50 protein-coding genes (2 of these 50 only partly in view) are annotated in these 56,841 nt (G+C 72.7%); 25 read left to right on the top strand and 25 right to left on the bottom strand.

Annotation, left to right across the window (positions count from 1 at the left end; all coding sequences use genetic code 11):
- The 5 genes from J8403_RS43475 to J8403_RS05875 form a co-directional block, all read left to right on the top strand.
- Window positions 1-626: the final stretch of an ATP-binding cassette domain-containing protein gene (locus J8403_RS43475; protein ID WP_246585712.1), read on the top strand. The gene continues 982 nt to the left of window position 1, outside the view; 626 of the gene's 1,608 nt are visible here — the last part of the coding sequence; its start codon lies off the left edge, out of view; it ends in the stop codon at window positions 624-626.
- The gene (locus J8403_RS05890; RefSeq protein WP_211122208.1) at window positions 623-1,465 is read left to right on the top strand and encodes an ATP-binding cassette domain-containing protein; all 843 of its coding nucleotides are present in this window, start codon (window positions 623-625) and stop codon (window positions 1,463-1,465) included. The genes J8403_RS43475 and J8403_RS05890 overlap by 4 nt, the downstream gene beginning before the upstream one ends.
- A complete protein-coding gene (locus J8403_RS05885) occupies window positions 1,462-2,490 on the top strand; it encodes an aldo/keto reductase (RefSeq protein ID WP_211122207.1) in 1,029 nt (342 codons plus the stop codon). The genes J8403_RS05890 and J8403_RS05885 overlap by 4 nt, the downstream gene beginning before the upstream one ends.
- 195 nt (window positions 2,491-2,685) lie before the next feature.
- Window positions 2,686-3,891 carry a sialidase family protein gene (locus J8403_RS05880; protein ID WP_211122206.1) on the top strand — a complete coding sequence of 402 codons (1,206 nt, stop codon included), beginning with the start codon at window positions 2,686-2,688 and terminating at the stop codon, window positions 3,889-3,891.
- A complete protein-coding gene (locus tag J8403_RS05875; RefSeq protein ID WP_211122205.1) occupies window positions 3,884-4,567 on the top strand; it encodes an SDR family NAD(P)-dependent oxidoreductase in 684 nt (227 codons plus the stop codon). The genes J8403_RS05880 and J8403_RS05875 overlap by 8 nt, the downstream gene beginning before the upstream one ends.
- Here J8403_RS05875 and J8403_RS05870 read toward each other — a convergent pair.
- Window positions 4,559-5,200 (bottom strand): ScbR family autoregulator-binding transcription factor, encoded by a 642-nt coding sequence (locus tag J8403_RS05870; protein ID WP_211122204.1) that lies wholly within the window; start codon window positions 5,198-5,200, stop codon window positions 4,559-4,561. The genes J8403_RS05875 and J8403_RS05870 overlap by 9 nt on opposite strands.
- A 110-nt stretch (window positions 5,201-5,310) precedes the next feature.
- Here J8403_RS05870 and J8403_RS05865 point away from each other — a divergent pair, with 110 nt between their 5' ends.
- Both J8403_RS05865 and J8403_RS05860 read left to right on the top strand, forming a co-directional pair.
- Window positions 5,311-6,243, top strand: a complete 933-nt coding sequence (locus J8403_RS05865) for a ScbA/BarX family gamma-butyrolactone biosynthesis protein (protein ID WP_211122203.1) — start codon at window positions 5,311-5,313, stop codon at window positions 6,241-6,243.
- Between the two features lie 274 nt (window positions 6,244-6,517).
- Window positions 6,518-7,195: an HAD family hydrolase gene (locus J8403_RS05860; protein ID WP_211122202.1), complete on the top strand. Its 678-nt coding sequence runs from the start codon at window positions 6,518-6,520 to the stop codon at window positions 7,193-7,195.
- A 43-nt stretch (window positions 7,196-7,238) separates the two neighbouring features.
- Here J8403_RS05860 and J8403_RS05855 read toward each other — a convergent pair whose 3' ends face one another.
- From J8403_RS05855 to J8403_RS05840, 4 genes are all read right to left on the bottom strand, one after another.
- Window positions 7,239-7,763, bottom strand: coding sequence for a hypothetical protein (locus tag J8403_RS05855; protein ID WP_211122201.1), 525 nt, complete (start codon window positions 7,761-7,763; stop codon window positions 7,239-7,241).
- A 91-nt stretch (window positions 7,764-7,854) separates the two neighbouring features.
- On the bottom strand, window positions 7,855-8,832 hold the full coding sequence (locus tag J8403_RS05850; protein WP_137968676.1) for an SCO0930 family lipoprotein: 978 nt from the start codon (window positions 8,830-8,832) through the stop codon (window positions 7,855-7,857).
- A 202-nt stretch (window positions 8,833-9,034) separates the two neighbouring features.
- Window positions 9,035-10,549, bottom strand: coding sequence for an NADH-quinone oxidoreductase subunit NuoF family protein (locus J8403_RS05845; RefSeq protein ID WP_211122200.1), 1,515 nt, complete (start codon window positions 10,547-10,549; stop codon window positions 9,035-9,037).
- Window positions 10,546-11,334, bottom strand: a complete 789-nt coding sequence (locus J8403_RS05840; RefSeq protein ID WP_246585711.1) for a ferric reductase-like transmembrane domain-containing protein — start codon at window positions 11,332-11,334, stop codon at window positions 10,546-10,548. The genes J8403_RS05845 and J8403_RS05840 overlap by 4 nt, the downstream gene beginning before the upstream one ends.
- Window positions 11,335-11,788: 454 nt before the next feature.
- Here J8403_RS05840 and J8403_RS05835 point away from each other — a divergent pair, with 454 nt between their 5' ends.
- Window positions 11,789-12,967 carry a PucR family transcriptional regulator gene (locus tag J8403_RS05835; protein ID WP_425519883.1) on the top strand — a complete coding sequence of 393 codons (1,179 nt, stop codon included), beginning with the start codon at window positions 11,789-11,791 and terminating at the stop codon, window positions 12,965-12,967.
- Window positions 12,968-13,075: 108 nt separating this feature from the next.
- Here J8403_RS05835 and J8403_RS05830 read toward each other — a convergent pair whose 3' ends face one another.
- From J8403_RS05830 to J8403_RS05815, 4 genes are all read right to left on the bottom strand, one after another.
- A complete protein-coding gene (locus J8403_RS05830; protein ID WP_211122197.1) occupies window positions 13,076-14,011 on the bottom strand; it encodes an RNA polymerase sigma factor in 936 nt (311 codons plus the stop codon).
- Entirely contained in the window at window positions 14,011-15,516 is a 1,506-nt protein-coding gene (locus J8403_RS05825; RefSeq protein WP_211122196.1) for a DUF1996 domain-containing protein, read from the bottom strand. Before J8403_RS05825 ends, J8403_RS05830 begins: the two co-directional genes overlap by 1 nt.
- A gap of 20 nt (window positions 15,517-15,536) precedes the next feature.
- Window positions 15,537-16,178, bottom strand: coding sequence for a DUF4142 domain-containing protein (locus tag J8403_RS05820; protein WP_137968681.1), 642 nt, complete (start codon window positions 16,176-16,178; stop codon window positions 15,537-15,539).
- A 309-nt stretch (window positions 16,179-16,487) separates the two neighbouring features.
- Window positions 16,488-19,307, bottom strand: coding sequence for an AfsR/SARP family transcriptional regulator (locus J8403_RS05815; protein WP_343245257.1), 2,820 nt, complete (start codon window positions 19,305-19,307; stop codon window positions 16,488-16,490).
- A gap of 186 nt (window positions 19,308-19,493) precedes the next feature.
- Here J8403_RS05815 and J8403_RS05810 point away from each other — a divergent pair, with 186 nt between their 5' ends.
- From J8403_RS05810 to J8403_RS05775, 8 genes are all read left to right on the top strand, one after another.
- A complete protein-coding gene (locus J8403_RS05810; RefSeq protein ID WP_211122195.1) occupies window positions 19,494-20,033 on the top strand; it encodes a sigma-70 family RNA polymerase sigma factor in 540 nt (179 codons plus the stop codon).
- A 100-nt stretch (window positions 20,034-20,133) separates the two neighbouring features.
- A complete protein-coding gene (locus J8403_RS05805; protein WP_211122194.1) occupies window positions 20,134-21,216 on the top strand; it encodes a LacI family DNA-binding transcriptional regulator in 1,083 nt (360 codons plus the stop codon).
- A 100-nt stretch (window positions 21,217-21,316) separates the two neighbouring features.
- Window positions 21,317-22,666 carry an ABC transporter substrate-binding protein gene (locus tag J8403_RS05800; protein WP_211122193.1) on the top strand — a complete coding sequence of 450 codons (1,350 nt, stop codon included), beginning with the start codon at window positions 21,317-21,319 and terminating at the stop codon, window positions 22,664-22,666.
- 70 nt (window positions 22,667-22,736) lie between these two features.
- The gene (locus tag J8403_RS05795; RefSeq protein ID WP_211122192.1) at window positions 22,737-23,684 is read left to right on the top strand and encodes a carbohydrate ABC transporter permease; all 948 of its coding nucleotides are present in this window, start codon (window positions 22,737-22,739) and stop codon (window positions 23,682-23,684) included.
- Window positions 23,684-24,598 carry a carbohydrate ABC transporter permease gene (locus J8403_RS05790; RefSeq protein ID WP_246585709.1) on the top strand — a complete coding sequence of 305 codons (915 nt, stop codon included), beginning with the start codon at window positions 23,684-23,686 and terminating at the stop codon, window positions 24,596-24,598. The genes J8403_RS05795 and J8403_RS05790 overlap by 1 nt, the downstream gene beginning before the upstream one ends.
- A 47-nt stretch (window positions 24,599-24,645) precedes the next feature.
- The gene (locus J8403_RS05785; RefSeq protein WP_246586305.1) at window positions 24,646-25,626 is read left to right on the top strand and encodes a hydroxyacid dehydrogenase; all 981 of its coding nucleotides are present in this window, start codon (window positions 24,646-24,648) and stop codon (window positions 25,624-25,626) included.
- 57 nt (window positions 25,627-25,683) lie between these two features.
- The gene (locus J8403_RS05780; protein WP_211122190.1) at window positions 25,684-27,627 is read left to right on the top strand and encodes a DUF2264 domain-containing protein; all 1,944 of its coding nucleotides are present in this window, start codon (window positions 25,684-25,686) and stop codon (window positions 27,625-27,627) included.
- Window positions 27,624-28,418 (top strand): sugar phosphate isomerase/epimerase family protein, encoded by a 795-nt coding sequence (locus tag J8403_RS05775; protein ID WP_211122189.1) that lies wholly within the window; start codon window positions 27,624-27,626, stop codon window positions 28,416-28,418. The genes J8403_RS05780 and J8403_RS05775 overlap by 4 nt, the downstream gene beginning before the upstream one ends.
- An 819-nt stretch (window positions 28,419-29,237) precedes the next feature.
- On the opposite strand, the gene J8403_RS05770 is transcribed toward J8403_RS05775, so the two are convergent.
- The gene (locus J8403_RS05770) at window positions 29,238-29,768 is read right to left on the bottom strand and encodes a hypothetical protein (protein ID WP_246585708.1); all 531 of its coding nucleotides are present in this window, start codon (window positions 29,766-29,768) and stop codon (window positions 29,238-29,240) included.
- Between the two features lie 260 nt (window positions 29,769-30,028).
- Between J8403_RS05770 and paaK the strand changes: the two genes are divergently transcribed.
- The gene (paaK, locus tag J8403_RS05765; protein ID WP_211122188.1) at window positions 30,029-31,336 is read left to right on the top strand and encodes a phenylacetate--CoA ligase PaaK; all 1,308 of its coding nucleotides are present in this window, start codon (window positions 30,029-30,031) and stop codon (window positions 31,334-31,336) included.
- 120 nt (window positions 31,337-31,456) lie between these two features.
- Here paaK and J8403_RS05760 read toward each other — a convergent pair whose 3' ends face one another.
- The 3 genes from J8403_RS05760 to def form a co-directional block, all read right to left on the bottom strand.
- Window positions 31,457-32,314: a lysophospholipid acyltransferase family protein gene (locus J8403_RS05760; RefSeq protein WP_211122187.1), complete on the bottom strand. Its 858-nt coding sequence runs from the start codon at window positions 32,312-32,314 to the stop codon at window positions 31,457-31,459.
- Window positions 32,311-33,069: a GNAT family N-acetyltransferase gene (locus J8403_RS05755; RefSeq protein ID WP_093466921.1), complete on the bottom strand. Its 759-nt coding sequence runs from the start codon at window positions 33,067-33,069 to the stop codon at window positions 32,311-32,313. Before J8403_RS05755 ends, J8403_RS05760 begins: the two co-directional genes overlap by 4 nt.
- A 205-nt stretch (window positions 33,070-33,274) precedes the next feature.
- Complete coding sequence (gene def / locus J8403_RS05750) at window positions 33,275-33,955, bottom strand: peptide deformylase (protein WP_211122186.1); 681 nt, start codon at window positions 33,953-33,955, stop codon at window positions 33,275-33,277.
- A gap of 316 nt (window positions 33,956-34,271) precedes the next feature.
- On the opposite strand from def, the gene J8403_RS05745 reads away from it, so the two are divergent.
- Together J8403_RS05745 and J8403_RS05740 are read left to right on the top strand one after the other, a co-directional pair.
- Window positions 34,272-34,682 (top strand): ChaB family protein, encoded by a 411-nt coding sequence (locus J8403_RS05745; RefSeq protein WP_211122185.1) that lies wholly within the window; start codon window positions 34,272-34,274, stop codon window positions 34,680-34,682.
- Window positions 34,679-35,017: a DUF8129 domain-containing protein gene (locus J8403_RS05740; RefSeq protein ID WP_211122184.1), complete on the top strand. Its 339-nt coding sequence runs from the start codon at window positions 34,679-34,681 to the stop codon at window positions 35,015-35,017. The genes J8403_RS05745 and J8403_RS05740 overlap by 4 nt, the downstream gene beginning before the upstream one ends.
- 9 nt (window positions 35,018-35,026) lie before the next feature.
- Here the strand turns inward: J8403_RS05740 and J8403_RS05735 are convergent, their stop codons facing one another.
- Window positions 35,027-35,515 (bottom strand): DUF2267 domain-containing protein, encoded by a 489-nt coding sequence (locus tag J8403_RS05735; protein WP_211122183.1) that lies wholly within the window; start codon window positions 35,513-35,515, stop codon window positions 35,027-35,029.
- Between the two features lie 60 nt (window positions 35,516-35,575).
- Window positions 35,576-36,109: a winged helix-turn-helix transcriptional regulator gene (locus J8403_RS05730; RefSeq protein ID WP_211122182.1), complete on the bottom strand. Its 534-nt coding sequence runs from the start codon at window positions 36,107-36,109 to the stop codon at window positions 35,576-35,578.
- 132 nt (window positions 36,110-36,241) lie between these two features.
- Between J8403_RS05730 and J8403_RS05725 the strand changes: the two genes are divergently transcribed.
- Complete coding sequence (locus J8403_RS05725; protein ID WP_211122181.1) at window positions 36,242-37,012, top strand: class I SAM-dependent methyltransferase; 771 nt, start codon at window positions 36,242-36,244, stop codon at window positions 37,010-37,012.
- A gap of 72 nt (window positions 37,013-37,084) precedes the next feature.
- Window positions 37,085-37,636 (top strand): NUDIX hydrolase, encoded by a 552-nt coding sequence (locus J8403_RS05720; RefSeq protein WP_246585707.1) that lies wholly within the window; start codon window positions 37,085-37,087, stop codon window positions 37,634-37,636.
- A gap of 28 nt (window positions 37,637-37,664) precedes the next feature.
- Here J8403_RS05720 and J8403_RS05715 read toward each other — a convergent pair whose 3' ends face one another.
- Complete coding sequence (locus tag J8403_RS05715) at window positions 37,665-42,281, bottom strand: glycoside hydrolase family 2 TIM barrel-domain containing protein (RefSeq protein ID WP_211122180.1); 4,617 nt, start codon at window positions 42,279-42,281, stop codon at window positions 37,665-37,667.
- 201 nt (window positions 42,282-42,482) lie between these two features.
- Between J8403_RS05715 and J8403_RS05710 the strand changes: the two genes are divergently transcribed.
- Window positions 42,483-44,195 carry a sensor histidine kinase gene (locus tag J8403_RS05710; protein ID WP_211122179.1) on the top strand — a complete coding sequence of 571 codons (1,713 nt, stop codon included), beginning with the start codon at window positions 42,483-42,485 and terminating at the stop codon, window positions 44,193-44,195.
- 68 nt (window positions 44,196-44,263) lie between these two features.
- Here the strand turns inward: J8403_RS05710 and J8403_RS05705 are convergent, their stop codons facing one another.
- Together J8403_RS05705 and J8403_RS05700 are read right to left on the bottom strand one after the other, a co-directional pair.
- Window positions 44,264-45,307 carry an Acg family FMN-binding oxidoreductase gene (locus tag J8403_RS05705; RefSeq protein ID WP_211122178.1) on the bottom strand — a complete coding sequence of 348 codons (1,044 nt, stop codon included), beginning with the start codon at window positions 45,305-45,307 and terminating at the stop codon, window positions 44,264-44,266.
- A 95-nt stretch (window positions 45,308-45,402) separates the two neighbouring features.
- Window positions 45,403-46,098 (bottom strand): response regulator, encoded by a 696-nt coding sequence (locus tag J8403_RS05700; protein WP_211122177.1) that lies wholly within the window; start codon window positions 46,096-46,098, stop codon window positions 45,403-45,405.
- 147 nt (window positions 46,099-46,245) lie between these two features.
- Here J8403_RS05700 and J8403_RS05695 point away from each other — a divergent pair, with 147 nt between their 5' ends.
- A complete protein-coding gene (locus J8403_RS05695; RefSeq protein ID WP_246585706.1) occupies window positions 46,246-46,827 on the top strand; it encodes an Rv1733c family protein in 582 nt (193 codons plus the stop codon).
- 492 nt (window positions 46,828-47,319) lie between these two features.
- Here the strand turns inward: J8403_RS05695 and J8403_RS05690 are convergent, their stop codons facing one another.
- The 7 genes from J8403_RS05690 to J8403_RS05660 form a co-directional block, all read right to left on the bottom strand.
- Window positions 47,320-47,952 carry a CBS domain-containing protein gene (locus J8403_RS05690; protein ID WP_425519749.1) on the bottom strand — a complete coding sequence of 211 codons (633 nt, stop codon included), beginning with the start codon at window positions 47,950-47,952 and terminating at the stop codon, window positions 47,320-47,322.
- Between the two features lie 47 nt (window positions 47,953-47,999).
- Entirely contained in the window at window positions 48,000-49,358 is a 1,359-nt protein-coding gene (locus J8403_RS05685; RefSeq protein ID WP_211122175.1) for a nicotinate phosphoribosyltransferase, read from the bottom strand.
- Window positions 49,359-49,405: 47 nt separating this feature from the next.
- Window positions 49,406-50,230: a universal stress protein gene (locus tag J8403_RS05680; protein WP_211122174.1), complete on the bottom strand. Its 825-nt coding sequence runs from the start codon at window positions 50,228-50,230 to the stop codon at window positions 49,406-49,408.
- Between the two features lie 17 nt (window positions 50,231-50,247).
- A complete protein-coding gene (locus J8403_RS05675) occupies window positions 50,248-51,315 on the bottom strand; it encodes an alcohol dehydrogenase catalytic domain-containing protein (protein WP_211122173.1) in 1,068 nt (355 codons plus the stop codon).
- Window positions 51,316-51,417: 102 nt separating this feature from the next.
- Window positions 51,418-52,272 carry a universal stress protein gene (locus J8403_RS05670; protein ID WP_211122172.1) on the bottom strand — a complete coding sequence of 285 codons (855 nt, stop codon included), beginning with the start codon at window positions 52,270-52,272 and terminating at the stop codon, window positions 51,418-51,420.
- Between the two features lie 688 nt (window positions 52,273-52,960).
- Window positions 52,961-53,863, bottom strand: a complete 903-nt coding sequence (locus tag J8403_RS05665; RefSeq protein WP_211122171.1) for a universal stress protein — start codon at window positions 53,861-53,863, stop codon at window positions 52,961-52,963.
- Window positions 53,860-54,462 (bottom strand): CBS domain-containing protein, encoded by a 603-nt coding sequence (locus J8403_RS05660; protein ID WP_211122170.1) that lies wholly within the window; start codon window positions 54,460-54,462, stop codon window positions 53,860-53,862. The genes J8403_RS05665 and J8403_RS05660 overlap by 4 nt, the downstream gene beginning before the upstream one ends.
- A gap of 214 nt (window positions 54,463-54,676) precedes the next feature.
- Between J8403_RS05660 and J8403_RS05655 the strand changes: the two genes are divergently transcribed.
- A complete protein-coding gene (locus J8403_RS05655) occupies window positions 54,677-55,555 on the top strand; it encodes a universal stress protein (protein WP_211122169.1) in 879 nt (292 codons plus the stop codon).
- Between the two features lie 99 nt (window positions 55,556-55,654).
- On the top strand, window positions 55,655-56,841 hold the 5' end (the start) of the coding sequence (locus J8403_RS05650) for a phosphoketolase family protein (protein WP_211122168.1). 1,246 nt of this gene lie beyond the right edge of the window; 1,187 of the gene's 2,433 nt are visible here — the first part of the coding sequence; the start codon lies at window positions 55,655-55,657; its stop codon lies beyond the right edge, outside the window.

The following is a 56,841-nucleotide window of genomic DNA, read 5'->3' as shown; positions in this document are numbered from 1 at the left end:
GTCCGGTGCACACCATCGGCCGCCAGCTGGGCGAGGCGCTCCGGCTGCGCCACCCGGGCATGACCCGCGCCGACGCCCGCGCCAAGGGCGTCGAACTGCTCGGCCGGGTACGGATCCCCCACCCCGAGACCCGCTGGGGCGCCTACCCCCACCAGTTCTCCGGCGGCATGCTGCAGCGCGTCCTCATCGCCATCGCGCTGGCCGCCGAGCCCCGGCTGCTGGTGGCCGACGAGCCGACCTCCGCGCTCGACGTCACCGTCCAGGCAGGCGTCCTCGACCTGCTGATGGAGCTCCAGGAGCGCACCGGCATCGGCATCCTGATGATCACCCACGATCTGGGCGTGGCCCGGTTGGTCTCCGACCGCATCCACGTCATGCGCGGCGGCCGCTTCGTGGAGTCGGGGCCGGTCGAACAGATCGTGGACCACCCCCGCGAGCGGTACACCCGCGATCTGCTCGCCGCCGTGCCCACCCTGGGCCCCTGGCACGAGACCCCAGCCCCAGCAGGCGCCACCGCCCCAGCAGGCGCCACCGCCCCAGCAGGCGCCACCGCCCCAGCAGGCGCCACCGCCCCAGCAGGCGCCACCGCAGCCGCCACCGCCACCGCCACCGAGGAGGCGCTGTGACCACACCCCTGCTGGCCGTCGAGGACCTGGTGGTCGAATACCCGGTCCCCGGCGGTGTCTTCCGCGCGGTGGACGGCGTCAGCTTCTGCGTCCCGCCCGGTGGGGCGCTCGGCGTCGTCGGCGAATCCGGCTGCGGCAAGTCCACCGTCGCCCGCTCCCTCGTCCGCCTGCTGCGCCCCACCCAGGGTCGGATCCTCCTCGACGGAACCGATATCGCGGGCCTGCCCGAGCGGCGGCTGCGCCCGCTGCGCAAGCGAGTGCAGATGGTCTTCCAGGATCCGTACGGCTCGCTGGACCCGCATCTGACGGCCGAGGAGATCGTGGCCGAGCCGCTGAGGCTCAACGGCATGCGCTCACGGGCCGAACGCGCCCGCCGCGCCGCCGTCCTCATCGACCAGGTGGGGCTGGACTCCGGCGCGCTCCAGCGGCGCCCGGCCGAGTTCTCCGGCGGTCAGCGCCAGCGGATCGGCATCGCGCGCGCCCTGGCCGCCGGCCCCGAACTGCTGGTGTGCGACGAGGCCACCTCCGCGCTGGACGTCTCCGTACAGGCCCAGGTGCTCCAGCTGCTGCGGGAACTCCAGGCCGAGCAGGGGCTCGCCTACATCGTCATCTCCCACAACCTCGGAGTGGTCCGCGAGATCAGCTCCGAGGTGGTGGTGATGCGCGCCGGGAGGATCATCGAGTCCGGGCCGACCGGCACGGTGCTCTCCGCGCCCGCCGACCCGTACACCAGGGCGCTGCGACGGGCGGCGCTCGACCCGACGACCATGCGGGGACGCAAACCGCGCGCCCTCGTATCCGCGATCGCGACCGACCAGGAACCAGGAGCAACGCAGTGAACGCGCATCCGCAGCCCCACACCACCACCCAGGCGTCGCCCGGTGGGGTCGCCCTGCCGGGGATCCCGGTGCCGCTCTCGCGGCTGGTGCTGGGCACCATGACCTTCGGCGACACGGTGGACCGCGCGGGCGCCGCCGCGATGCTGGACACCGCGCTGGACGCCGGGGTGACCGGGGTGGACACCGCCAACGCCTACGCGGGCGGCGCCACCGAGACGATCCTGGCCGAGCTGCTCCCCGGCCGGCGCGACCGGATCGTGCTCGCCACCAAGGCCGGCATGCCGCACCCCGACGCCGGCGAGAACTCACCGCTGTCCGCGCGCGGGATGCGCGCGGCCCTCGAAGGCAGCCTGCGCCGCCTGGGCACCGACCATGTCGACCTGTTCTATCTGCACCAGCCCGACCGCTCCACGCCGCTGGAGGAGACGCTGGGCACGGTCGCCGAGTTCGTGGCCGAGGGCAAGATCCGGGCGCTCGGCGTCTCCAACTACGCCGCCTGGCAGATCGCCGAGATCACCCACACCGCCGAACGGGTCGGCGCGCCGCGCCCGGTGGTGGCCCAGCAGCTCTACAACCTGTTGGCGCGGCGTATTGAGGAGGAATACGTGGAATACGCGGCGTACGCCGCCACCAGCGGACTGCGCACCATGGTCTACAACCCGCTCGGCGGCGGGCTGCTGACGGGCCGTCACACCTTCGAGGAGCAGCCGGAGTCGGGCCGTTTCGGCGACTCCCGGGTGGCCGCCATGTACCGGCAGCGCTACTGGGACGCCGGGCTCTTCGAGGCCGTACGGACCCTGTCCGGGATCGCCGAGGAGGCGGGCATCCCGCTCGTCGACCTCTCGCTGCGCTGGCTGCTCGGCCGGGACGGGGTGGACGCGCTGCTGCTCGGCGGCTCCCGCGTGGAACACCTCCGCGCCAATCTGGCCGCCGCGTCCGCGGGCCCTCTTCCGGCGGATGTGACGGCGGCGTGCGACGAGGTGGGCGCGCGGCTGCGTGGCCCGATGCCCGCGTACAACCGGTAGGCCGGTGGTTTTCCCCCACCCCGCCCCTTCCCGAACCAAGGGGCTCCGCCCCTGGACCCCGAACGCCCTTCGGGCGAGTCCTTCCGGACCGGGGTTCCGGAGGGGCATCGGGCCGCGCGGCCCGGTCGGTCGGTGCCTTGCGGCCCCGACCGCGGACATCCCCGTAACCCCGCAACCACGAGGAGCCCGGCGCCCATGACCGCCGACCATGACACCGCGATGCCGCCGACGGACGGCCGGCTCCGGCCGCGCCCGGGCGACCCGGCGCGCCAGGAGGCGTTCCTGCCGGCGCCCGCCGTCCAGAACCACGCCGCCAATCTCACCGTGCTGCCGGGCGGGGACCTCGGCTGTGTGTGGTTCGGCGGCACCCAGGAGGGCGTACCGGACATCTCCGTGTGGTTCTCCCGGCTCGCCCCCGGGTCCGGCACCTGGACCGAGCCGGTCCGGCTCTCCGGCGACGACACCCGCTCGGAGCAGAACCCGCTGCTGTTCCCCACCCCGGCCGGGGAGCTGTGGCTGCTCTACACCGCCCAGCGGGCTGGCGACCAGGACACGGCGGAGGTCCGGCTGCGGGTGTCCGCCGACGCGGGCGCCACCTGGGGCGCGCCGCGCACCCTCTTCCCGGCCACCGAGGCGGGCGGGGTGTTCATCCGTCAGCCGGTGGCCGTCCTGGACTCCGGGCGATGGCTGCTGCCGGTGTTCCACTGCGTGGCCACCCCCGGGGTCAAGTGGGTCGGCGACCACGACACCAGCGCGGTGATGATCAGCGACGACCAGGGGCGGACCTGGCGCGAGCGGCCCGTGCCCGGCTCGACCGGCTGTGTGCACATGAACGTCCACCAACTGCCGGACACCACCGTGCTGGCCCTCTTCCGCAGCCGCTGGGCGGACGCGGTCCACCGCGCGCACAGCACCGACGGCGGGGAGACCTGGAGTGAGCCGGTCCGCACCGAACTGCCCAACAACAACTCCTCCGTGCAGTACGTCCCGCTCGCCGACGGACGGCTCGCACTGGTCTACAACCACAGCAGCCGGGCCGATGCCACGGCCCGCCGCGTCTCCCTCTACGACGAGATCGACGACGAGGGACGGACCGGAGAGCCCCCCGCCCCGGCCGCCTCGCGGGACGACGCGGCACCCGGTGCCTTCTGGGGCGCGCCGCGCGCACCGATGACCCTCGCGCTCTCCTCCGACAACGGCCTGACCTGGCCCGTACGGCGCGATCTGGACACCGGCGACGGCCACTGCCTGACCAACAACTCACGCGACCGGCTCAACCGCGAGCTGTCCTACCCCACCATCCGACAGGGCGATGACGGCACGCTGCACATCGCGTACACCTACCACCGCCGGGCCATCAAGTACGTCCGGGTCACACCGGATTGGGCGGCCGATGTCTGAGCCCCGGCACGCCGTGGTCACCGGTGTCAGCTCCGGCATCGGCGCCGCGATCGCCACCCGGCTGCTGGAGGAGGGGTGGCGGATCACCGGGATCAGCCGTACGGCCCCGGCGCGCCCGGTCGCGGGGCTGCACTGGATCCCGGCCGATCTGTCCCGGCCGGAGGAGCTCCCCGAGGTGCTCGGCCCGGTGTCCGGGGTGGACGCGATCGTGCACGCGGCGGGCGTTCAGCGCTCGGCGTGGCTGGGGGAGCTGGCGCCCGAGGACGGGTCGCTCATGTGGCGGATCCATGTGCAGGCGGCGGGCGTCCTGGTCGACACGCTGGTGGACCGGGTGGCGGACGGCGGCCGGGTGGTGCTGGTGGGCAGCCGCACGATGACGGGCGTGCCGGGCAAGAGCCAGTACGCCGCCACCAAGGCCGCGCTGCCCGCCCTGGCCCGGTCCTGGGCCGCCGAGCTGGCGCCCCGGGCGGTCACGGTCAACGTGGTGGCGCCCGGGCCCACGGACACCCCCATGCTGCGCGATCCGGGCCGCGCCGGCACCCCGCCGGTGCTGCCACCGCTGGGCCGGCTGGTCCGTCCCGAGGAGGTGGCGGGGCTGACGTCGTTCCTGCTGGGCCCGGAGGGCGGCGCGGTCACCGGGCAGACGCTGGTGATGTGCGCGGGCGCCTCACTCTGACGGGGGCGGGGTGTCCGGGCGGGCGAGCGCCAGCAGCCTCGCGGTGTCCCCGGGCCGGGCCTGGAGCGAGGGCAGCAGCAGGGTCCACAGATCGGCCAGATGGTCCTCGACCAGCCGCCGCCCGTCGAGGGCCTCGGAGACGGTGTGCAGCCCGAAGAAGGCGAAGACGACGGTCCGGGCGGCGGGCAGCGGATCGACATGCGGGGCCAGATCGCCCTCGGCCCGGGCCTTCTCCATCATCTGCCCCACGGCGTCCATCCACCCCACGAAGGGCGGTGGCATGGGCGCTTCGATCAGGGTGCGCTCGGTCCACAGCCGGGCCCCGGCGCGGACCACGAGGTCATCGCGGAAGGCGCGGGCCACCGCGAAGCTGAGGCGCACCAGTTGCTCCAGGGGCGGCGCGTCGAGGGCGGTGTAGCGCTCGATCAGCGGGGGCCAGGTGGCGAAGTGTTCCTCCACCACGGCGAGGGCGAGCCTTTCCTTGCTCGTGTAATGGAAATAGATGGCGCCGCTGGTGTGACCGGACCGGGCGGTGATGTCGCTGATGCTCGTGCCGGCGTATCCCCGTTCGTCGAAAAGGAACGCGGCGGCCTCCAGAAGGGATCGGCGTGTTTGCTCGGCCCGTTCTTGCACGTGTTCGCCGTCCTTCAGCAGCCCGTCGGATGTGACGGGGAGAACTTAGCGGACTTTCGGCCGGTCATGGTGATGAGGCGAGACAGGTCAAACATTATTAGTATTTTAAGGTGATCGTTCGTGAGGCTCATGGCCTTTCGGAGCCGTCCGGTCCCACCGGGCGGCCGCTCAGCTGGTCCCGCACCGTGGCGCGGGAGGCGGTGCACCGGGTCTCGGTGGCCGAGGTGCTGCTCACCGACGTGCGTACGCACGGTGACAACCGCTTCGAGGCCGCCGCCCAGTGGCCGCGGTCCCATCCCACCTTCCCGCACGGCGGAGACGGCCGCCACCATCCGCTGATGATCGCGGAAACCCTGCGCGAGCTGGGGATCTACATCCCCACGCGGTACTACGCGGTGCCCGCGGGGGCGCACTTCCTGATCCGGGACATCTCCTACCGGCTGGACCCCGAGACCGAACCCCGGGCCCCGTACGGCGCCTCCGACATCACCTGCCGGGCCGCCGTCACCGACATCCGCACCACCCCCTGCGGACGCTTCGTCTCCGGGATGCGGCTGGACGTCGTGCTGTCGGCGGGCGGCAAGCTCTTCGCCTGGGCCGGGGGCACCGCGCGCTTCCTCGACGGCACGGCCTACGCGGAGACCCGATCCGCCTTCCACGGGCACACCGCACGCCGCAGGCTGCGCGCCGCGGTGCGGCCCTCACCTGCGCAACTGGCCGTTCCCGCGGCCCGGGACGTGCTGGTGGTACAGGACGGGGGAGTGGTCTACCTCGACCCCGCCGACCCCCGGCATCCGTTCTTCTTCGACCACTGGAGCGACCATGTGCCGGGCCTGGTGCTGCTGGAGGGCGCCCGTCAGGCGGCGGCGCTGGCCACCGGCGGAACGCTGACCCGGCCCGTCGCCTGCCGCATGAAGGCGATCCGCTTCACCGAGTCGTTTCCGCCGGCCGTGGTCGAGTGCACCTCCCACGGCCGGACATGCGTCTTCCGGCTGCGCCAGGCCGAAATCTGCACGGCGGTCGGCGTGCTCCAGTACCTCTGAGCGACGAACACGCTGTGCGACGAACTCATGGGCGACGAACGGTCTGAACGACGAACAAACCGCCGACACTGAGTGACCCCTTGCTTACTGCGGGTCATCTAACTAACGTAGTGATCGTTATGTTTCGGGCAGGCGAAGCACACGGCCTGTACGACAGCAGCGGTCGGCGCACGGCGCCACTTCCGAGCCGCCAGGACATTTCCACTGAGCGGTTCCCCGCACGTACAGGCACTTCCTGCGCCGATTCCTCCACCTCCCATGGAACGGCAGACAGATGACAGCCGAAAAGTTTCTCGGATGGACCCCAGCCGCCATCGTCTTCGACTGCGACGGCACCCTGATGGATTCCGAACGACACTGGGTGGAGGCGCGCGAAGTGGTCCTCAGAAACCACGGAACCGCCCCCGACGAGGAGTTCGCGCAAAGCACGAAGGGGCTCCACTACACCGAATGCGGCCGCATGCTGGCCGAATTCGCCGGCCGCCCCGAACTCGCGGACGAGATGACCGAACAACTCCTCGACGCCTTCCGCCGGCTGGTGGCCGAGGACCCGGTCACCATGCCGGGAGCGCCCCAACTGGTGGCGAAGGCGGCGACGTTCGCCCCGCTGGCCGTGGCCAGCAACTGCCCGCGCGACGTGGTCGAGGACGGGCTCGCCAAGGCCGGGCTGCTGCGGTACTTCGGCCATGTGCTGGTCCCCGAGGGTCCGGTGCGGCCCAAGCCGTATCCCGACGTCTATCTGGAGGCCGCCCGGCTGTGCGGCGCGGCCCCCGAGGACGCCCTCGCGGTGGAGGACTCCCACTGCGGGTTTCTGTCCGCCTCGCGCGCCGGACTGAGGGTGCTCGGCGTCGGGCCGCGGAAGCCGGTGGACGAGCCCCCGCCGGTGGATGTGTGGGTCTCCACCCTGGCCGACCCGGAGTTGGTCAAGTGGGCGGACTCCCGGGCGGCCTGAGCGGCTGACCCACGCCCACCGCCTGGTCGGCGGGTGCCGCGCGTCACTTCTTCCCGTCGTGGCCCGTATGGCTCGCCGAGCCGTCCATGCCCTCCATGCCGTCCATCCCGTCCCCGTGCTTCATCCCGTCATGGGACGCGCCGTGGGACATCCCCTTCTCGAGGGAACCGCCGAGCTTCTCGCGCAGGGGCTCCAGTGAGCTCATGGACAGGCCGGTGACCGACCAGCGCTTGCCGACCAGGTACATGCCCCCGTAGTCCTTCGACGTCGTCAGCCAGTCGTGCTGGCCCTTGTCGGTGGCGAAAGTGACCATCGTGAACCGCTTCCCGCCGGACCCGCAGGCGCCCTGGCGCAGTTCGTCCGCCTCGGTGATGACCGTGGCCTTGCAGCCGATGGCGTCCGCGATCTTCGTCAGCGGCGCCGGCTTGCCGGGCTCGGCGAACTCCTTGGTGGCGGGGGAGACCTTCTTCTGCTCGTGCTTGGCGCCGTGTGCCTGATCGCCTCCACCACAGCCGGCCAGGAACAGCAGGGCCGCGCCGACCGCGGTGGCACGCAGTGCGAGTGACACATCAACCTCCCGTGGAAAATCCGGCGGGGCGGCCCGGGCCGGACGGCCTCGGGCCACCCGCCGCGGTGGACCGTACGTGATGGAGTCTGTCCTACTGGCCCGCCTTCTTGCCCTTGTCGGTGACCGCGAACCAGGTGCCCTTCACGCCCTGTCCGTTGATGTCACCGGGCTTCTTGTCCCCGGTGAAGGTGTACAGCAGCCAGCAGTCGAACGCCGCCTGCTTGGTGCCGTCGGGGCGCTTGAAGGAGGTGACCTTCGCGGCGTCGAGCCCGGCGACCTTCGTGGTGTCCACGGCCTTGACGGGCTTCCAGGTGTCCAGGCAGGCACCGAGGCAGCCGGTCTTCATCGGCCAGGCGCTGTCCTTGTTGAACCGGTAGACGGTCATGCCCTTGCCGTCCACGATGATCTTGCCGAGCTCGGCGTTGTTGTTGACCATCAGCTGGAGGCTGTCGTCCGCGGCCGCGGTCTTGCCGGCCGGCTTTCCGTCGGGCGCCAGCGCGTTCCAGGTGCCGCCCACGCCCTGGCCCTTGGTGTCACCCGGCTTGGCGTCGCCCGCGAAGCGGTAGACCGGCCAGCCCGCCAGCGTCAGCTGCTTGGTGCCGTCGGAGCGGGTGACCGAGCCCAGCTTGCTCGACTCGATACCGGTGGTGGCCGCGGCGTCGTCAGCGGGCACCGCGGGCCACTTGGTGGCGCAGTCGTCGTTGCAGTTGGACTTGGCGGGCTTGGGGGTGTCCTCGTCGAACCGGTAGAGGGTCCAGCCCTTGCTGTCGGTGACGAACTTGCCCAGCTTGGCGTCCTCCTTGACCGCCAGCTGCTTGGCCGGACCGGTGCGCTCGGCCTCGCCGCCCGCGGCGGCACCGGTGTCGCCGCCCGCCTCGTAGCCGCCGGTCGCGCCGGCCACCGCGCCCGCGCCCGCCGACGCGGAGGCCCCCGCACCCACGGTCTGACTGCCGCCCGCCGGCTGCACATTGGCGCTGCCCGCGGAGTTGTCCTTGCTGCTGCCGCAAGCCGCCGTCAGCAGAACCATCGCTACCGACACCCCGGCGAACGCGATGTGACGCTTCTCCATGACCATCCCTCTGCAATCTCGATCGGTCCGGCGGTGATTGCGCCGACGTCATGTCCATACGGAGCCCGCGCGGACCGGCGCTCAGCGGCTTCCGAATTTGTCACCTGACGCAAAAAACGCCGGATCCCTGAGCGCACAGCAGTCGACGGCCGTTGCGCACGGCCGTCGTGGTGTCGGATGGTGCGGTGGATCACCCTGCGGTCTACTCCTCGATACGCAGCGCCAGGGCGGGGCAGCGGCGTACCGCGCGGACCGCCTGGGCCCGCAGCTGCCGGGGCACATCCATCTTGGCCGAGGCCGGATAGCCGTCGATCCCGAGCGTCAGCACCTCGGGCGGCAGGATGTCCGCGCACAGCCCGTGGCCCTGGCACAGCGACCAGTCCACCAGGAGCTTTTCCATCGGCCCCCGCTGGGGGCGCTCGTCGCGCGCCCCGGGGTTCAGCGGGGCGGGCGGCAGGGCCGGCCGCAGCCCGTCCTCCGGCAGCGGCAGCACGCCCATCGTGGGCCGTCCGCAGCCGGCGCCGAGCGCATGCGCCTCGAACTCCTCGGGGAACGCGTCCAGCGCGGTGGTCACGAAACCGGCGGTGCCGTCGGGATGGCTGCAGGCCCCGCGCCCCCGCACCGAGTTGACGTAGGCGCGCACATTGTCGATCGAGGCCTGACCGCCGCCGCGCTCCACCTGGCCGATGGCGTCCGCGAGCGCCGGCAGCCCGATGAAGCAGGGCCCGCACTGACCGGCCGTCTCGGCGGCCAGCCAGCGCGCCACCCGCGCGGTCTCGCCGAGCGGGCAGGTGTTCTCCGGGATGGGCAGCACCGCCCCGGCGCCCAGCCGGGCGCCGTGCTTCTTCATGGACTCCCGGGAGATCGTGGCGGCGTTGATGCTCCGGGGGTCCAGCCACTTGCCGTGGTAGCCGCCCACCAGCACCGCCTGGCCCGGGGTCAGACCGCACAGCTCCAGGACGTACGTCAGCGGCACCCCGGTGGGCGTCTCCATCACGTACTTCCCGCCGACCGTCAGCAGCGTGGTGCCCGGTTCGGTGGGCAGCCCCACCGAGCGGTACGGCAGCGCGCCCATCCGCGCCGCCACCGCGAGCTGGGCGAAGGTCTCGGTGTTGGACAGCAGGGTGGGCAGTCCGCTGAGCCCGCTGTCGCTGGTCCGGATCTTCCGGCCGTTGGGGATGGCCGGGGCGCCGCTGATGCCGTTGATGACCGCGCCGCCCTCACCGGCGACGAACCGGTCCGGGGTGCGGTTCACGCTCACCGGGACCCCGCTGGGGCCGCGTTCGGCGATCGCGGCGGCCACGGACTCCTCGACATCCGTACGGTGCACCGCGATGGCGACCTCCTCGGCACCGAGCGCCTCGGCGGCCAGCACGGCGCCGTCGATCACCAGATGCGGGGTGTGCAGCAGCAGCGCGGTGTCCTTGAGGCAGCTGGGCTCGCCCTCGCTGCCGTTGACCACCACGGTGCAACGGCCCTCGCGCCGGCCGGCCGACTCCACGACGGCCTGGACCTTGGTGGCGAAGGGGAATCCGGCGCCGCCGCGCCCGCGCAGATCGATGTTCTCGGCGAGCGCCACGAGTTCATCGGCCCTAAGGGCGGGCATGGTGCCGTGAACGGTCAGATGGCCGACCCGGTCGAGCCGGTACACCTCGTCGAGCCCGGCCAGCAGCCGGGGCGGATCGACACAGGCGAGCCTGGGTTTGGTCGTGATCACCGGTCCCACCCGCGAGAGGCACCGAGCGGCTGACTGTCACGCGAGCCGGGTTCGGCCGAACGGGGGCGCGGCACGGTGGGACCGGCCCGCCGGGTCCGGCCCTCCTGCATGCTGCGGGCGGGAGGGTTCCTGACCTCGATGCCGTCCGCCCGGTCGACGTCCTGGCGCCGCCGCGCGACCAGCCGCAGCCACAGCGCGATGGCCACACCGGCCAGGGCGGCGATGTAGCCGTAGGTGGCCCAGGTCTTGGCGGCGCGTCCCGCCTTCAGACCGTGGATCAGCGCGGCGCACCACGCCGGATAGGCGCCCACATGCAGCGCCCGCCACCAGCGGTACCGCCAGCGGGAGTTGCCGGCCGAGGCGAACGAGCTGCGCACCGCGCCGGTCACCGCGGCGATGACGAAGAGATAGCCGGCGATGGTGCCGAGCCCGATCAGCACCGGCTGATTTGCGTCAGCGAACGGCAGCACGATGGACGCGGCGTTGGTGTGGCTCTCCGCGATCTTGACCCAGATGTGAACGGCCAGGAAGAGCAGGCCGGCGACCGCGGCCGCCCGGTGGACGGCCTGGGCCATCAGCCGCTGCCTGGTGTGCAGGATCAGCTGGTCGGTCGCGGCGAGCCCCCACAGCACCGCCGACGTCAGACAGACCAGCGCGAGCACACCCGCGCCGAAGTCGAGGAACACGAAGGTCTTGGCGAACGCGCCGGCGTCCCAGGCCACGTACAGGGACAGCGCGATGGAGCCGAGAATGGCGTAGAGCCGGATGTGGCGTGGCCATCCCATCCCGGATGGATCACGCTGCTGAGTCCGGCGAGCGGCCCGTCGTCCGCCTCGAGCCCGGCGTCCCCCGTGACGCCCCTGCGAGGAGGGGAGCGGCGTTTGGGACATGGACATTGGAGCCTCCCGATCGCGCGGATTCGCGCGGGTGACGAGATACGTCAAAGTCGTCTTGGGGGCAGCAGCTTCTCGGAAGTACACGTGATCTCCATAAGATTTGTCGTAACGTGACAACTTCTAGTGGACGGACCCTGCCCGCGCCGTCCCCGGCTGATCCACTGTCGTTTCATTGGCAAAGAACCGGCAAAGTGACGGGACCGGGAGGGGGCGGGGTCCTCTATGACGTAGCGGAGGACCCTCGACTCCCTGACCGGTACTGGACGAACCGGTGACGGAGGCAACCTCCACGGACCTGGCCGACCCCCCAACGGCCAGGTCTCCCCCCGGCAAGAACGAGGTAATGATGGGCGAACTCGTGAACCGCATCTGGTCCCGCCCCCGTGGTGAGTGGACCCGAGTGCTGCGCAATGAACTCCCGTCCCTGGCCGACGAGGTGGTTGAGAACCTTCGGCACAGAATTCCGGGATTCGCCGAACTTCTGGAGGACTCTGAGCGAGACAAGGTCCGAGGGGGAGTCGAGCAGGCTCTCCTGACGGCACTCGGCCACCGCAAGGCGGTCGAGGACGGCGCGGGCGAGCAGGCCGCGACCCCCGCCTCCGGTGAGGAGGCGCTGGCCGAGGTGCCGCCCGAGCGGGCCCGGCGCGATCTGTTCGAGGCCCTCATCGGTGAAGTGGCGGTCTCCGAGCGCACCCTGATGGAGCTCTCCCGGGCGGCCCGGTGGCCGCTTCCCGAGACGGTGCAGGCCATCGCCCTGCCCACGCCGGGCGAGGCGCCGCAGTTGGCCACCGTGCTGGGAGACACCCTCATCGGCGCGGTCGGCGACGAGCTGTGCCTGCTGATCCCCGACCCGGACGCGGACCCGGGCCCCACGGTGGAGACCGCCGCCACCGCCGCCACCCCGGAAGGCGACCGGGAGCCGGAGCGCGAGGCGCCCGCCGAGCCCGGCACCCGGGCGGCGCTGGAGACCGCGCTGCGCGGCCGCACCGCGGCCGTGGGCCATGTGGTGCCGCTCAACGACGCGTCCTCGTCGGTGCGGTGGGCACGGCGCCTGCTGACCCTGGCGCCCGCCCGCCCCGGCCCCGAGGCCCGGGTGCTCTTCGTCGACGACCATCTGTCGATGCTGCTGCTCCTGCAGGACGAGTCGCTGGTCCGGGCGCTGGCCGCCCGGTGGCTCAAGCCGCTGGTCGGGCTGACCCCCCGGCAGAGCGAGCGGCTGCAGATGACGCTGCTGGCCTGGCTGGAGGGCGGTGGCGCGCCCGAGGCGGCCAAGGCCCTCAAGGTGCATCCGCAGACCGTGCGTTACCGGCTGCGCCAGATCGAAAAGCTCTTCGGGCCGGGCCTGCGGGACCCCCGAATACGCTTCGAGCTGGAGATGGCGCTGCGCGGCCGCAGGCTGATGGCGCAGATGGACCGGATCCGGCGCCAGGCGTCCCGGGTCGGCCGCCGGACCCGGGCCGGTGCGCCCCCCGGTGTCCGGCCGCTGGGCATCGCCAGGGAGGCGCGCGTCAACGGACTCTGACCCGCAGCAGGCGAACCGCCGGCCGCGCTCACGCGGTCGGCGGTTTTCGCTCTCACGGGCCGGTCCGGCGCCCGCCGCTCGGACGACGCGGACCGCCGCGGGAAGGTCCTATCGCCGCGCCCCCGCCGGTGCCGCCGTACGCGGGGCCGTGCGCATCGCCGCGTTCAGACCGAGCAGTTCGCCGTAGGCGTGGGAGCAGAAGGCGCATCCGGCCAGATGGCGCGCGAGCGCCCGGCCACGCACCCCGCCCCGGCGCACCGAGGCGCCGATCAGGCCGCTGTAGTGCCGGCACCGGTCGTCGCGCGCCGACTCCAGATGGGCCCGCAGATACGACTCCCGCAGCCCCTCCCGGGCCCGGAAGGCCAGCGACGTCACCCCGCTGGGGGAGATGCCCAGGACCACGGCCACCCGGTGCGGGGACTCCTCCTCGACGAGGGTCAGCCACAGCACGGTCTGCCAGCGCTCGGGAAGCCCCCGGAAGCTGCGGATGAGCAACCGGCGGTCCTCCCGGGCCACCAGATACTGCTGGGGATCGGCCGTGGGCGCGTACTGCCGCCAGGACTCGAAGTCTGCGGTCAGCAGCACCCGGCGCTCCCCGGCGCTCCACTCCGTCGCCGTATGGCGCACCACCGTGAGCAGATACGGCCGCCAGGGACCCCGGGGCCCGCCCCCGGCGCGCACGGCCTCGAAGGTGCGGAAGAACGCCTCGGAGGCCAGGTCCTCGGCGTCATGCGGGTCACGGCAGCAGGTCAGGGCGTAGCGCAGGGTCGCCGCGTGGTGGCGGCGGTAGAGCAGGTCGCCCGCCGCCGGGCTGCTGCTGCCCGACCGGTAACCCTCCGCCAATTGCCGGGTGAGCTCGTGGTCCGAGAGGGGGCGGACCGGGCGGTCGGTATGCTCCCGGCCCTGGAACCCCTCGGTGTCCGGATGTCCCGCCGCCGGAGGATCGGTGGCCGCGTCGTCGTCCGCGGCCTCGTGTAAGTGCGCGGTGGCAGCGCGACGCGCGCCGGCCGAACGGCCGACGCGCGCCTGGTGATCGTGTTCCATCAGCCGCACTGCTTGCCGCTGTTGATGCAGTCCACCGCCTCGTTCATCAGGTCCTCCGACATCACGTTGATGAAGTCGTCGTGGTCGGTGATGGGCTTGTGCAACTGCTCGGGGAAGCCGTCCACGGCGAACGGGGTGTTGGCCGGCACATCGTAGGTGATCGTGTTCACCAGCTGCGGGATGGCCTGGAAGCCGTTGGGGCAGGAGCCGTCCTCGTTCGCGAAGGCCACGTGGTCACGGTGGTTGGCGCTGTCGATGTTCTTGCCGTCCCAGCAGCTCTGGAAGTCGAAGGTCCGGGTGACGGAGCTGCCCTCGGGGCAGAGCGGGTACTTGTCGGTCAGCTGCCGGTCCTCGAAGCCGGTGCAGCTCCAGGAGGCGTTGGCGTTGGCGTCGCCGTTGGTGAACGCCTTGGCGTCACCGGTGATGATGCGCAGGAACTTCGGCATCGCGGTGACCTTGCTCTGCGCGTTGCCCTTGAACTCGATCTTGGAGCTGGTGGGGGTCAGGATCGTGCCGACGTTGCCCTCCTGGCCACCGCCGAGCTCATTGGCGTCCGCCTCGTCCTTGCCGTCCTGGGCGCGGACCACCGGCCAGTAGTAGGTCGACTTGTCGTCCTGGTTCTCGCAGGAGGTGCCGCCCTGCTCGAAGGTCTGGTTGTTGGCGAAGGCGTCGTTGCTGTCGTTGCCCACGTAGTCGTGGGTGTGGTGAGCGCCGTTGCCGACACCGGGCGCGACGATCACGTTGTCGCTGTTGCGCAGTTTGGGGTCGCCGACGCCGCACTCGGTGGTGAAGGTGCCGCTGGAGCCGTTCTGCTGGGCCTGCGGCGGCTGCTGGACGTTCGGCTGCACCTTGGTGATGTCGACGAAGTCGTCCTGCGAGGGACCGTTGCCCGCCTGGCCGCCCGCGTTGCCGGGCACCTCGTTGGCGCCCTCGCCGCCCTGGTCGCCGCCGCCTTGCTGGTCGCCGCCCTGCTGGTCGCCGCCGCCCTGCTGACCACTCTGCTGGTCGCCTTGCTGGTCGCCTTGCTGGTCGCCGCCTTGCTGCTGACCACCCTGCTGCTGACCGCCCTGGGTGGCGATCTCCTGCCACTTGCAGTCGTTCATCCCCTGCAGCTGGGAGTTGTCGCCGCCCATGGCAGAACCGATGTTGTCCATCGTCCGGGAGCGCTCGTCGTTGAGCTTGGAGAGCACCGCGTCGCTCGAACCCTGCTGCTGGTTCATCTGCTGGTAGGCCTTGGCCACCTGGTTGTCCAGCTCGGCCAGGTTCTTGTCGACCTCGGGCCTGGCCTTCTCCGGCACATCACTCAGCTTCTGCCCCACATCGGGGCACTGGATCGTCCCCGCCTTCGCGGCCACGGTGTGGTTCTGGCCGGAGTCGCCCTTGTCGCCGTGGGCGGACGCGTTGGCGGCGATGATCGCGGCCCCGCCGCCGCCGAGCGCCAGGGCGGCGACGATGGCGACGGTCTTATTGGTGAACCGCCCGCGTTTGTGGGTCTGTTGCCTCATAAGATCACTTCACTTAGTCGTTAGAGGGTGTCGAAGTCGACAAGCCCGGTGTCCTCGAGGACCGTGATGTGGTCGAGAACGATGGCATTGGCCCTGGTGGCCAGAGATCTGACCATGGAGTTGCGGCTCTCGGCGCGCACCTGCGCCACAAGGTTGAACACCTTGCCGTGAGCGGCGCGCAACCGGTTTGCGAACACCCGCTCGAACTGGGCGCTGCTGCCGGCGCTGGTCATCTCGTTCAGCCAGCCCTGTTGCTGCGCGTTGGGCTGGTTGGGCAGCTGGATCCCGAGTGCCCGGCCGACCTCCTCGGAGCGGCGGTCGAGTTCGGTGTGTCCCTCGATGAGATGCTCACCGGCGGTCTTCACCGCGTCCCGGCCGCCCCGCTCCTGGGCGAGGCGTCCGGCGGGGAGCTCCCACGTTCCGGCGAGCCTGACTTTGCGGACAAAGTCCCGGTCAGTGGCCGTGAGCGGCCCGTACTGGGTGCTGACCGTCCCACCGCCGTCGTCCGTGACGCCGTTGCGCGGCAGGGCCGCGCTGCTCTCGCCGAACAGCGACACCGGGATGAGGATCGCCGCCAGTGTGACGGCGAGTGCCCCAATGATGAGCCCGGTGCCGATGGTTCGGCTGGAGGCGATGGGTCTGGTGAGGTTTGCTGGTGGCACAGCGCCCTCCTTGGTTCGGAGTGACACCGGACGCTAGTACCTCGTGTGGCTCGGTCGTGGAGACCTCATCACCAGTGAATAAAGCCGGGACAGAGATCACTTCCGGCTGCTACCCTGCGCGGCCGCGATGCGCGGGGGCGTTGAGAAATTTTTTCCCGCCCGGTTGAGCAACTCACCGGGCCCGTACGTACGGCAGGGAGAACCCGGTGCCCGGCCGCGCCCCAGCGGCCCGCCGCGCACCGTCCCGACGACCCGGAGGCGCCCCGCCGTGGATACGACAGCGCGGAAGACCACGCCCACCAGGCCCCGTCATCCGCTGAGAGCCGAGGCCGGATGCGATGACTGCCGGTACTGCCCCAGTTTGCCGTCGAGGACCCGGGCATCGGGGTGGTTCAGCTCCTGGAGAATCTCCAGGGCCCCGCGCCAGTCGGTGAGCGCGGTGGCCAGGTCGCCCTGGGCCAGGCGGGTGTCCCCCTGGTGGTGCAGGGTGTCGGCCTCCAGATACCGGTCGCTGATCTCGCGGTAGATGGCGAGCGCCCGGCCGTACGAGGTGAGGGCGTGCTCATACCGTCCGAGGTGGTGGTACGCGTACCCCACGCTGTCCAGCGCGGCGGCCTCGCCGGCCGAGTCGCCGATCCGCCGGTGCAGTTCGACGGCCTGGCGGCAGTGGGCCAGCGCGTGCTCGTACTCACCGCGGAGGATATGGGTCCAGCCGATCTCGTTGAGCACGCTGGCCTGTCCGCTGAGGTGTTCCGCGGCGCGGTAGTGGTCGAGCGCGGGCCGGTAGTGGTCCAGCGCCTCCTGGCAGCGGCTCTGACTGTTGGCCAGAAAGGCCAGGGCGCGCAGGGTGCGGGCCTGCCCGCCCGCCTCGCCGAGCTCCGTGAACAGCTCCAGCGCCCGCTCCAGATGGCCGTACCCCTCCTCGTACCGGCCCAGCCGTCCCTCGGCGAACCCCAGGGTGCGGTGGCTGTGCGCCTGGCCGAGCCGATCCGACAGCGCCCGGGCCGCCCCCAGCGCGGTGCGCTGGATCGCGGTCTGCTCCTGCCAGTGGCCGCGCCGGTCCAGGAAGAGCTCCAGCGTCACGGCCAACTTCCAGGCGTGGGACGGGAAGCCATGGTCGCGGGCGTGCTCGACGACCGACAGCAGAACGACCCGCTCGGCCGAGAGCCATGCCTCGGCGCGGTCCTGACCGCCGAGGTGCTCGGGCGCGGCGTCGGGCCGGGCCGGGGACAGCGGCAGCGGTTCGGTCCGGCGCGGGGCGAGCAGCGTGGCGGCGGTGCGCGCGGTGTGCAGATAGTGGTCGAACATCCGGTGCCGGGCGTCCTGGCGGATCTCGTCCGGGTCGTGGTCCTGGACCAGCTCCATGGCGTAGGCCCGCAGCAGATCGTGGAAGGTGTAGCGGCCCGGGGCCTGCTCCACCAGCAGATGGGCGCGGGTGAGCGCGGTCAGCAGGGCACGGGTGACCCGCAGCGGGAGCCCGGCCAGGCTCGCGGCCGCGGCGGCCGAGACCTCGGGCCCCGGATGCAGGGCGAGCAGCCGGAACAGCCGGGCGGCCTCCCGGTCCAGGGCCCGGTAGGACCAGGAGAAGACGCTCCGCGCGTCGGTGCTCGGATCGGCGCCCGCGAACGCGTCGAGGTTCCCCTGGCTCTCGCGCAACTCCGCGGCGACAGAAGAAAGGGGAAAGGACGGACGGGTCGCGGCCCGGGCGGCCACCACCGCCAGCGCGAGCGGCAGCCGCCCGCACAGCCGGACGATGGTCGCCACCGCCTGCGGCTCCGCGGCGACCCGGTCCGTGCCCAGCCGCCGGACCAGCGCCTCATGCGACTCGGCCGGGGACAGCGGCCCCAGAGTAAGAGGACGGGCCCCCTCACTCGCTATCAGACCGTGGAGCTGATTGCGGCTGGTGACGATGGTCAGACAGCCGGGGGAGCCGGGCAGCAGCGGCCGCACGTGCTGGGAGTCCACCACATTGTCCAGCAGGATCAGCATCCGCCGCCCGGCCAGCAGACTGCGGTACAGCGCTGTCTTGGCGTCAAGACCCGTGGGCACCCGGTTCGGCGGAATCCCCAGCGCGTGGAGGAACGCCCGCAGCGCCTCGTTCGGCGACATCATCGAACCGGTCGGATCGAAGCCGCGCAGATTGGCGTAGAGCTGCCCGTCCGGAAAGCGGTGGGCGATCCGATGGGCCCAGTGCACGGCCAGCGTGGTCTTCCCGATCCCGGCCATCCCGTCGATCGCGCTGATCACCACCGGACCCGGTGACCCGCCCTCGGCGCCCTCGGGCAGCAGAGTATGGACACCGGCGAGTTCGGTATGGCGGCCGCTGAACGCGGGCAGGTCGGGCGGGAGCTGCGCCGGACGGACCGCCGGGGCGGGCGGCACCGCCGGAGGGACCGGCTGGACCGGCTCCGCGGGGGCCGGGGTCGACCGGGGCACCACCTCGCGATGGGCGGCGCGCAGCTCCCGGCCGGGCGGGACGCCGAGCTGATCGGCCAGCCGGTCGCGCGCGGTCGAGAAGACCTCCAGCGCCTCGGCCCGCCGTCCGGTGGCGGCGAGCAGCCGGATCAGCTGGGCCTGCAGGGTCTCGTCCAGCGCATGGTGGGCGGCGAACTGCTGGAGCACGGTGGGCAGCTGCTCCGGGACCTGGGAGGCCAGCGCCGTCGTGGCGGCCTCCTTGGCGATGGCCAGAAGTTCCCGGTCGACACCGGAGAAGACGGGATGGGTCTGGATGTCGGAGGGGACTCCGGTGGCGGTCGGCCCCTGCCACAGGGCGAGCGCCTGTGAGAAGAGCTCGGCCGCCCGCTCCGGCTCGCCCGCGGCGGCGGTGAGCCGCGCCGACGCGCTCAGCTCCCGGAAGCGCAGCAGATCCAGCGCGTCCGCGTCGGCGTTCAGCCGGTAGCCGCCCGAGCTGCGCACCAGCCGGCTGCCCTCCGCCCGCGACGGCAGCCCGGGTTCCAGCAGCCGGCGCACCGACCCCACATGGCGGTGGACCACGTTCACCGCGGTGCTCGGCGGATCCTGCGCCCAGAGGACGTCGACGATTTCGCTGAGCGCCACCGGCTGTCCCGCCCGCACCAGCAGCAGTGCGAGCAGCGCTCGTTGTTTGGGCGGACCCAGCTCCAGTTCCACCTCGCCACGCCACGCCCTGACCGGGCCTACCACCGTAAATCGCACAACTAGGGATCTTAGTCGAGCCCGTTTCGGGCACCGCGTTCTTCCGGCCGCCATGCGACGTCAGACTTTCGTCACTCAATCGGCGTCGCCCTTCTCTTACGCTCGCGCCATTGACACATCAGCCTCGGGGGGAACGAGACGATGAACATCCGCACGGCGGCCGTCACGACCGACGCCGACACCTACTTAAGGACGCTGTACCGACGACACGGCTCGGCACTGCACCGCCTGGCGGCCCGGATGCTGGGAGGGGACTGGCACCGGGCCGAGGACATCGTGCAGGAGGTGGCGATCCACGCCTGGCAGCGCCCGATGGACGTCGGCCCCATGGACGACACCGTCCGTAACCGGTTGTTCACCGTGGTCGGCGACCTGGTGACCGATGGCCACCAGGACCAGGTGGAGGGGCCGGTGGAGTTGGCCGGTGAGGCGGAGATGGCGCTGCCTGCCGCGCCGGACGCGGTCGATCAGGCGCTCACCGCCCAGCTGGTGTGGGACGCGCTGGCGGACCTGGCGCCTCCGCAACGGGAAGTGCTGCTGCATCTGCACTATCTGGACCGCAGCGTCAGCCAGGCCGCCAGGGCGCTCGGGGTGCCTCCCGGAACCGTCAAATCGCGCACGTACTACGCGACTCGGGCCCTGCGGACGGCCCTGCGGGCGCGCGGCGTCACCGAGTGCTGATCTCCTCCGGACACCCGCCGACTGCTTTCTGATCGAATGATCGCTACTATGGCGGTGTTTCGAGTGCGGACGAAAGCCGATCGCGTCAGGGGTGGGGAACATGCGGGAGTCGGCGCGGAAGCGGCAGGCGCGGATCGCGGCACTGGTGGAGGCCCGGGGCAGCGCGCGGATCACCGATCTCGCGGATGAGCTGGCCGTGTCCGTCGTCACCGTACGGCGGGACGTGGAGGACCTGGCCCAGCGCGGGGAGGTGCGCCGCGGCCACGGGGTGGCGCGCTCGCTGCGGCCGATGGCCCAGGAGTCCACCGCCACCGGCGACACGATCGGCATGGTGGTCCCCGAGCGCAACACCTATCTGACCGAGGCCGTCCAGGCGGCGCGCGAGGCCGCCGAGAAGGCCGGGCTGCGGCTCGCGCTGCACATCGCCGCGGACGAGCGCGGCACCGAGCGCGCGGTCCGCCAGGCGCTGGACGCGGGCGCGCGGGGCCTGCTGCTCTCACCGCGCTGGCGCACCGAGGCGGAGGAGCGGGCGGACCACGCGTGGCTCGGCGCCCTGGAGCTCCCCGTGGTGCTGGTGGAGCGCCGGCCCCACCGGGGCAGCGCCATCTACGGCCTGGACTGTGTGCGGTCGGACCACGCCCACGGGGTGCATCTGGCGCTGGAGCATCTGATCTCGCTGGGGCATCGGCGCATCGTGCTGGCGGCGCGCGACGACAGCCCGACCGCCCGGGTGATCCGGTCGGAGTTCGCCGCGCAGACCGCGGCCCGTGGCATCCGTGAAGGGTGCCCGGTGATGCTCAGTTCGCGCACCGCCGGGCCCGATCCGCGCCCGCGTGACGCGGGGGCGGCCGACCTGGCCGACGCGGTGCGCCGCGCCGGGGCCACCGCCGCGCTGATCCACGGCGACATGGATGCGCTGGTGCTGGTCCAGCGGCTGCGGGAGGCGGGTGTCGAGGTGCCGCGCGACTGCTCGGTGGTCGCGTACAACGATGTGGTCGCCGACATGGGGCAGATCGCGCTGACGGCCGTGGCCCCGCCCAAGGGCGAGGTCGGGCAGGCCGCGCTGGAGCTGCTGACCCGCCAGCTGGAGCGGACGCGGACCGGGCGGTGGGCCGGTGCCGCCCGCCATCTGGAGCTGCTGCCGGAGCTGGTGGTCCGGGATTCCACCGCCCCACTTCTCTGATCGATTGACCGCTTTGGTTTCTTCTGTTCGATGTATTGACGGCTTTTCAGTCAAGCGCTCAAGATTCCCCTGACTCCACCGCTGACTCAGGGGAGGGCCCATGCCTGGTCATAGAAGCCCAGGTCGCTCGGCAACCGGACGCCGGGCGACGGCGGGCACCACCGCACTGCTCACGCTGCTCGCCCTCGTTCTGGCGGGCTGCTCCACAAACCGCGGGTCCGACACCGTCGGCGACGGTCCCGTACGCCTGACCTTCTGGTCGGCGCTGCGCGGCAGTCAGGAGGTCGTGGACGAGTTCAACCGCACCCACGACACCATCAAAGTCGAGTTCCAGCAGGTCCCCTCCGGGGAGCAGGGCGGCTGGACCAAGCTCAGCAACGCGGCGCGCGCGGGCAACTCCCCCGACGTCGCCACCATCGAATACCCCCAGCTGCCCGGGTTCACCATCGACGGCGTACCCCGGGACATCACCAAGCTGATCCCCGACTCGGTCCGCAAGAAGATCCTGCCGCAGGCGCTGGACCTCACCACCTTCGACGGGCGCACCTACGCCGTGCCGGTGGACATCGAGCCGATGGTCTTCCTGTACCGCAAGGACATCTTCACCAAGAACCACATCCCGGTCCCCAAGACCTGGGCGCAGTTCGAGAGTTCGGCCCGCAAGCTCAAGCAGGCCCAGCCCCGGTCCCGTATCGCCAGCCTCTTCACCACCGGCGGCACCCTCTATATGGCGGGCTACGCCTGGCAGGCCGGGGCGAAGTGGTACGACACCGTCGGGGACACCTGGCAGATCTCCATGGACGACGCCCCCACCCGTAAGGTCGCCGGCTACTGGCAGCGGCTGATGGACGACGATCTGGTGCGGGTCGAGCCCGGGGCCAGTCAGCAGTGGCGGGCCCATCTGCGCAGCGGGGAGACGGCCGGGTATCTGGCCGGCGCCTGGGCCGCGGGCTCGATGATGGCGTCCACCCCCGACGGCAAGGGCAAATGGGCCATCGCGCCGATGCCGCAGTGGGATCCGGCGAAACCCAAGGTGAGCACCCAGGGCGGCTCGACCTTCCTGGTCACCAAGGACAGCCGGCACCCCAAGGAGGCCATGGAGTTCATCTCCTGGATGGTGACCAGCCCCGGCGCCCTGAAGGCCAAGCTCGCCAGCGGCGTCAGCAGCGCCTTCCCGTCCGTGCCCGGCCTGGTGCCGGTCGCCCGCAAGGAGATGGACACCAGCTACTACTCCGGCCAGGACATCTTCGGTCTCTTCCAGAAGGAGGCCGAGCGGATCGCGCCCACCTGGAAGTGGGGCCCGCGGATGACCTCGACCACCAGCTCCGGTGACGACGGGCTGGCGAAGGCGGGGGCCGGCAGCGGCGACATCCTCAAGGCCCTGCGCGACGCCCAGAGCCGGACGATGCCCGATCTGAAGAGCCTCGGCCTGTCGGTCACCACCCGCTGAACCCCCTCTCCCCGTCCCACCCCGAGCCGCACCTCTTCCCGTCGAAGCCGAGGTATCCGTGAGCACCGTCATGTCCTCGAAAGGGGCGGCACCGCCATCGGCGGCCGCCGCCGACCCGCCCCGCAGAACCGGACGACGCGAACAGAGGGTCGCCGCCGCCGTTCTGCTGACCCCCTTCACGGCGCTGCTCGTCGCCGTGTTCCTGGTCCCCGTCGGCTACGCCATCTACCTCAGCCTCTTCTCCGAGGACCACGAGGGACTCGGCTTCGGCGGCGGGCGCACCGTGTTCACCGGATTGCGCAGCTATCTCTCGGTGCTGCAGGACCCCAGCTTCCTCACCGGGTTCGGCACCATCGCCCTCTACTGCGTGATCTTCGTCCCGCTCGTGGTCATCAGCGCGCTCGCGCTCGCCCTGCTGCTCGACTCGGGCCTGGTCCGGATGCGGCGGACCGCGCAGATGCTGGTCTATCTGCCGCACGCCGTGCCCGGCATCATCGCGGCCGTCATCTGGCTGTACCTCTACACCCCCGGGCTCAGCCCGGTCATCAAGCTCTTCGCCCAGGCCGACATCACCATCGACTTCCTCGGGCTGCACACCGTGCTCCCGTCGATCGTCAACATCGCCCTGTGGAGCGGACTCGGCTACAACATGATCATCTTCTACGCCGCGCTCCAGGCGCTGCCGCGTGAGGTGATCGAGGCGGCGACCATCGACGGCGCCGGGGGCATCCGCACCGCGCTCCAGGTCAAGGTGCCCATCATCAGGGGCTCCGTCGTCATGGTGTGCATGTTCTCCCTGATCGGCGCGCTCCAGCTGTTCACCGAACCCATGCTGATGAACCAGGCCACCCCGATGGTCAACTCCCGCTTCACCCCGAACATGTACATCTATGACGCGGCCTTCCGCCGCAACAACTACGGACTCGCCTCCGCGGCCTCCGTCATCCTCCTGATCGTCACCTGTGTTCTGTCATACGCCGTGACGCGCTGGTCGGGCCGCCGGGAACGGAGAGCGTGATGACCACGAGCACACCCACCACCCCCGTGAAAGCCCCCCAGGGACCGCCGGCCAGACCGCTCGGCAAGCCCTTCGGCCGCTCCAAGCTGACCAGCCGTGGCATCGCCAACGCGGTGGTCCTGATCGCCGCCCTCTACACCATGCTGCCCGCGCTGTGGCTGCTGCTGGCGTCCACCAAGAACGCCGACGCCCTCTTCGGCAGCGACATCCTCTCCTTCGGCGACTTCTCCTTCGGACGCAACCTCTCCGACCTGTTCTCCATGGACGGCGGGCTCTACGGCGAGTGGTACGTCAACAGCCTGCTGTACGCGGTCGTCGGCGCCCTGGTCGGCTCGCTGATCAGCGTCGCCGCGGGCTACGCCTTCGACAAGTACGAGTTCCGGCACAAGGAGAAGCTGTTCGGCCTCGTGCTCACCGGCGTCATGGTGCCGCCGACCGTGCTGGCCCTGCCGCTCTATCTGGTGGCCTCCAACATCGGCATGGTCAACACCTTCTGGTCGGTCTTCATCCCGGTGCTCTTCAACCCCTTCGGCGTCTACCTCGCCCGCCTGCTCAGCAGCGGCTACGTACCCAACGAGGTGCTGGAGGCGTCCCGGGTCGACGGCGCCGGGGAGTTGCAGACCTATGTGCGGGTCAGCCTGCGGATGCTCGGGCCCGGGTTCGTGACCGTCTTCCTCTTTCAGCTCACGGCCATCTGGAACAACTTCTTCCTTCCGATGGTGATGCTCTCCGACCAGCACCTGTATCCGCTCAGCCTCGGCCTCTACACCTGGAACAGCGCCGCCACCGTCTCGCCCGAGTACTACCCCCTCGTGGTCATCGGCTCACTGCTCGCCGTCGTGCCGCTGATCGTGGCGTTCGTGATGCTGCAGCGCTACTGGAAGTCCGGACTGACCGCAGGGAGCGTGAAGTGACCGACCCGCACATCTCCGCCCGCCACCGCCCCCGAGCCGCCCTGGCCATGGCCGAGCGCTCCGCCCGGCAGGTGCTCGGATCCGGACGTATGGACCGGCTCACCGAACTCCTCGATCTCGACCCCGGCCTCGTTCTCGACGACTTCACCACCCCGGCCGCGCGCCGTGCCCTCGCCGATGCCGAACTGCTGGTCACCGGCTGGGGCTGCCCGCCCCTGGACCGCCGCGCGCTCGACGCCGCGCCCCGGCTGCGCGCCGTCGTCCACACCGCGGGCACCGTGCGCCACCACATCACCGACGCCTGCTGGGAGCGCGGCATCGCGGTCTCCTCGGCGGCCGCGGCCAACGCCGTACCCGTCGCCGAGTACACCGTCGCCATGATCCTTCTGTCCAACAAGCGGATCCTGGACATCGCCCGGGACTACCGCGCCGAGCGGCGCACGATCGACTGGAACGAGCGCTATCCGGACGCCGGCAACTACCGCCGGACGGTGGGCATCCTCAGCGCCTCCGTCATCGGCCGCCGGGTGCTCGAGCTGCTGCGCCCGTACGACCTCGACCTGCGGCTGTACGACCCGTATGTCACGGCCCAGGAGGCGGAGGAACTCGGCGCGGTCCAGGTCGGCCTGCGGGAACTCTTCGCCGGCAGCGATGTCATCAGCGTCCACACCCCCCTGCTGCCGGCCACCGAGGGGCTGGTCAGCCGGGAGCTGCTGGCCGCCATGCCGGACGGCGCCACGCTCATCAACACCGCGCGGGGTGCGGTGGTGGACCAGGAGGCGCTGACCGAGGAACTGGTGGCCGGGCGGATCCGCGCCGTCCTCGACGTCACCGTGCCGGAGCTGCTGCCCGCCGCCTCACCGCTGTACGACTGCGACAACGCGCTGATCACCCCGCATATCGCCGGATCCAAGAGCGGTGAGCTGCGCCGGCTGGCCGACCTGGCCATCGGCGAGATCGAGAAGTACGTCACCGGCCGCGACTTCGCCCACCCCGTACGACCGGAGATCCTCGACCGCTCGGCGTGACAGGACGCGCCCTCCGCGCCCTCTCACGCCCCGCGACCCCAGGAGGCCCACCCCGCCATGCCCGAGCTCCCCTTCCTCCTCCCCGCCGACGACCGCACCCTCAGCCCCCACACCGGCTACACCCGCGCCCACTGGGAGGCCGCCGCGGACGGCATGCTGCACGCCGCCCTCCGCTACGCCACCCCCGGCCAGGGCCTGATCGACCTGCCCGGCCCCCCGTCGAGGTCCGGGGTGCGCTCCGACGGGCTCGAAGGGTTCGCCCGCACCTTCCTCCTCGCCGCCTTCCGCACCGCCGGGGCCTCGGGCAAGGACCAGCACGGCTTCCTGGAGCGCTACACCGAAGGCATCGCCCGCGGCACCCTCACCCCCGGGCGCGAGGACGCCGAGTCCTGGCCGGTGATCGGCCATCACGGCGCCCACGGCCAGCCCATGGTGGAGTCCGCGTCCGTGGCCCTGGGCCTGCGGCTGACCGCGCCATGGACCTGGGACGCCCTGCCGTCCGACGCCCAGGACCGCACCGAGGAGTGGCTGCGCGGCGCGCTGCGCCACCAGCCGGCCCCCAACAACTGGTATCTCTTCCCCCTCACCGTCGCCGGTTTCCTTCAGGCCGTCGGACGCGGCGACGCCGAGACGGCCCACGCCATCGAGCGGGGGCTCGGCCTCCTGGAGGGCTGGTACGAGGGCCAGGGCTGGTACTCCGACGGCGACGGTCGGTCGTTCGACCACTACAACGGCTGGGCGCTGCACATGTACCCGCTGCTCCACGCCCATCTGGCCGGCGACCGAGCGCTGCTGGACCGGCTCGGACCGCGGCTGCGCACCTTCCTCGAGGGCTTCTCGCTGCTCTTCGACGCCGACGGCGCCCCCATCCACCACGGCCGCTCCCTCACCTACCGCTTCGCCGCCGTCGCCTCGGTGGCCCTCGGCGCCCTCACCGACCACACCCCGCTCGCCCCCGGGGCCACCCGTCGCATCCTCAGCGGAGCGCTGCGCCACTTCCTGGACCGCGGGGCGCTGACCGAGGACGGGGTGCTGAGCCTGGGCTGGTACGGGCCGCACGCCGCGACCCTCCAGCGCTACTCCGGGCCCGGCTCGCCCTACTGGGCCTCCAAGGGATTCCTCGGCCTGCTGCTCCCGCCCGACCACCCGGTGTGGACCGCCACCGAGGAGGCCGCGCCCGCCGAGGGGCCGGACCGGGCGGTGGCGCTGCCCGCCGCCGGGTTCCTCGTCCAGACCACCGGCCGGGACGGGCTGGTGCGGCTGCACAACCACGGCAGCTACAAGCTCCGCCCCTGGGAGTCCGAGCACGGGCCCGCCGACCCGCTCTACGCCCGGCTCGCCTACTCCACCCGCACCGGGCCCACCAGCGCGGACAACACCCCCGACAACCACATCGCCATCGAGGTGCGCGGAGTGCGCAGCGCCCGGCTGCGCATCCACCCCCTGGCCGCGGGCCCCGACTGGCTCGCCTCCTCCCACACCCCCGCCTTCCCCGACGCCGGCCCCAAGGTGCCCTCGATCCGCGTCGACAGCCTCACCCTCGTCCGCGGCCGGCTCGAAGTGCGCGTCCACCGCGCGGTGGGCGTCCCCGCCGGAACCCGGATCCACCACAGCGGCTGGGCCGTCGCGCTGCCCCCGGGCACCCCGGCGGAGACCGAACAGGGCGCCGAGATACGGCTGGACGGGGAGGAGGTGACCGGTCAGCTCCTCGGACTGCACGGCTGGCAGAGCGCCACCGCGGTCCGGGCGCCGCAGGGCACCGCGTACGGGCCGTGGGCCCTGGTCCCCGAACTCACCGGCACCGTCGGCGAGGACCCGGCCGGCACCCTCTTCGTCGCACTGGCCTCGCTCACCGGCGAACGCGACCCGGCCCCCCTGGCCGATCTCGCCACCGCCGAGGTGAACGGACTCGCGGTCACCGTACGGCTGCCGGACGGCCAAGGCGTCGTGGTGGACTTCGGCGCGGGCGACGCGCCCACTGTCACGGAGGCGGGCGCATGACGCGGCTCGGCATCTGCTCGGTGACGCTGCGCGGGCTCGCCCCGGACCGGGTGATCGCCGCCGTGGCCGGAGCGGGCCTGGAGTGCGTCGAATGGGGCGGTGACGTCCATGTGCCGCCCGGCGACGAGGACACCGCCCGACGGGTCCGCGACGCCACCATGGCCGCCGGGCTCGCCGTCGCCTCGTACGGCTCCTACTACCGTGCCGGGCACGGCGACCCGGAGGAGTTCGACGCGGTGCTCCGCTCCGCCGTGGCGCTCGGCGCCCCGCGCATCCGGATCTGGGCGGGCGCCACCGGCACCCGGGAGACCCCGCCCGAGGCGCGCCGCGCGGTCGTCGAGGACACCCGGCGCGCGGCCGCGCTCGCCGCGGACGCGGGCGTGGAACTCGCCTACGAATTCCACCGCAACACCCTGACCGACGGCGCGGACCACACCCTCCGGCTGCTGGACGAGGTGGACCGCGCCGAGGTCGCCACCTACTGGCAGCCGCCCGTCGACATGCCCGACGCCGAGGCGCTGAAGGGACTGGACGCGCTGGGGGACCGGGTCGCCGCGGTGCACGCCTTCTCCTGGTGGCCGGGGACCACCCGGCTGCCGCTGACCGCCCGCGCCCCACTGTGGCGCAGCGCCTTCGAGCGGCTGCTCACCCACCGCGCCGCGGTGTCCGGCGGCCCGCCGCTGGATGTCCTGCTGGAGTTCGTACCGGGGGACGACGAGCGGCTGCTGCCACGGGAGGCGGCCACGCTGCGGGCGCTCGCCGACGTTCAGGGGGTGCCCGGGGGGTCGTGACGCGGTGTCCGGCGGGTCGTGACGCCTGCGGCGGGCTGCTCCCCTCCCCGCCCCTTCCCACAACTGGAGCTCCGCCCCAGGCTCGGCAACTGGGGCTGCGCCCCAGGCTCGGCAACTGGGGCTGCGCCCCAGGCTGCGCATCCGGGGCTGCGCCTCAGGTCCGGCAGGCGGGGCGGAGTTTCAGGCTGCGCACCTGGGGCTGCGTCCCAGGCCGCGCATCCGGGGCTGTGCCCCAGGCTCCGCAGCTGGGGCGGAGTTTCAGGCCGCGCACCTGGGGCTGCGCCTCAGGTCCGGCAGCTGGGGCGGAGTTCCGGGCCGCGCGCCCGGGCTGTGCCCCATGCCCCGGACCTGGGGCTGCGCCTCAGGTCCGGCAGGCGGGGCGGAGTTCCAGGCTGTGTGCCCGGGGCTGCGTCCCAGGCCGCGCAGCCGGGGCTGTGCCCCAGGCTCCGCACCTGGGGCGGAGTTCTAGGCCGCCGCACCTGGGGCTGCGTCCCATGCCACGCACCTGGGGCGGAGTTCCAGGCCGCGCGCCCGGGGCTGCGTCCCAGGCCCTGCACCCGGGGCGGAGTTCGGAGCTCCAGGCCCCGCAACTGGGGCCGAGGTCCAGGCCGCGCGCCCGGGGCTGCGTTCCAGGCCCGCAGTCGGGGCTGCGGCCCCAGACCTCCGACCGGGGCTTCGCCCCTTCCCGCGGGATCGGTATGCGCATTCGCCGCTGGCCCCGGGGTCCGGGGGCGGAGCCCTCGGTTCGGGAAGGGGCGGGGAGGGGAAAGAGCCGCCGGACACGGGATCGGCGGCGAGCGATGGGCGATGGGCGAGTGATCACCGAGGGCCGCGGGAGGCGCCCCCGTAGGAGGTGCCCTCCTCGATGGTGCCGCCGAACTCCTCCCGGAGCGTCTCCATGTTCTTCCGGGGCGAGGACGACAGCACCCAGCGGTTGCCGACCAGGTAGACCCCGCCGTACATCTGCGCGGTCTCCAGCCAGTCGCGCTGCCCCTTGGCGGTGACGAAGTCGAGGAAGACGAACTTGCCCTTGGCGGTCTTGCACACGGCCTGGCGGTAGTCGTCCACCTTGGTGGTGAACTGCGGCGTGCAACCGGCGGCCGAGGCGAGCCGCTCCACCCGCGCGGCCTTGGGCGCGGGGCTCGCGCTCGGCTGGGCGGCGTTCCCCCCGGTCTCCGCTTTGGCGTCCGCCTTACCGTCCCCGCCGCCGCATCCGGCGACGGTCAGCAGCGCGCCCACCGCCGCCGCGACCGCAGCCGCGACCGCCACCGCGCGCGGACCGTGGCGGCGCGGGGGGCGGCCGGCGGGCCGGAACGGGTGCGGAGCGTCGGCGTCGGCGGCGTCGTACATGAAAGGCCCTCTCGCATCGGATCCGGTCGCGGCTGCGTCCATCGCATCTACGGATACGGAGGGGCCGCGCCGATCGTTCACCCCCTCGCATCCTTCCGCATCCTTCCGCGCCCTTCCGCGCCCTTCCGCGTCCGGCCGGGTGCGGAACAGCGCGGCCGGGCCGTCCCGACCCTTGACAGCCAGGTCGGATGCTGGATTACTGGACCGCGCCCGAACGGTGACCGAATGTTCGGTCGGCAAGCGGAGGTGGTGGACGGCCCATGGCGGAATCCCTGAGCGTGGCTCCGCTCGATGACGCCGAGCGGATGAGCCCCGAGGAGCTGAAAGCGCTCCAGCTCACCCGGCTGCGCGCCACCTTGCGCCATGCGTACGACCATGTCGAGCTGTACCGCAAGAAGTTCCGCGCGGCCGGGGTCGGCCCCGAGGACTGCCGCACCCTGGAGGACCTGGCCCGGTTCCCCTTCACCACCAAGGACGATCTGCGCGACACGTACCCCTTCGGGATGTTCGGCGTCGAGCAGAGCGAGGTGCGGCGGCTCCACGCCTCCAGCGGCACCACCGGCCGTCCCACCCTCGTCGGCTACACCGAGCGCGACCTGGCGGTCTGGGCGGAGGTGATCGCCCGCTCGATCCGCGCGGCCGGCGGCCGGCCCGGCCACAAGGTGCACATCTCCTACGGCTACGGGCTGTTCACCGGCGGCCTCGGCGCCCACTACGGCGCCGAGCGGCTCGGCTGCACCGTCATCCCCGCCTCCGGGGGCATGACCGCCCGGCAGGTGCGGCTCATCCAGGACCTCGGGCCCGAGATCATCATGATCACGCCGTCCTATCTGCTGACGCTCCTCGACGAGTTCGAGCGGCAGGGCGTCGATCCCCGCTCCACCTCCCTCCAGGTCGGCATCTTCGGCGCCGAACCCTGGACGGAGGAGATGCGCCGGGAGATCGAGGAGCGCATGGACATCCACGCGGTGGACATATACGGGCTCTCGGAGGTGATCGGCCCCGGGGTGGCCCAGGAGTGCGTGGAGACCAAGGACGGGCTGCACGTCTGGGAGGACCACTTCTACCCGGAGATCGTCGACCCGCTCGGCGACACGGTGCTGCCCGGCGGTGAGGAGGGGGAGCTGACCTTCACCACCCTCACCAAGGAGGCGCTCCCCGTCATCCGCTACCGCACCCGCGATCTGACCCGGCTGCTGCCCGGCACCGCCCGCCCCGCCTTCCGGCGCATCCAGAAGATCACCGGCCGCTGTGACGACATGCTCATCGTGCGCGGGGTCAATGTCTTCCCCAGCCAGGTCGAGGAGATCGTGCTGCGGGTCCCGGCGGTGGCCCCGCACTTCCAGCTCGAGCTGACCCGGCGCGGCCGGATGGACCATATGACGGTGCGGATCGAGGCCCGCCCCGGCGCCGGTCCCGAGCAGCGCGTGGCCGCCGCGGCGGCGATCGCGCGGGGAGTGAAGGACGGGGTGGGGCTCACGGTCGAGGTGGAGGTCGTGGACCCGGAGACGCTGGAGCGCTCCGTGGGCAAGATCCGCCGGGTCAAGGACCGGCGGACGGAGAGCTGAGCACCGCCCCGGGCGCTCCATCCGTGCACGGGACGGAGCGCCCGGGACGCGGCGTCCGGTTTACGGAGGGAGCGCCCGGGACGCGGCCTCCGGTGTACGGCGGGCCCGCAGCGGACGGGCTCAGCGTGCCAGTTCGAGGGCGGGGATCTCCTGATGCAGGGGCAACCGCGCCCCGCAGACGGTCGCCTGGGCCTGTGCCGCGACCCTGCGGCGGTCGTCGACGTCCCGCATCGGCCGCAGCACACGGTGCACGGCCACCCGCACCGTGAGCCCGTCGGCGCGCAGCACCCGGCGCAGCGAGCCGCCGAAGTCGTCCTCGCCGACGAAGGCGGCCACCGTGGTCGGGACGCCGTGCTGGACGTACTCCAGCGTCACCGGGCGCACCGGCGCGCCCGCGTCCAGCGCGGCCTGGAAGGTGGCCCGCCGGAAGCTGCCGCCCGTGCCCGAACACCAGGTGATGCCCTGGGGAAAGGCCATCACCGACTGGCCGTCACGCAGCCGGGCCGCCATCTCCCGTACGGTGTCGGGGAGTTCGCGCAGCGAACCGCGGTCGATGTACATCGTGCCCGCGCGGGTGGCCAGCGAGCCGATCAGCGGCCAGCCCGCGATCTCCCGCTTGGCCAGCATCACCACGGGCTCCACCGCGAGCAGCGCGAGGATGTCCAGCCAGGAGATGTGGTTCGCCACGACGAGCGTGCCGGTGCCGCCGGGCGCGCTCAGCGTGCTGTCGCCCGTCACCTCCAGCCGGATGCCGAGGGAGTCCAGCAGTGTCGCCGCCCGCGCCCGCAACGTCTCGGGCTCGGCGATCCGCCGGCCGGAGACCATCGCGCCCATCACCGCCCGGACGAAGACCGCGGCCCGCCGGGCGCCCCGGGAGGCCGGGACGCGGTCGGCGGCGTGGGTGACACAGCCGGGAGTGCACGGGGACCAGCCAGCCCAGGCGTGCTCGGGCAGACTCATCGCGGCCGCGTCGGTCACTGGGATTCACCCAGGAAGTAGCGGCGGTAGCGGTCGTTCATCCGCTCGGTGTCCAGCAGCACGAAGAAGTCGGCGTCGTTGAAGGCCCGGTCGTGCTGCGGGGAGCCGCACATCCAGGCGCCGACCCGCAGATAGCCGCGGAGCAGCGGCGGCAGGTCCGCGTAGCTGGGCTCGCCGTCCAGCGGCCGCGAGGGTATCCACGGGTCGAGCGGGTGGACCCGCATCTCGGCCGGGGCGGCGTGCTTGGTGGTGCCCAGCAGCCAGGCGTTGGCGGCCGCCCCCTCGCCCTCGGCGAGCGGAACCGAGGCACAACCCGCGAGGTAGCGATGCCCGGACAGCAGCACATAGCGGGCCAGGCCGGCCCACATGAGGTTGATGACCGCGCCCGTGCGGTGATCGGCGTGGACACAGGCCCGGCCGGTCTCGACCATGGACGAGCGGACCTCGGTCGGAAGGCCGCGCAGATCGAACTCGGTGTCCGAGTAGAGCCGCTCGCTGCGCCCGGGGGGAAGCAGCCGGTAGGTGCCGACCACGGTGCCCGTCGCCGTGTCCGTGACGATCAGATGGTCCATGACCTCGTCGAACTCGTCCACGTCGCGGCCGTCGACCGCGGCGTCCAGCCGGCCGCCCCTCTCCTCGCCGAACACCTGGTAGCGCAGCCGCTGCGCGGCGTGGATCTGCTCCTGGGTGTGGGCGATCGAGGTGACGTACGAGCTGGTGGGCGCCGTCGTCGAGGACGTCGTGAGCACGGACATTCCTGTTCTCCGTTCAAGGGAAGTCAGGAGCGGTGGGGACTGGGGAAGAGCGGAAAGAAACGCCTCACTCGCCGTGCGGTGCGCTGAGGCGGCGCGCACTGCGGGCGTTCACCAGTCTTGCCGTGGCGACGTACGTCACAGTGTCCGTGTGGTGATTCGGCGACTGCCAGTCGATGACGAACACATGCCGCTGGTCGGCGCGTGGTTACGGAGCGGTAGCGACGGTGCCGCCGTTGTCATCGGTGCCCGTGGTGGTCCGGAGCGGGAAGCCCAGTGAGTGGGCGGCGGTGGCGGGGGTGGGCTGGGACCAGTAGTCGCTGACGGCCTGGGCCGAGGACAGGGAACGAGTTTCGGCCAGATCCAGATAGAGGACGCCGTCCAGATGGTCGGTCTCGTGCTGGACGATCCGCGCGGGCCAGCCGGTGAACTCCTCGTCCAGCTCCCGCCCCGTCTCGTCCTGCCCGCGCAGCCGGATCCGGTCCGGGCGGCTGACCACGGCCTGCCAGCCGGGGATGCTCAGGCACCCCTCGAAGAACGCCGCCCGGCCGTCACCGACCGGTTCGTAGGCGGGGTTGACCAGCACCCGGTACGGCTGGGGCACCCGGCCGCGCACCTGACGTACCTCGTCCGCCACCTCCGCCGGGTCCTCGATCACCGCGAGCCGCAGCGGCACACCGATCTGCGGGGCGGCGAGCCCCACTCCGGGCGCGGAGTGCATCGTCTCCCGCATCGCCGCCAGCAGCCGGTCCAGCTGGTCCGCGGCCAGCTGGCCCTCGTACGGCAGGGCCGGCTGCCGGAGGACGGGGACGCCCGCGGAGATGATCGGCAGCGGGCGGGTCCCGGAGAGCAGTTCGTCGACGAGTTCGGAGACGGTGGTGGTCGGCATGGGGACAGCCTGACAGACGATCACGGGGGGCGTGGCCGGTGCTCGAGCGGCGGGTGCTCGCCAGCGGGTGCTCACCATCGGACAAAAGGTGAACGGGGCACCGATGGGGTCCGTAGACCCCGATGAGCCGCCGGGAACATCCCACGCCCCCGCGGCTCGGCCGAGTCCTCCCGGCTCGGTCGCTGCCGCCCCGCGGTGCTCCCCCCGTTGTGCACGCCGGGGCGGCAGCCCTTCCGGCCGCCTTTCATCCGCTATGTCGTTTTCGCCGCATGTGCGCGGGTACCCGCTCGGCGCTCAGCAGTGGAGGTGATCGGCCATGCCGGGACGGGAAGAGCTTCCGTCGACCCTGGAGCGCTCCCCGGAGGACGCGCGGCGCACCTGGATCAAGGCCCATGACTCGGCCGTCGAGCAGTACGGCGAGGGCGAGCGGGCCCACCGGGTGGCCTACGGGGCCCTGAAGCACAAGTACGAGAAGATCGGCGACCACTGGGAACGCAAGGAGAAGGGGCGCAAGGGCCCCTCCGATCCGCGGTCCGCACGGCCACGGCAGCTCGGTGGCCGTACCGGCGAGGGCGTCGACGAGCGGGCCACCAAACAGCACCTCTATGACGTGGCACAGCGGCTGGGCATCGAGGGTCGCTCGCGGATGAGCCGGCCGGAGCTGCTGGACGCCATCCGCAAGGCCAACCGCATGCGCACCCGGCGGGCCCGGGAGGAGAACGGATGAGCACCCACGACGACCTGCCGCTCGCCGACTACGACCATCTTCCGCTCAGTGCCCTGCAGCACCGCATCCGCGCCCTCACCGAGGAGCAGCTGCGGCAGCTGCTGGAGTACGAGCGCTCCCATGCCAACCGCCTTCCGGTCATCGAGGTGGTGACGGCGCGCCTGCACCAGCTGGAGGGCGGCGCCACCCCCTCGCCCGGTGAGCCGGATGCCGAGCCGCTCCCCGAGCGGCCCTCTCCGCCGCAGGGCGGATCGCCGGTGACCCCGCAGACGGCGGCCGAGCCGAGCCCGCCGCCGCGCCACGGTCATCCCGACCACCCGGGGCAGTCGAAGTGAACCGCGCTCCTACCGCTCCCGCGGGCCCTGGGGGTCCGGTCGCCGGCCCCGCTCGGAGCGAGGCGCGTCCTGCTCGGCCCGTGCCTCCGGCAGCAGCTCCCGGATGTCGCTCGGCAGCACGCCGTAGAGCTTCTCCATCAGCTCCGGGTCCACGGCCGAGTCCAGCACCTCGAAGAAGGCGGCCGCCTCGCGCAGCGCCTCCTCCTCGGTGTGCTCGGTGCGCCAGGCGACCCGGCCCGCGAAACCGGTGAGGTCGAACCGCTCGCCGTGGTCCCGCCGGTGCGCCCGCTCCTCGGGTGAGCCCTCGTGTGCGGCGGCGACCCGGCGCAGGGGCTCGCCCGCCTCCCGCGGCAGCTGTGCCGCCATATGGTCCGCCAGTCCGCCCGGGATGCGCTCGGCGAGGGTCTCGAGCGTCGCCCGTATCGCCCGCTCGGCCGACTGCCGGTCGGGGAGCTGGGCCCGGGCCTGGACCAGGCCCGTCAGTTCTTCGTAGCGCATGGTCGGCGCTCCTCGTGGTCGGATGCCCGGCTGCTGTGCCGAGTGCCCCGTGCCGTTCGCTCAAACCGTCGCCGGGTGCCCGGTCTCCGGGGCGTCCTCCCGCGCGGCGAGCAGCGGCCCGAGCACCCGGGTGCCGGGCCCGGTGCGCCCGCCGGGGCCCGGGAGCTGGGTGGTGTTGCCGACCGTCAGGGGCTCCCCGCAGTGGGCGCACGCGGACACCGGCGTGGTGTCCTGTCCGCAGCCGAGATGGCGGATCCGGGCCGGCGGCCCGGCGGGGCCCGCGTACCAGCGGTCGCCCCAGTCCATCAGGGCGAGCAGCACCGGATAGAGCTCCTCGCCCTTCGCGGTGGCGCGATAGTGCTCACGCGGCGGCCGCTCCTGGTATCGCTCCCGGATCAGCACCCCCTCCTCGACCAGCCGGGACAGCCGGGCGGCCAGGACCTTCCGCGATATGCCCAGGTCATGGGCGAGATCGTCGAAGCGGGTGACCCCGGTGAGCACATCTCGCATGATCAGCGCCGTCCAGGCGTCGCCGAACAGATCGGTGGCGCGGGCGATCGAGCAGGCCACATCGGCGAGCGGAGTACGGGTCATGACACAACCCTAGCCGAGTTCCCTGAGGGAACTTGAGGATGTTAGGTTTCCTCGGGGAACCGGGCGAGCCCGTCCGGCCCGCCCCAGGCACCGGTGAATCCGCGAATCCGCGCACCCGTGAGGGAGAAGACGATGGCCGCCGCCCCGCACATCGAACTGGACTCACGGTCGCCGGAGGCCGTCGACGGCCGACAGATCCGGGCCGTCACCTTCCAGGACAGCCGCCTGGAGTACGTCCGCACCACGCTCAAGAGCGCGGAACTCTCCGCGTCCGGCAGCCGCGCCGTGGTCGTGGGCAGCGGCCGCGGGCTGCTGGCCCGCGGACTGGCCGGGCTCGGCTTCGACGTCGTCGCCGTCGACCCCTCCGCCACCGCGACCGAGATGGCGCGCGAGGCGGGCGGGGGAGAGCACCCCGGGATCGAGTACCGCACCGCGCCCGCCGAGCAACTCGGCCTCGCCGACGGGGCGTTCGACCTCGCCTACTACGCGGACACCTTCGAGATCACCTCGGATCTCGACCGGGTGCTCGCGGAGGCCGCCCGGGTGCTGCGGCCCGGCGGTGTGCTCATCTACGACACCGTCAACCGCACCTTTCTCTCCCGGCTGATCTACCTCGGCGCCTTCCAGCGCGTCCCGATGACCCGGATCATGCCGGCCGGCCGCTACACGGCGGCCCGGCTGCGCACCCCCGCCGAACTGACCGCCGCCCTGGACCGGCAGGGGCTGCGCAACGAGGACATCTGCGACTTCAAGCCCAAGGACCCGCGCAGCCTGGTCAAGGCCACCATGGCGCGCCGCAAGGGGCAGATCAGCGATGAGCAGATCCCGCCGATCGTCGACTTCGTCCTGGCCCCCGACGCCCGGCCGCTGGTCACCTACCTCGGCTACGCCCGCAAGGGCTGACCTGGCGCCCGCGAGGTCTGACCCGGCGAGCCCGGCACACCACCCCGGCGGGGTGGGCGCACACTGGTCGCTGTGACGCGTAAGCGCAGCGCCGGACTCCTGCTGTACCGCGGTGCGGGCCCGGCCGTCGAGGTACTGCTCGCCCATATGGGAGGCCCGTTCTGGGCCGCCAAGGACGCGGGCGCCTGGAGCGTGCCCAAGGGGGAGTACGACGAGGACGAGACCCCGGAGGCCGCCGCCCGCCGGGAGTTCGAGGAGGAGCTCGGCGTGCCCCCGCCCGGCGGCGAGCCGATTCCGCTCGGCTCCGTGACGCAGACCGGGGGCAAGGAGGTCACCGTCTGGGCGCTCGCGGGCGATCTGGACCCGGAGCGGATCACACCCGGCACGTTCACCATGGAGTGGCCGAAGGGGTCCGGCCGGATGCGGGAGTTCCCCGAGATCGACCGGGTCGCCTGGTTCGGCCCCGACGAGGCCCGCCGGAAGATCGTGACCAAGCAGCGGGTCTTCCTGGACCGGCTCGAGGAACTGCTCCAGGGGACGGACGGTGCGGGCCCCGGCGGTGACCGGACGCCTGGTGAGGGCCCCGGGGACCGGACGGACGGCGCGGGCCCCGGGCGTGCGTGACCGGGGCCCGCGGCCGTCCGCCGTCAGGTCACCCCGTTCCTCCCGTTCCGCAGCGCACCGTGGCCGCTCCCCAGTCGGCGTGGTCATGCGCGTTGCCGTCGCCGCCGTCGGTGACCCGCAGCCGGAGCCGCTGCGCGCCCTCGATGTCGGCCTTCACCGGTACGGCCGCGTCCGGGCCGCGCACCGTCTCACCCCGGTACACCCGCTCGCCGTCGGCGTAGACCTCGAAGACCACGCTGCCGTCGGCCCCCACCTCGTCGTCCAGGCCCGTGTCGGCCGTGAAGGACGAGCAGTTGCCGCCCAGGAAGACCTCGACCGTCGCCTCGGCGTGCGTGCCGAGGCCGCGCTCGTAGGTCGTACCGCCGACGGTCAGGGTCGTGCCGTCGCCGGGGGCGGCCTCGCCGTTGCTGTGGTCGCGTTCGACCGGGCCCCAGCCGTTGTCCGCGGTGAGGAAATCGAGCGTGGACACCGCCACGTCGCCGCGCGGCGGGGGAGGCGTGCCGTCGATCTCGGCCGACGCCGAGCCGCTCACCCGCGCGCCGCCGGCCGAGGTCGCCCGGACGTCGGCGACGGCGGGCCGCAGGCCGTCCGGGGTGCCCTCGCCGCGGGTGATCTCGGTCCGTACGGTCGCGGTCCGGCCCGCCGCGAGGTCGCCGAGGTCGAGGGTGCCGGGCTCGGCGGTCCACCCCTCGGCCAGGCCGAAGGCCGCCGTGACCTCGCGCAGCGGGGTGTCGCAGGGGTTGGTGACGGTCAGCTCGGTCGAGGTGGACTCGCCCGCCGCCACCGTGGTGTCGGCGGCGGTGAGCTTGGCCTCGGGGGCGCAGACCACCGGGCCGTGCGGGGTGCCGGTGCGGGCCTCGGCGCCGGTCAGCGGGCGCAGCCGCAGGGTGTAGGCGTACTCCTTGGCGGGGCGCAGCTGGTATTCGGGCAGCACGGTGTGGAACGTCTCGCTCACCCCGCTCACCGCGTGGTCCAGGTGCAGGGTGTTGCCTCCCGGGTCCTTGCGGAGGGCGAACGGATAGGCGGCGCGGTCGATCCCGGTGTAGGGGGTCACCCCGGCCGAGAAGTCGCCCGACACCAGGAGCCCGCCGCTGCCGTCGGACAGCGAGGCCCAGCGGACGTCCTCGTGGTTCCCGTAGTCCTGCGGCCTGGTGTATCCGGCGAACTGCTTGTCCACGTCCGTGGAGTACACCCCCACGGGGGCGCCGTCCTCGCGGTCGGTGTAGTTCTCCTGCGGCCCGCGCCCGTACCAGGTGAACCGGTCGTAGCGGTCGGGCAGCCGGAGCGAGAGCCCGATGCGAGGCAGATAGGGCACCGTGCGCGCCGCGCCCCGGGCCTCGACGCGGTGATCGAGGCGCAGCTCCCCGGTGCCGCTGACGGTGTACCGCAGGGTCTGGGCGAACGAGGAGTCCTTCACACCGGGCGCGGCGGCGGACGAGGGTACCGTGACGACGACCTCGCCGTCCCGCTCGTCCACCGTGACCTTGCCCGGCTCGGTGTGCAGCCGGTCCAGGCCCGCCTCGCGCCAGGGCCCCTCCTCGGAGCCGATCTCATTGCTGAGCGGGGCGCGCCAGGCGTCCAGCTCGGGGCCGGAGCCGAGCAGTTCCCGCCCGCCGGACTTCATGGAGACCAGCTCGCCACTGGCCCGGTCGAAGCCGTACGAGAAGCCGTCGCCGGTGACCGTGAGGCGGTCGCCGGACGTGGTGGCCTCGACCTTCCCCGGCGCCCGCGCCGGTACCGTGCCCGCGAGTTGCCGGCCGCCGATGTCGAACTGCTCGACGGCCACCCGGTCTCCCGCCTTGGCCCAGGACGTGTCCGTGGCCCGTACCGCCTCCACGGTCAGCTGCCGGTCGGCGTCCTGGGGATTGGCGGGCGGCTTCGGCAGCTGGAGGGTGGTCCGCCCACCGGCGGCCAGGCCGAGCGCGCGACTGCCCTGGGCCAGGGTGCGGGCGCCCTCGGTGATGCGCCAGCGCAGCCGGAGGTCGTCGGTGCCGGTGAAGGACCGCTCGTTGCGCACCTCGATCCGCCCCGCGCGGGCCTCGTCACCCGAGATGCGGATCGGGGCGTGGACCGCCGCCATGGCGCGGGCCTCGGGCTGGACGGTGCGGTCGGAGGAGACCACCCCGTCGACCCCGCCGGTCCCGGCGCCATAGGACAGGAACTCCCCCTTCCGGTCGAGCCGGTCGAAGTCGAGCGCGAGCACCGCGTCCGCGCTGGGGTCGGCGGCGAGCTGATCGGCGCTCAGCGCCTGGTGGTAGACGCGGACCTGGTCGACGGTGCCGTGGGCCATCCGGGTGCGGATGTTCTCCTGCTCGGTCTCCGGGTTGCGGCCGATGTTCACCGGCTGCGCGGAGGAGCCGACGGTGCCGGTCCAGTCGGCCGACGCGGTCTGCTTCCCGTCGACGAGCAGCCGGAGCGTCCGGCCGTCGAAGGTGCCCGAGACGCGATGCCATGAGCCGTACCAGCCGTCGGGGACATCGGCCGCGACCGTGTGCCAGTCGCCGTCCCCGTAGACGAAGAACTCCAGGGTGTCCTTGTCGCGCATCTTCAGCGCGTAGCTGTGGTCGCCCTTGGCGATCACGGTGAAGGAGCCGGTCCAGTCGGCGGGTTTCACCCAGGCGTCCAGGGTGAGCGCGTCCGAGACCGCGTCCAGCTTCGGGTCGCGGTAGACCTCCACGAAGTCGTCGAGACCGGACAGCTCGAGCGCCTTGCCCCGGTGGCCCGCCACCAGCTCGGGCTTCCCGGAGACGTAGGACAGGATGTCGTTGCCGGAGGTGTCGGGGGTGGTCAGCAGGGGCTGGGTGATGTTCTGCTCCGCCCAGTCCCATATGTAGCCGCCCTGGACCTGGGGATACTTGCGTACGACATCCCAGAACTCGCGGAAGTTGCCGAGCGAGTTGCCCATGGCGTGGGCGTACTCACCCATGATGATGGGCTTGGTGGTGGCCTTCGCCTTCTCCTCCAGACCCGAGGGGGAGGGGTAGCGCGGGCCCCACACATCGGCGAACGGGGCGTCGCCGTCCGGGCTGTTGGGCTGGTGGTAGACCGGCCGGGCCGGGTCCTCGCGGTCCAGGAAGTCGGCCATCGCGTAGTGGGCCTTCCCCAGTCCGGCCTCGTTGCCGGTGTCCCACATCAGCACGCTGGGATGGTTCTTGTCCCGTTCGTACATCGCCGTGAGGCGGTCCATGAACGCGGCCTGCCACTCGGGCCGCTCGGCCAGGCAGTCGTCCGGGCAGGCGTCGTGGTGATGGGTCTCGATGTCCACCTCGTCGTCGATCCACAGACCGCGGGTGTCGGCCTGTTCGTAGAGGTAGGGATCCGAGGGGTAGTGGGAGGTGCGCACGGAGTTGACGTTGAGCCGCTTCATCAAGGAGACGTCCGAGGCGGTGCGCTCACGGGTGGCGTGGCGGCCGGTGCCGGGGTCGGTCTCGGAGCGGTTGACCCCCTTGATCAGGACGCGCTCGCCGTTGACGAGGAGCTGTCTGTCCTTGATCTCGATCTCGCGGAAGCCCACCGGCTGGGCCGTGGTGTGGGTGACGGTGCCGTCGGCGTCGGTGAGCCGGACGACGAGGGTGTAGAGATTCGGCGTCTCATCGGTCCACTTGGCCGGATTGGCCACATCGGCGGTGAGGGTGGTGGACCCGCTGCCGTCGGCCACCGTTCCCGACATCGTTGTCACCTTGCGTCCGCGCTGGTCGTAGAGCGTGGCGAGGACCTTGCGCTCATCCGCGGCGCGCCGCGGGCCCTTGGCGGCCACGTCGACCTCGGCGGTCAGCCGGGCGTCGCGGTAGCGGGCGTCCAGATCGGTCTTGACCGTGATGTCCCGCAGATGGGTGGCCGGGGTGGAGTACAGCCCGACCGAGCGGAAGATGCCCGAGAACCGCCACTGGTCGTAGTCCTCCAGATGCGCCCCCGAACCCCAGCGGTGGACCTGCAGCGCGACGGTGTTGCGGCCCGGGTGCAGCCGGTCGCTGATGTCGAACTCGGCGGGGGTGTAGCCGCCCTGGTCATAGCCGGCGTAGGAGCCGTTCACCCACAGCAGATAGCCGCTGGTGACGCCCTCGAAGCGGAGAAACGTCCGCCGCTTCTCCCAGCTCTTCGGCAGCTCGAAGGTCTTGACGTAGGCCCCGGTCGGATTGACGTCATGCGGGACCTTCGGGGGAGCGTCCGGATACATCTCGGTGGGGATGTTCCGGAACACCGGATGGTCGAGACCGTCCGTCTGCCAGGTGTGCGGCACGCTCACACTGCGCCAGCCGCTGCTGGAGGTGTCGTAGCCCTCGGTGAAGAAGTCCTTCGGCACCTCCTCGGGGCGGTCGGACATATGGAGCTTCCAGCTGCCGTCGAGCGAGGCGGTCCAGGGGCTTCTGGAGCCGCCGTCGAGGGCGCCGGCGGTATCGGCGTACGGGGTCAGCCGCGCATGGGCGGGCTCCTGGCCGACCGAGGTGACCTCGGGGTCCTCCAGCAGCTTGTAGACATCCGCGGGCGGATCGGGGGGATTCGCCGCGGCCGCCGGGGCGGCGGGGGCGGCGAGCGCGAGGGCCAGGGCGAAGGCGGCCAGCCGGGAGAGGCGGAAGGGTCGAGGCGGCCGGGGTGGCCGGGAGAGCCGGGGGAGGAGGAGACGACGACGGAGGCGTCGGGACATCTGGTGGTCCACCCTTCTGTGGGTGTGGAAACGCTCCAGAGTGAACAGGCCTGAACAGGCCCGCACATTAGCCAACGTGTCCTCTCGCGCCAAGATGTTCCGACCGACTCACCGTCGGCCGGGCGCGGCTACCGTGAAGAGAGTGAGGGCCGTGCGGAATGCCGCGCCGGGCGCGGTGAGGCCGACGGAGGCACCGTGGGTATGGAGAGCGCGAGGAGTACGGAGTCCCTGCCCCAGCTGCGACTGGACGAGCTGCTGGAGGAGCTGCAGCTGCGCATCGACGGGGTGCGCGGCACCCAGGACCGGGTGCACAGCCTGCTGGAGGCCGTCCTGTCGGTGGGCCGGGAGCTGGATCTTTCCCATGTGCTGCGGAGGATCGTCGAGGCCGCGGTGGTGCTCGTGGACGCCGAATACGGCGCGCTCGGGGTGATCGGCGAGGATCAGCGGCTGGCCGAATTCCTGCCGGTGGGCATCGACAAGGACCGGACCGAGGCGATCGGGCATCTGCCGTCCGGCCACGGCCTCCTGGGAGAGCTGATCCGCCACCCCCAGCCGCTGCGGCTGGCCGAACTCTCGGAGCATCCGGCCTCCTACGGCTTTCCGCCGAACCATCCGCCGATGGGCTCCTTCCTCGGGGTGCCCATCCGGGTGCGCGACGAGGTCTTCGGCAACCTGTATCTCACCGAGAAGCGTGGCGGTAAGGAGTTCGACGGCGAGGACGAGACGGTGCTGTCCACCCTCGCCGTGGCCGCCGGAGTGGCCATCGAGAACGCCCGGCTGTACGAGGAGGCCCGGCACCGCCAGCGCTGGCTGGAGGCGAACGCCGAGGTCACCCACAGTCTGCTGTCCGGAGTGGACGAGACCCGGGTCCTGGAGCTGATCGTCGAGCACGCCCGCCGGATCCTCTCCGCCGATCTGGGCGTGCTGATGCTGCCGGTGGCCGGCACCGACGAACTGCAGGTCGCGCTGGCGGCGGGGACCGACGCCGAGGCCCACCGCGGTCTGGTGCTGCCGCGCCGGGGCACCTTCGGCGGTGCGGCCTTCACCGCCTCCGAGCCGGTGACCAGCACCGACGTCCAGAACGACCCGCGGATCACGGTCGGCCCGCAGCGCTGGGAGGGGCTCGGCCCGGCCGTCGCGGTGCCGATGCGGACGAGCGACGGCGTGGGCGGAGTGCTCTCGCTGGCCCGCATGGCGGACAGCCCCGCCTTCACCCAGATCGAGACCGACACCCTGCTGGGCTTCGCGGGCCAGGCGGCCATCGCGATGAAACTGGCCGAGCGGCGGCGCGACGCGGAGCAGCTCGCGCTGCTGGAGGACCGCGACCGGATCGCCCGCGATCTGCACGACCTGGCCATCCAGCGGCTCTTCGCCGCCGGGATGACGCTGCAGTCCACGCTGCGCTTCGTCCAGCACCCGGAGGGCTCCGAACGGCTGCTGCGGGTGGTGGACGACCTCGACGACACCATCAAGATCATCCGCTCGACGATCTTCGGGCTGCGCTCGCACGAGGCGGGCCCCGCCGTCCAGGGGCTGCGGGTCCGTACCGCCAAGACCATCGAGGAGGCCGTGCCCGCGCTCGGCTTCACCCCCTCCCTGCGCACCGAGGGCCTGGTCGACACCGATGTGCCGCGCACCGTCGCGGACGACATGGTCGCCGTCCTGGCCGAGGCGATGTCGAACATCGCCCGGCACGCGCGGGCCGACGCCGCCGAGATCTCGCTGGTCGTGGCGGCCGGGCGGCTGACCCTCATGGTCACGGACAACGGGAGGGGCATCCCCGAGGGCGGCCGTCGCAGCGGACTGCGGAACATGGCCGAGCGCGCCGAGAAGCTCGGCGGTGAGCTGGAGCTCGCCGAGCCGCCGGGCGGCGGCACCCGCCTGGTGTGGGACGTACCGCTGCCGGAGCGGTAGGCGTAGGCGGTGGGCCTGCCGTTGCGGTAGTGATGCGTGCGGTGGGCTTGCCGCCTGGTGGTGCCGCCTCAGCGGCCGCGGCCCCCGTCCAGGATCTCGGCCGCCCCGCCACGCGGAGTGGCCGGCCCGACCGGTCCGTAACCCAGCCGGATCAGCATCTGCACATGGCCCGGCGCCCGGTGGGCGTCGCCCAGCGACCACCGCAGATCCGACCACTCCAGCGCCTGGTGCAGCAGGGAGGCCCGGACCGTGTACGAGGTCGCCAGCAGCAGCACGTGTTCCAGCGCCTGCCCGGCCCGTAGCCAGTCGGTGCGCCGGTCCTGGTCCGTGGCCAGCACGGCGATGGCCGGATGGCTCTCGAACGCCGCGGCGGGTGAACCACCGCCCCGGCGGCCGTCCGGCCCCGGGCCGAGGTAGTCGCGCATCGGCAGCCGCCCGGTGACGTCCCGTGGCCCGAGGGCGGCCGCCGGGATGCCGTACGGCCCGGTCTCGCGGACCCATTCGCGGCTCTCGGCGAGCCGGCGCGGATCCCCCGAGATGCGCCGTTCCGCCTCGGCGGTCAGCCGCAGCAGCCGCGAGGTCTCCTCGGGGCCCGCCAGCCACAGCGTGGCCCCGTGTGCCCGCGCCGCCTCCGCCAGTTCGTACAGCACCCGGGGCGGCAGTCGGCGCCCGGAGAAGGGGGAGCGGCTGCTGTGCCGCCGCCAGATGACGTCGTACAGATCGTCGGGCGGGGCGCCGTGCGGGGCACCGTGCCGGCCGCCGTGGTGCGGGGCACCGTGCCCGGCGCCGTCGTGGGGCGACGCGGCCAGGCGCACCGTGGCCAGCAGATCGGGCTGCGACCGGTACGGCAGCAGCCGGACCACCGGGTCCCAGCCGAAGTGGGCCACGGCGACCCGCAGATTGAACACGGCGGCCCCGGCGGAGACGCTCAGCGCCCGGCCCATCGGATCGGCGTACCGCAGCGCCCGCTCGGGGGCGGCCCGGACCTCCAGCGTGACGGTGTCGGGGTTCAGCCGATAGCGCCACGGCTGGGTGTTGTGCATCGACGGGGCGGCCACGGCCGCGGAGATCAGCTTCTCCAGGATCGCCGCGTCGAGCATTGCGGGCTGCATGGGGTCTCCTCGCCGGTGGGCCGTCAGCGGTGGTGGGCGGTCAGGATCGGGGCGGTTGAGGGGTACGGACGGGTCTGTGCGGCTTCCGGGCCCGGTCATCCCGGATGGTCGTCGCCGGGTGACGGGGCCGAGTGGGTCGCCAGCACCGCCGCCTGGATACGGCGCTCCACGCCCAGCTTGGCCAGCAGCCGGGAGATGTGGTTCTTGACCGTCTTCTCGGACAGGAAGAGCCGCTTGCCGATCTGCCGGTTGGTGAGCCCGTCGCCGATCAGCACCAGGATTTCCCGCTCGCGCGGGGACAGCCCGGCCAGCACCTCGTCCCTGGGCTCCTGCGGGGCGGTGTCACCCCGCAGGGTGCTCATCAGCCGGGCGGTGGTGGCCGGGTCCAGCATCGACTGGCCGGAGGCCACGGTGCGCACCGCCGAGACCAGGTCCGACCCCTTGATCTGCTTGAGCACATAGCCCGCCGCCCCGGCCATGATCGCGTCCAGCAGGGCATCGTCGTCGTCGAACGAGGTCAGCATCAGACAGGCCAGGTCCGGCATCCGGGAGCGCAACTCGCGGCAGACCGTGATGCCGTCCCCGTCCGGCAGCCGGACGTCCAGGATGGCCACATCGGGCCGCAGCGCCGGGCCCCGGGCCAGCGCGTGGTCCACGGTTCCCGCGTCGCCGACCACCTCGATGTCCGGTTCGGCGTCCAGGAGATCGTGCAGTCCGCGCCGGACGACCTCGTGGTCGTCGAGTACGAACACCCTGATCGGTGTCGCCGGTGTCGCTCGTCTCTCGGTCATGGGCTCTCGCACTGTTCGTCCGCCGTCCGCCCTGCCCCCGGTGGGAATCGTGGCGCAGCAGGTCAGGGCGGTACCAGGGCCGAACGGGCCCTCAAGGGGGCTGCCCGGCCCTCGTCCCGCCCTCCCCGCGCGTGCGACGGTCGCGACATGGGCACGGAAGTGCGGGGGCGGCGGACATGGCGGTGGCGTCGCAACCCGCTCAGACGCCGCTCGGATGTGATCGAGGCGTGGGTCGTACTGGTCACCGGCCTGGTGATGGCGGTCGGCGGCCCGGCGGCGGGGGTGGCCGCGGGCACCGCCGTGGACACGTCGCTGCGGCAGGAGCGGGCGGACCGGCACCGGGTGCCGGCGGTCCTGAAGGAGGACGCGCCCGTCGCGCAGCCCGCGGGCGACGGGTCCACCACCGGCCAGGTGCGCGCGATCGTCCGGTGGACCGGCCCCGACGGCACCGTCCACACCGGCACGGCCCGGGTCCACGACGGCAGCAAGGCGGGCACCGCCACCGAGGTCTGGACCGACGACCGGGGCCGCCTGGTCCAGCGGCCGCCCACCCCCGAGCAGATCGCCACCCGCGCGGTGCTCGCCGGAACGTCGGCCGCGGCGGGCGTGGGCGCGATCTCGCTGGCCGGACGCGGTGTGGCGCGCTGGCGCCTGGACCGCGCCCGCACCCAGGAATGGGGCCGCGCCTGGGCCGAGGTCGGCCCCCGCTGGAGCCGCCACATCCGGTGAGGCGATGGCCGTGCCCGGCCGGTTTCGCGTTTGCCGCCGCTGGCCGCCGCAGCCGGGGCGCGCGCTCCCGAGAGGACCCCGGCGTGGCGGACCCGGCGGGGCTTTGGGCATCGCTTGATGAATCAGTTGCGCCAGATCAAGCAATTTTCGGAAGGGGGTGCCGGACCCCGCCGAACCGCGGTCCGGAGAGGCTCCGGACACCGAGCACGGAAGCCGTCACCGGCCCTGCCCCCACCGGCCCGGCGGTCGGCGGCGAGGCCCGCGCTCCCAGGCCTCCTGCCCCGCTGCTCAATGGCGCCGAAGGCGCGAAACGAAACCCGCACCCAACAACCGACCGGTGCCGTTGGACGTCCCGACCGGCAGTGGCAGTGGCAGTGGCAGTGGCAGTGGCAGTGGCAGTGGCGACTGCGGCAGCGGCTGTGGCGGCTGATCGAGCGCCGCCGCCGAGCCTGGGGCGGCGTGGGCCGGTAGGAGTGTCGCCGGGCCGAATCCCTACCGCCGCTGGGCCGTATGAGGCGCCGCCGTAAGTTGGTTGTCGAAGTCGACCACGCCCTCGATCGCCCGGATGAGACGGGCCGCCGCCGGGATGAGAACGGCCTCCTTGACCCGGCCGGTCAGGGTGACCACGCCCTCGTTCACGCTCACCCGGACCGTTTCCCCCGCGGCCGGGAAGAGATGGGCCACCACCTCGCGGCGCACCTCCTCCTCGATGTCGTCGTCCGGCCGCAGAAACACCTTCAGCAGGTCGGCGCGGCTGACGATGCCCTCCAGGCGGCCCTCCTCGTCCACCACCGGGAGCCGTTTGACCCGCTTATGGGTCATGATCCGCGCGGCCTCGGCGAGCGTCGCGCTCGCGTGGACGGTGATGGCGGGGGACGTCATCAGCTCATCCGCCGTCACCGCGCCCGCCTTGGCGACACCGGGGAGGTCGGGCAGCTGCGCCACCCGCGCCGGATCGCTGTCGCGGAACTCCTCCTTGGGCAGCAGATCCGCCTCCGAGACCACGCCGATGACCCGCCCCTCGCCCTCCAGCACCGGCAGGGCGCTCACCCGCCACTGCTCCAGCGTTCTGACGATCTCCTTGAACGGCGCTTCGCGGCCGACGGCGACGACGGTATGGGTCATCACATCGCTCACAATGTGCGCACTCCGGGGCACGGCATCCTCCTTGGTCACGCTGCCTGTCTTCCGCCCGCCTCGCCGCCGGCCGCCAGCCGGTGCGCGATGCGGTGGCGCACCCGCCCCGCGAGCCCGGCCAGCCCGGCGGAGGTGGCCGGCCGGGGCGGGACCGGGTGGCGGATCCGCCGGGCGTGCGGCGGCAGCCCCGCGAGTTCGGTGGCGAACCGCCGCCGCGCGCGGTCGAGGGTGTCGGGGGCTCCGGTGCGTCTGCCCTCCCGCATCACGGTCTCCAGCAGTGGCGCGCCGCCGCCCGGGGGAAGCTCGTCGCGTTCGCCGATCACATCGGCGTAGCCGGGGCGGCGCCAGACCTGCTTGGTCCCGGGGGCGGTGGCCTTGGCCGAGGACAGTTTCATCACCGGGGTCCCGTCGTAGGCGACCAGCTTGTACGCGGTGTCGAGGGCGGCGGCGTCGGCCGACACCCCCATCCGGGTGCCCACGGCGAAGACATCGATCGGCGCGCCCGAGTGGACCAGCTCCTCCAGGGCGTATTCGTCGAGCCCGCCGCTCGCCACGATCCGCACCTCGGGCAGCCCCGCCGCGTCGAGGATCGCCCGCGCCCGCACCGCCTGTTCGCCCAGGTCGCCGCTGTCCAGCCGGATCGCGCCACCGGGCCCGGATTCCAGCTCGCGCAGCACCCGGGCCGCGGTGGCCACCCCGGTCGCGGTGTCGTAGGTGTCCACCAGGAAGGTGACCGGTCCGGGATGGGTACGGGCGAACGCGCGGAACGCGGTCTCCTCGTCAGGGAACGCCTCGATGTACGCATGCGCCATCGTCCCGCTGGCCTCGATCCCGTACGCGGCGGCCGCCGCCACATTGCTGGTCGCCGTGAACCCGGTCATCGCGCTCAACCGCGCCGACTGCATCCCGGCCCCGGGGCCGTGGGTGCGGCGCAGCGAGAAGTCCACCACCGGGCGCCCCTCCGCGGCCAGCACGCACCGGGCCGCCTTGGAGGCGATGGTGGTCTGATGGCTCAGCTGTCCCATCAGATACGTCTCGACCAGCTGAGCCTGCGGCAGTGGCGCGGTCAGCTCCAGCAGCGGCTCCCCGGCCAGGACGATCCGCCCCTCGGGCACCGCCCGCACCTCGCCGTCGAAGCCGAGCCCCAGCAGGGGTTCCAGATCCTCGGACGGACGGTGCATCGCCTCGGCGAACGCCGCCACGTCCTCGGCCTCCACACGGAAGCCGGACAGAAAGTCCAGCGCCGGCTCCAGGCCCGCGGCGACCAGGAAGCCCCGCTCGGGCGGCACGTCGCGGGCGTAGAGGTCGAAGGTGGCCGGGCCGGTCATGCCCTCGCGCAGATACGACAGGGCCATCGTCGCCTCGTAGAGGTCGGTGGTCATCGCCTCCGACACGTCACTCCCGCCTCCCTTCGGACATCAGCTACACGTCCCTTCGGACATCAGCTGCACGGGACGACCGCCACCGGGCACGGCGCGTGGTGCACCGCCGCGTGGATCACCGAGCCCAGGTGGGGGACGGGGGCCGGCTCCGTCTCCTCGCGGCCCAGCACGAGCAGCCCGGAGCCCGGCGCGGTGTGCATCACCCCGAGGGCCGGGCGCTCGGAGGTGAGGGCCTCCGCCACCGGCACCCCGGGGTACTTCTCCCGCCAGGGGCGCAGCGCCGCGTCCAGCGCGTCCGCCGCCGCGGCTTCCTCCGCTTCCGGCGCGCCCGTGCCCGTACCCGCGCCCGCGTGTACGGCACGCAGGGCGCCGCCGCGCCGGGCGGCGGCGTCGAAGGCGAACCGCAGCGTCTCCTCGCTCGCCCCCCGCAGGCGCACCCCGACGGTCACATCGGCGGTCAGCGGCTGGTCGTCGGCGTGCACCATGACCACCGGCCGTTCCCCGTGCGCCAGCACATGGCGGCCGGTCGATCCGAGCAGGAAGCCACCGGGGGTGCCGCGGCCGCGCGAGCCGAGCACCAGCATCTCGGCGTCCCTGGCCGCGTCCAGCAGGGCGGGCACGGTCTCGCGCGGCACCAGCTCGGCCGAGACCCGCAGCCCCGGATGGGCGTCGCGCAACTCGCCCACCAGGTCGGTCAGGAAGCGCTGCGCCCAGTAGTTCAGATCGTCCTCGTGGGGGAGGGCCGGGGCCTCGGGCGACGGCGGGTTCCAGGCGTGGATCAGACGCAGCCGCAGATCCCGCAGCAGCGCCTCGCGGGCCGCCCAGTGTGCGGCCGGCGGGCTCTCGGCGAAACCGTCGACGCCGACGACGATGGGCGCTCTCATGCGCGTCACCTCCCCGCTCACGTCCCCCGGGCCACCAGCGGACGGGCGGCCTCGCCGATCGCGATCTTGATCGCGCCGGTGTCGGCCGCGCGGGCGAAGACGTCGTACGCCTCCTCCATCTGGTCCAGTTCGAAGAGATGGGTGATCAGCGCGGAGGCGGGCAGCCGCCCGGCGGCCAGCAGGGAGAGCAGGGTGGGGGTGGAGAAGGTGTCGACCAGCCCGGTGGTAATCGTCACGTTCTTGATCCACAGCTCTTCGAGATGCAGCGTCGCGGGCCGGGCGTGCACCCCGACATTGGCGATCCGGCCGCCGGGCCGCACCATCCGGGTGCAGGTCTCGAAGCTCCGCGGGCTCCCGACGGCCTCGATCACCACATCGGCGCCGAGCCCATCGGTGAGATCGCCGACCAGCCGCTCCGGATCCTCGGCGGAATCCGCCACCGCGTCGGCGCCGACCCGCTTGGCGGCGTCCAGCCGGGCCGGATCCGGATCGACGGAGATGATCCGGCCGGGCGAGAAGAAGTGCGCCGTGGCGATCGAGGCCAGCCCGACCGGCCCGGCGCCCACCACCACGACCGTATCGCCCGGCCCCACCCGGCCGTTGAGGACGCCCACCTCGTAGGCGGTGGGGAAGACATCCGCCAGCAGCACGGCGTCATGGCTCTCGGCCGACCCCGTCAGCGGATGGGTGGACAGATCGGCGAACGGCACCCGTACGTACTCGGCCTGGGTGCCGTCGATCATGCGCCCGAGGATCCAGCCCCCGCCGTCACGGCACTGTCCGTAGTTGCGCTCCCGGCAGAAGCGGCAGTGGCCGCAGGCCGAGATGCAGGAGAGCAGCACCCGGTCGCCGGGACGGACCCCGCGGACATCGGCACCGGTCTCGACGACCTCGCCGACCCCCTCGTGGCCGAGCACCCTGCCGGGGCTGACGTCCGGCAGCTCGCCGCGGAGGATATGCAGATCGGTGCCGCAGATGGTCGTGGTGCCGATCCGGACGATCGCGTCGGTGCTGGCTTCGAGTTCCGGGTCGGGCACCTCCTGCCAGGAGGACCGCTCCGGCCCGTGGAAGACGAGTGCTTTCATGGCCGTTTCCCTCTCCTGCGGTTGTTCGCCTTCGGCTTCCGCCGCGGTTCTCGGCCGTCTCGTCGCGCGGTGGGTGGTGAGGCGGCCGGGCTCCCCGAGGTCTCATCGCTGGGGCACGATCGCGACCGGGCAGGCGGCGTGGTGCGCCACCGCCTGGGTGACCGGTCCCAGCCGGGGGCCGAACCCCACCTGGCGCGGACCGCGGCCCACCACCATCAGCGCCGTCCCGGCCGCCGCGCCCACCAGCTGCCGGGCCGGGCTCTCCGACGCGATCTCCTCGAAGACCCGCACCTCGGAGTACTTGTCCCGCCACGGCGCCAGCACCTCGCCCAGCGCATGCTCGGACTCCTTGCGCGCGTCGCTCAGCCCCACGTCCACCACCCACGGGGCGTCGCCCCGGATGGCGGGGACCCGGCTGGCGTACACCGCCCGCAGCACACCGGCGCGGCGGGCCGCGGCGTCGAAGGCGAACTCCAGGATGTCGTCGCCCGGCTCGCCCGGCTCCACCCCGACCACCACATCGCCCTGCCGCTCCTCGTGCGCGTCCGCCCGCACCAGGACCACGGGGGTCACGGCGCGTGCGGCGAGCTCCAGGCCGACGGAGCCGAGGAAGAACCCGGCGACCGCGCCGATCGAGCGGGACCCCACCACCACCAGCTGGGCGCGCTCCGCCTCGGCCAGCAGAACGGGCGCGGGCCGCCCGGGGATCTGGTCGGTGAGGATCGCCATGTCCGGGTGGGCGGCGTCCAGCTCGGCCCGCGCCGAGTCCAGGGCGCGTTCGGCCCAGTAGTGCCAGCCGGCCTCCCGGCCCGGAGTCAGATCTTTCTGATCGGGGCCCGGCCACGCGTTCACCAGCCGCAGCGGCGCGTCGCGCGAACAGGCCTCGTGCGCCGCCCAGCCGGCGGCGGCCAGACTCTCGGGGGAACCGTCCAGTCCGACGGTGACGGGGCGCGCCATCGCTGTCTCCTTCCCGGCAGACCCGCTCGGCACCTCGGCCCGCCTCCGGGGCGTACGAGCCGCCGGCCGCCGGCCAGCGGTGCGACCGTCCGGCCGTGCTCGGTCACGCACGCGCGGCCGGATGGCTGACCGCGGCCCGTGCGCATGCCCTCACGGCAGCGGCGCTACGCCCCCTGGACACGGCCGCGGCCGGCGCTGGGAGGCGCCCAGCCCGAGGCGCGGCGCCGGGGGCGCCCACTTCTCGCGGGCCCTGATTGCGCGGTGCGCGGTACTCGTGCGTCCGCTTCTCCGCGTCTGCCGGATGCCCCCGGTGCCAATTCCAGCGGACCATGACCGGGCCCCCACCGACAGGGCCGACCGGTCCCGGGTAGGTCCCAGGGACCAGGTCATCCGGCCCTTTCCACCGCCCGGAAACAGCCCCGGGAACCCGGCCCGGGCCAACCTGCACACCCGGCGCGGTGGCCCGGCACCGCCGCTCGCCACGGTCGCCTGATGTGCCTGCCTGGCCCAGCCGCCCGGCCGCCCAGCCGGGCCGCCGACCCCGGTCGGCCCATTCGGTCGAGGCCGGAGTTGAGGACGGCCCGGGCCTCGCCCTGCTCCCACAGCTCCACGCGTCATCCGGCCTCCGCCGCCGGGGCCGTCGCCCGGCGGCGGAGGCCGCCGGGGTCCCGGTCCGCCCGGACCGGCGCTACTCCACCGGCACCAGCACCACCGGGCAGTGCGCATGGTGGAGGGCCGCGTGGGTGACCGGACCCAGTTGCATGCCGAGTCGGGGGGTTCGCCGGTGGACGGCGAGTACCAGCACGTCGGCCGCTCGTGACGCCTCCACCAGCGCCTGGGCGGGGGCGGTGTGGGTGGTGTGCTCGCGCACCCGGATCTGCCCGAACTCCTCGCGCAGGCCGGCCACCATGTCGTAGGCCACCGTCTGTTCCCGCTCGGCGCGCAGCGCCACCACCTCGCGTGCGGGCAGCGCGTGCTCGCCCGCGAAGACCCGGGGCCGCGGCCAGGCGTAGAGCACCCGCAGCCGGGCCCGGCGCCGCCTGGCCTCCTCGAAGGCGAACCGGGCCGCCGCCGCGTCCGCGCTGCTCTCCACCCCGACCAGGACCTTGCCGTGGCTCTCGAGCCCGTACGTCTTCGGTGGCCCGCCGCGTACCACCAGCAGCGGGCGCCGGGTGTGGGCGGCCAGCCGCAGCCCGACCGAGCCGAGCAGCAGTCCGGTGAAACCGCCCAGCCCCCGGGTGCCGATGACGATCAGCGCGGCGTCCCCGCCGATCCGCAACAGCTCGGGCACCGCGTCCTGCGCCGTCAGGGTGGGCACGATCCGCAGCTGCGGATCCTGCTCCTGGGCCCGCGACACGGCCAGCCGCAGCACGGTCCTGGCGATCTCCACCGCGGGCCGCCGCGGTTCGCTGTCCGGGTCGAAGGCGAGCGGGTCGGTCCGCGCCCACGGCCAGGCGTGCACGATCTCCAGCGTGGCGTGCCGGCGCCGCGCCTCGGCGACCGCCCCGTCCAGCGCGGCCCAGGCGCTGTCCGAGCCGTCCAGGCCCACCACCACCCGGCCGTCCCGCACCGGCTTGGCCGGGTGGATCATCGCCGCGCACCTCCCCGGCCGGCGGAGTCGTCGATGAGGTAGGTGAGCCGGTCGACCACGGCCACCACGCCGTCCACCTGTCCGGTCATCCGGACCGCGATGGGGATCTCGCTGTGCCGGTCCAGCCGGCCCTCCAGCCGTACGATCCCGTCGGTCACGGTGACCGCGACGGACTGCGGGCCCAGCCACAGCGAGCGGACCAGCACCTCGTCGATCACCTCGGCCCGGATCTCGTCGTCCGGGCGGAGGAAGACCCGCAGCAGATCCCGGCGGGTGACGATGCCGATCAGCCGTTCCTCCTCGTCCACGACGGGCAGCCGCTCGACGCGATGGCGGTCCATCGCGCGGGCCGCGTCCACGATGCTGTCCTGGGGGCGCACGGTGACCGCGGGCCGCGACATCAGCTGCCCGGCCGTCGGGGCGGGTTCGCTGAGATCGGTCCCAGTGATCATGCCGACCACCTTGTCGTCGTCGTCCACCACGGGCAGCCCGTTGAAGCGGTGCCGGGAGAGCAGCGCACCGACCTCGTCGAACGAGGTCATGGAGTTCACCCGGACGACGTCGTCGGTCATCACGTTGCCGATCTTGCGGTGCTTCATCCGTGCCTCCCCGGTCCGGTCCCAGCTTGGGACGGCGACCCGGCCCCCCTCTTGGGCTGCCCGGGGTCCGATGCGGACCGTTCGGCCCGCATGGGCACCCTGGGCCGAACGACCCCCGGCGGGGCCGAAACGCCCCTCGCGCCGGATCCCGCACGGCCGCGAGGGTGAAAGGCGCCGGCACAGTACGGCCGCCGCGCGGAAGGTGGTGGAAACGGTGGACCTCCCCCTCGTCGTGGGCGTCGACGGCTCCCACCACAGCCTTCAGGCCGTGGACTGGGCGGTGGACGCCGCGGCCCGGCACGCCGTGCCGCTGCGGCTGATCCACGCCTCGCTGTGGGAGCGGTACGAGGGCATCGCCCCCGCCGCCGACCCGGCGCGCCCCTGGGAGCTGATCAGGGACGAGGAGATCGCCGCCTCCGCCGCGGAGCGCGCCCGCCGGGGCGGACTCGAGGTGAAGGTCTGCGCCGAGGTCCTGCCGGAGGACCCGGTCGCCGCGCTGCTGCGGGCCGGCCGGGACGCCTCGGGCCTGGTCACCGGCTCCCGCGGGCGGGGCGAACTCGCCGCGCTGCTCCTCGGCTCGGTCAGCCTCGCGGTCGCCGCCCGCGCCTCGTGCCCGGTCACCGTCGTCCGCGGCGGCGAGCCCAACCGGCGCGGCGTCTTCGGCCGGATCGTGCTCGGCGTGGGCGAGACGACCGGACCCTCGGCCGCGACCCGGTTCGCCTTCCGCGAGGCCGAGGTGAGCGGCCGCACCCTGGAGGCCGTACGCGCCTGGCGCGCCCCGGCCGGTGAGGTGGCGGATGATCTGCTGCTGGCGGGGGACCCGGTACGTGCCCACTGGGCACGGGCGGAGCGGACGCTGGAGCACGCCCTGCGGGCCCCCGGACTGGACCACCCCGAGGTCACCGTCGACCGTGAGACGGTCGAGGGAACGGCCCGCAAGGCGCTCCTCCACGCGGCGGCGACCGCCGATCTGCTGGTCCTCGGCGCCCGGCGCGGCCACGGTCACGCCGTGGGACTGGAGCTCGGCCGCATCGCCCACGCGGCACTGCACCACGCGGCCTGCCCGGTGGTGATCGTGCCGGAGTGGGTCTGAACGGCCGACCGGCGGGCAGGGAACGCGACCGCAAGGCAAGGCAACCGGACACAGACACCACGAGGGCATCACCGGACACCACGAGGGAGAGAGAGGTCCATGCCAGACGCACCGACCACGACGGGCTCACCGGACAGCTCGACGGGCTCGCCGGACAGCGGGCTCGGCGACGACCGGATCCGCGCCCTGGACGCCCACTGGCGCGCCGCCAACTACCTCGCGGCGGGCCAGATCTATCTGCTGGCCAACCCGCTGCTGACCGAGCCGCTGCGCCCGGACCACATCAAGCCCCGGCTGCTGGGCCACTGGGGCACCTCACCCGGCCTCAACCTCGTCCACACCCACCTGAACCGCGTCATCAAGGACCGCGACCTGGACGCCATCTGTGTCTGGGGCCCCGGCCACGGCGGCCCCGCGGTGCTCGCCGGCTCCTGGCTGGACGGCAGCTACTCCGAGATCTATCCGGACGTCGGCCGGGACGCGGCGGGTATGGCCCGGCTCTTCCGGCAGTTCTCCTTCCCCGGCGGGGTGCCCAGCCATGTCGCCCCCGAGACCCCCGGCTCGATCCACGAGGGCGGCGAGCTCGGCTACTCCCTCGCCCACGCCTACGGGGCCGCGCTGGACAACCCCGGGCTGCTGGTGGCCTGCGTCATCGGCGACGGCGAGGCCGAGACCGGCCCGCTGGCCGGCTCCTGGCACGCGAACAAGTTCCTGGACCCCGTCCACGACGGGGCCGTACTGCCGATCCTCCACCTCAACGGATACAAGATCGCCAATCCCACGGTGTTCGCCCGGCTGCCGCGGCCCGAACTCGACGAGCTGCTGCGCGGGTACGGCCATGAGCCGATTCACGTCGCCGGGGACGAACCGCTCGACGTGCACCGAGCCATGGCGGACGCCCTGGACGAGGCCCTGGACCGGATCGCCCTGCTCCAGCGCGCCGCCCGCGAGGAGCAGACCGCCCGCGAGGACGGCCGCGTCGAGCGGCCGCGCTGGCCGGTGATCGTGCTCCGTACGCCCAAGGGCTGGACCGGGCCCGAGGTGGTCGACGGGCTCCCCGTGGAGGGCACCTGGCGCGCCCATCAGGTCCCCCTGCCGGGCGTCCGGGAGAACCCGGAGCATCTGCGGCAGCTGGAGCGCTGGCTGCGTTCGTACCGCCCCGAGGAGCTCTTCGACGCCGACGGGCGGCCCCGGCCGCGGCTCCTGGCCGAGGTCCCGCAGGGCGACCGCCGCCTGGGCGCCAATCCGCACGCCAACGGCGGGCTGCTGCTGCGCTCGCTGCCCCT

Source organism: Streptomyces yatensis (genome assembly GCF_018069625.1).
GTDB classification, from domain to species: Bacteria; Actinomycetota; Actinomycetes; order Streptomycetales; family Streptomycetaceae; genus Streptomyces; species Streptomyces yatensis.
Note: the sequence above shows the minus strand (reverse complement) of the source record. Positions and strands in the feature narration are given on the sequence as shown.

Bases quoted from the DNA above. Each gene is read 5' to 3' on its own strand.
- J8403_RS05880 (WP_211122206.1), top strand. From the start codon at position 2,686: ATGACCGCCGACCATGACACCGCGATGCCGCCGACGGACGGCCGGCTC.
- J8403_RS05875 (WP_211122205.1), top strand. From the start codon at position 3,884: ATGTCTGAGCCCCGGCACGCCGTGGTCACCGGTGTCAGCTCCGGCATC.
- J8403_RS05860 (WP_211122202.1), top strand. From the start codon at position 6,518: ATGACAGCCGAAAAGTTTCTCGGATGGACCCCAGCCGCCATCGTCTTC.
- J8403_RS05850 (WP_137968676.1), bottom strand. From the start codon at position 8,832: ATGGAGAAGCGTCACATCGCGTTCGCCGGGGTGTCGGTAGCGATGGTT.
- J8403_RS05840 (WP_246585711.1), bottom strand. From the start codon at position 11,334: ATGGGATGGCCACGCCACATCCGGCTCTACGCCATTCTCGGCTCCATC.
- J8403_RS05835 (WP_425519883.1), top strand. From the start codon at position 11,789: ATGATGGGCGAACTCGTGAACCGCATCTGGTCCCGCCCCCGTGGTGAG.
- J8403_RS05830 (WP_211122197.1), bottom strand. From the start codon at position 14,011: ATGGAACACGATCACCAGGCGCGCGTCGGCCGTTCGGCCGGCGCGCGT.
- J8403_RS05825 (WP_211122196.1), bottom strand. From the start codon at position 15,516: ATGAGGCAACAGACCCACAAACGCGGGCGGTTCACCAATAAGACCGTC.
- J8403_RS05810 (WP_211122195.1), top strand. From the start codon at position 19,494: ATGAACATCCGCACGGCGGCCGTCACGACCGACGCCGACACCTACTTA.
- J8403_RS05805 (WP_211122194.1), top strand. From the start codon at position 20,134: ATGCGGGAGTCGGCGCGGAAGCGGCAGGCGCGGATCGCGGCACTGGTG.
- J8403_RS05800 (WP_211122193.1), top strand. From the start codon at position 21,317: ATGCCTGGTCATAGAAGCCCAGGTCGCTCGGCAACCGGACGCCGGGCG.
- J8403_RS05795 (WP_211122192.1), top strand. From the start codon at position 22,737: ATGTCCTCGAAAGGGGCGGCACCGCCATCGGCGGCCGCCGCCGACCCG.
- J8403_RS05790 (WP_246585709.1), top strand. From the start codon at position 23,684: ATGACCACGAGCACACCCACCACCCCCGTGAAAGCCCCCCAGGGACCG.
- J8403_RS05785 (WP_246586305.1), top strand. From the start codon at position 24,646: ATGGCCGAGCGCTCCGCCCGGCAGGTGCTCGGATCCGGACGTATGGAC.
- J8403_RS05780 (WP_211122190.1), top strand. From the start codon at position 25,684: ATGCCCGAGCTCCCCTTCCTCCTCCCCGCCGACGACCGCACCCTCAGC.
- J8403_RS05775 (WP_211122189.1), top strand. From the start codon at position 27,624: ATGACGCGGCTCGGCATCTGCTCGGTGACGCTGCGCGGGCTCGCCCCG.
- J8403_RS05770 (WP_246585708.1), bottom strand. From the start codon at position 29,768: ATGTACGACGCCGCCGACGCCGACGCTCCGCACCCGTTCCGGCCCGCC.
- paaK (WP_211122188.1), top strand. From the start codon at position 30,029: ATGGCGGAATCCCTGAGCGTGGCTCCGCTCGATGACGCCGAGCGGATG.
- J8403_RS05755 (WP_093466921.1), bottom strand. From the start codon at position 33,069: ATGTCCGTGCTCACGACGTCCTCGACGACGGCGCCCACCAGCTCGTAC.
- def (WP_211122186.1), bottom strand. From the start codon at position 33,955: ATGCCGACCACCACCGTCTCCGAACTCGTCGACGAACTGCTCTCCGGG.
- J8403_RS05745 (WP_211122185.1), top strand. From the start codon at position 34,272: ATGCCGGGACGGGAAGAGCTTCCGTCGACCCTGGAGCGCTCCCCGGAG.
- J8403_RS05740 (WP_211122184.1), top strand. From the start codon at position 34,679: ATGAGCACCCACGACGACCTGCCGCTCGCCGACTACGACCATCTTCCG.
- J8403_RS05735 (WP_211122183.1), bottom strand. From the start codon at position 35,515: ATGCGCTACGAAGAACTGACGGGCCTGGTCCAGGCCCGGGCCCAGCTC.
- J8403_RS05730 (WP_211122182.1), bottom strand. From the start codon at position 36,109: ATGACCCGTACTCCGCTCGCCGATGTGGCCTGCTCGATCGCCCGCGCC.
- J8403_RS05725 (WP_211122181.1), top strand. From the start codon at position 36,242: ATGGCCGCCGCCCCGCACATCGAACTGGACTCACGGTCGCCGGAGGCC.
- J8403_RS05715 (WP_211122180.1), bottom strand. From the start codon at position 42,281: ATGTCCCGACGCCTCCGTCGTCGTCTCCTCCTCCCCCGGCTCTCCCGG.
- J8403_RS05710 (WP_211122179.1), top strand. From the start codon at position 42,483: ATGGAGAGCGCGAGGAGTACGGAGTCCCTGCCCCAGCTGCGACTGGAC.
- J8403_RS05705 (WP_211122178.1), bottom strand. From the start codon at position 45,307: ATGCAGCCCGCAATGCTCGACGCGGCGATCCTGGAGAAGCTGATCTCC.
- J8403_RS05700 (WP_211122177.1), bottom strand. From the start codon at position 46,098: ATGACCGAGAGACGAGCGACACCGGCGACACCGATCAGGGTGTTCGTA.
- J8403_RS05695 (WP_246585706.1), top strand. From the start codon at position 46,246: ATGGGCACGGAAGTGCGGGGGCGGCGGACATGGCGGTGGCGTCGCAAC.
- J8403_RS05690 (WP_425519749.1), bottom strand. From the start codon at position 47,952: ATGACCCATACCGTCGTCGCCGTCGGCCGCGAAGCGCCGTTCAAGGAG.
- J8403_RS05680 (WP_211122174.1), bottom strand. From the start codon at position 50,230: ATGAGAGCGCCCATCGTCGTCGGCGTCGACGGTTTCGCCGAGAGCCCG.
- J8403_RS05675 (WP_211122173.1), bottom strand. From the start codon at position 51,315: ATGAAAGCACTCGTCTTCCACGGGCCGGAGCGGTCCTCCTGGCAGGAG.
- J8403_RS05670 (WP_211122172.1), bottom strand. From the start codon at position 52,272: ATGGCGCGCCCCGTCACCGTCGGACTGGACGGTTCCCCCGAGAGTCTG.
- J8403_RS05665 (WP_211122171.1), bottom strand. From the start codon at position 53,863: ATGATCCACCCGGCCAAGCCGGTGCGGGACGGCCGGGTGGTGGTGGGC.
- J8403_RS05660 (WP_211122170.1), bottom strand. From the start codon at position 54,462: ATGAAGCACCGCAAGATCGGCAACGTGATGACCGACGACGTCGTCCGG.